This window comes from Sulfitobacter sp. 1A12779 (assembly GCF_043557315.1).
GTDB classification, from domain to species: Bacteria; Pseudomonadota; Alphaproteobacteria; order Rhodobacterales; family Rhodobacteraceae; genus Sulfitobacter; species Sulfitobacter faviae.
In genome coordinates, this window is record NZ_JBIFFU010000017.1 from 1 (window position 1) to 54,848 (window position 54,848).

Annotated in this window: 56 protein-coding genes and 1 tRNA gene (1 of these 57 running past the window's edge); 38 read left to right on the top strand and 19 right to left on the bottom strand. The window is 62.9% G+C overall.

All coding sequences use genetic code 11. The features are described from left to right. Window positions 1–201 precede the first annotated feature (201 nt). Window positions 202–1,599, bottom strand: a complete 1,398-nt coding sequence (locus tag ACGYLQ_RS16065) for a sensor histidine kinase (protein ID WP_394443838.1) — start codon at window positions 1,597–1,599, stop codon at window positions 202–204. A gap of 217 nt (window positions 1,600–1,816) precedes the next feature. On the opposite strand from ACGYLQ_RS16065, the gene queC reads away from it, so the two are divergent. The 5 genes from queC to ACGYLQ_RS16090 all read left to right on the top strand — a co-directional run bounded on the left by queC (window position 1,817) and on the right by ACGYLQ_RS16090 (window position 4,930). Beyond that, window positions 1,817–2,518: a 7-cyano-7-deazaguanine synthase QueC gene (gene queC, locus ACGYLQ_RS16070; protein ID WP_394443840.1), complete on the top strand. Its 702-nt coding sequence runs from the start codon at window positions 1,817–1,819 to the stop codon at window positions 2,516–2,518. Next, a complete protein-coding gene (queD, locus tag ACGYLQ_RS16075) occupies window positions 2,518–2,871 on the top strand; it encodes a 6-carboxytetrahydropterin synthase QueD (RefSeq protein WP_394443842.1) in 354 nt (117 codons plus the stop codon). Before queC ends, queD begins: the two co-directional genes overlap by 1 nt. After that, the gene (queE, locus tag ACGYLQ_RS16080; protein ID WP_394443844.1) at window positions 2,868–3,575 is read left to right on the top strand and encodes a 7-carboxy-7-deazaguanine synthase QueE; all 708 of its coding nucleotides are present in this window, start codon (window positions 2,868–2,870) and stop codon (window positions 3,573–3,575) included. The genes queD and queE overlap by 4 nt, the downstream gene beginning before the upstream one ends. A gap of 15 nt (window positions 3,576–3,590) precedes the next feature. Next, complete coding sequence (gene queF / locus ACGYLQ_RS16085; RefSeq protein WP_394443846.1) at window positions 3,591–4,055, top strand: preQ(1) synthase; 465 nt, start codon at window positions 3,591–3,593, stop codon at window positions 4,053–4,055. A gap of 209 nt (window positions 4,056–4,264) precedes the next feature. Beyond that, complete coding sequence (locus ACGYLQ_RS16090; RefSeq protein WP_394409554.1) at window positions 4,265–4,930, top strand: L,D-transpeptidase; 666 nt, start codon at window positions 4,265–4,267, stop codon at window positions 4,928–4,930. Window positions 4,931–4,975: 45 nt separating this feature from the next. Here the strand turns inward: ACGYLQ_RS16090 and ACGYLQ_RS16095 are convergent, their stop codons facing one another. Then, the gene (locus ACGYLQ_RS16095) at window positions 4,976–5,248 is read right to left on the bottom strand and encodes a hypothetical protein (protein ID WP_394443848.1); all 273 of its coding nucleotides are present in this window, start codon (window positions 5,246–5,248) and stop codon (window positions 4,976–4,978) included. Between the two features lie 358 nt (window positions 5,249–5,606). Here ACGYLQ_RS16095 and ACGYLQ_RS16100 point away from each other — a divergent pair, with 358 nt between their 5' ends. The 3 genes from ACGYLQ_RS16100 to ACGYLQ_RS16110 all read left to right on the top strand — a co-directional run bounded on the left by ACGYLQ_RS16100 (window position 5,607) and on the right by ACGYLQ_RS16110 (window position 8,902). Then, window positions 5,607–6,383, top strand: coding sequence for a helix-turn-helix domain-containing protein (locus tag ACGYLQ_RS16100; protein ID WP_394443850.1), 777 nt, complete (start codon window positions 5,607–5,609; stop codon window positions 6,381–6,383). A 259-nt stretch (window positions 6,384–6,642) separates the two neighbouring features. Then, on the top strand, window positions 6,643–7,134 hold the full coding sequence (locus tag ACGYLQ_RS16105; RefSeq protein ID WP_394443852.1) for a terminase small subunit: 492 nt from the start codon (window positions 6,643–6,645) through the stop codon (window positions 7,132–7,134). Further along, window positions 7,124–8,902 (top strand): phage terminase large subunit family protein, encoded by a 1,779-nt coding sequence (locus tag ACGYLQ_RS16110; RefSeq protein WP_394443854.1) that lies wholly within the window; start codon window positions 7,124–7,126, stop codon window positions 8,900–8,902. The genes ACGYLQ_RS16105 and ACGYLQ_RS16110 overlap by 11 nt, the downstream gene beginning before the upstream one ends. Here ACGYLQ_RS16110 and ACGYLQ_RS16115 read toward each other — a convergent pair. Beyond that, complete coding sequence (locus ACGYLQ_RS16115; protein WP_394443855.1) at window positions 8,899–9,060, bottom strand: hypothetical protein; 162 nt, start codon at window positions 9,058–9,060, stop codon at window positions 8,899–8,901. The genes ACGYLQ_RS16110 and ACGYLQ_RS16115 overlap by 4 nt on opposite strands. Further along, window positions 9,053–9,325 carry a transcriptional regulator gene (locus tag ACGYLQ_RS16120; RefSeq protein WP_394443857.1) on the bottom strand — a complete coding sequence of 91 codons (273 nt, stop codon included), beginning with the start codon at window positions 9,323–9,325 and terminating at the stop codon, window positions 9,053–9,055. Before ACGYLQ_RS16120 ends, ACGYLQ_RS16115 begins: the two co-directional genes overlap by 8 nt. A 69-nt stretch (window positions 9,326–9,394) precedes the next feature. Between ACGYLQ_RS16120 and ACGYLQ_RS16125 the strand changes: the two genes are divergently transcribed. Genes ACGYLQ_RS16125 through ACGYLQ_RS16160 form a run of 8 tightly spaced genes read left to right on the top strand, consistent with a single transcriptional unit; the run spans window position 9,395 to window position 15,527 of the window. Then, window positions 9,395–9,760: a hypothetical protein gene (locus ACGYLQ_RS16125; RefSeq protein WP_394443859.1), complete on the top strand. Its 366-nt coding sequence runs from the start codon at window positions 9,395–9,397 to the stop codon at window positions 9,758–9,760. Window positions 9,761–9,817: 57 nt separating this feature from the next. Beyond that, complete coding sequence (locus tag ACGYLQ_RS16130; protein WP_394443861.1) at window positions 9,818–10,516, top strand: MerR family transcriptional regulator; 699 nt, start codon at window positions 9,818–9,820, stop codon at window positions 10,514–10,516. Further along, the gene (locus ACGYLQ_RS16135; RefSeq protein ID WP_394443863.1) at window positions 10,516–11,955 is read left to right on the top strand and encodes a phage portal protein; all 1,440 of its coding nucleotides are present in this window, start codon (window positions 10,516–10,518) and stop codon (window positions 11,953–11,955) included. The genes ACGYLQ_RS16130 and ACGYLQ_RS16135 overlap by 1 nt, the downstream gene beginning before the upstream one ends. Beyond that, entirely contained in the window at window positions 11,945–13,693 is a 1,749-nt protein-coding gene (locus tag ACGYLQ_RS16140) for a prohead protease/major capsid protein fusion protein (RefSeq protein ID WP_394443865.1), read from the top strand. The genes ACGYLQ_RS16135 and ACGYLQ_RS16140 overlap by 11 nt, the downstream gene beginning before the upstream one ends. Continuing rightward, window positions 13,693–13,908, top strand: a complete 216-nt coding sequence (locus ACGYLQ_RS16145) for a phage head-tail joining protein (RefSeq protein ID WP_394443937.1) — start codon at window positions 13,693–13,695, stop codon at window positions 13,906–13,908. The genes ACGYLQ_RS16140 and ACGYLQ_RS16145 overlap by 1 nt, the downstream gene beginning before the upstream one ends. Then, on the top strand, window positions 13,908–14,234 hold the full coding sequence (locus ACGYLQ_RS16150) for a DUF2190 family protein (protein WP_394443867.1): 327 nt from the start codon (window positions 13,908–13,910) through the stop codon (window positions 14,232–14,234). Before ACGYLQ_RS16145 ends, ACGYLQ_RS16150 begins: the two co-directional genes overlap by 1 nt. Further along, the gene (locus ACGYLQ_RS16155; RefSeq protein ID WP_394443869.1) at window positions 14,234–14,437 is read left to right on the top strand and encodes a hypothetical protein; all 204 of its coding nucleotides are present in this window, start codon (window positions 14,234–14,236) and stop codon (window positions 14,435–14,437) included. The genes ACGYLQ_RS16150 and ACGYLQ_RS16155 overlap by 1 nt, the downstream gene beginning before the upstream one ends. After that, window positions 14,424–15,527, top strand: coding sequence for a tyrosine-type recombinase/integrase (locus ACGYLQ_RS16160; protein WP_394443871.1), 1,104 nt, complete (start codon window positions 14,424–14,426; stop codon window positions 15,525–15,527). The genes ACGYLQ_RS16155 and ACGYLQ_RS16160 overlap by 14 nt, the downstream gene beginning before the upstream one ends. A gap of 2 nt (window positions 15,528–15,529) precedes the next feature. Here ACGYLQ_RS16160 and ACGYLQ_RS16165 read toward each other — a convergent pair. Continuing rightward, window positions 15,530–15,606: transfer RNA gene (locus tag ACGYLQ_RS16165), tRNA-Arg, on the bottom strand. 147 nt (window positions 15,607–15,753) lie between these two features. Here ACGYLQ_RS16165 and ACGYLQ_RS16170 point away from each other — a divergent pair. Further along, entirely contained in the window at window positions 15,754–16,791 is a 1,038-nt protein-coding gene (locus tag ACGYLQ_RS16170; protein WP_394443873.1) for a LacI family DNA-binding transcriptional regulator, read from the top strand. Then, window positions 16,788–18,002 carry a winged helix-turn-helix domain-containing protein gene (locus ACGYLQ_RS16175; protein ID WP_394443875.1) on the top strand — a complete coding sequence of 405 codons (1,215 nt, stop codon included), beginning with the start codon at window positions 16,788–16,790 and terminating at the stop codon, window positions 18,000–18,002. Before ACGYLQ_RS16170 ends, ACGYLQ_RS16175 begins: the two co-directional genes overlap by 4 nt. Here the strand turns inward: ACGYLQ_RS16175 and ACGYLQ_RS16180 are convergent. Then, window positions 17,999–18,694 (bottom strand): aspartate/glutamate racemase family protein, encoded by a 696-nt coding sequence (locus ACGYLQ_RS16180; protein ID WP_394443877.1) that lies wholly within the window; start codon window positions 18,692–18,694, stop codon window positions 17,999–18,001. The genes ACGYLQ_RS16175 and ACGYLQ_RS16180 overlap by 4 nt on opposite strands. A 164-nt stretch (window positions 18,695–18,858) precedes the next feature. Here ACGYLQ_RS16180 and ACGYLQ_RS16185 point away from each other — a divergent pair, with 164 nt between their 5' ends. The 8 genes from ACGYLQ_RS16185 to ACGYLQ_RS16220 all read left to right on the top strand — a co-directional run bounded on the left by ACGYLQ_RS16185 (window position 18,859) and on the right by ACGYLQ_RS16220 (window position 26,505). Beyond that, window positions 18,859–20,100 carry an NAD(P)/FAD-dependent oxidoreductase gene (locus ACGYLQ_RS16185; RefSeq protein ID WP_394443879.1) on the top strand — a complete coding sequence of 414 codons (1,242 nt, stop codon included), beginning with the start codon at window positions 18,859–18,861 and terminating at the stop codon, window positions 20,098–20,100. Between the two features lie 38 nt (window positions 20,101–20,138). Then, the gene (locus tag ACGYLQ_RS16190; protein ID WP_271688759.1) at window positions 20,139–21,128 is read left to right on the top strand and encodes a TRAP transporter substrate-binding protein; all 990 of its coding nucleotides are present in this window, start codon (window positions 20,139–20,141) and stop codon (window positions 21,126–21,128) included. 76 nt (window positions 21,129–21,204) lie between these two features. Continuing rightward, window positions 21,205–21,729 carry a TRAP transporter small permease gene (locus ACGYLQ_RS16195; protein WP_276153815.1) on the top strand — a complete coding sequence of 175 codons (525 nt, stop codon included), beginning with the start codon at window positions 21,205–21,207 and terminating at the stop codon, window positions 21,727–21,729. Window positions 21,730–21,733: 4 nt separating this feature from the next. Beyond that, entirely contained in the window at window positions 21,734–23,044 is a 1,311-nt protein-coding gene (locus ACGYLQ_RS16200; RefSeq protein ID WP_271688758.1) for a TRAP transporter large permease, read from the top strand. Window positions 23,045–23,056: 12 nt separating this feature from the next. Beyond that, complete coding sequence (locus tag ACGYLQ_RS16205) at window positions 23,057–23,992, top strand: hypothetical protein (RefSeq protein WP_394443881.1); 936 nt, start codon at window positions 23,057–23,059, stop codon at window positions 23,990–23,992. After that, a complete protein-coding gene (locus ACGYLQ_RS16210; RefSeq protein WP_394443883.1) occupies window positions 23,985–24,713 on the top strand; it encodes an allophanate hydrolase subunit 1 in 729 nt (242 codons plus the stop codon). The genes ACGYLQ_RS16205 and ACGYLQ_RS16210 overlap by 8 nt, the downstream gene beginning before the upstream one ends. After that, window positions 24,710–25,741: a biotin-dependent carboxyltransferase family protein gene (locus ACGYLQ_RS16215; RefSeq protein WP_394443885.1), complete on the top strand. Its 1,032-nt coding sequence runs from the start codon at window positions 24,710–24,712 to the stop codon at window positions 25,739–25,741. Before ACGYLQ_RS16210 ends, ACGYLQ_RS16215 begins: the two co-directional genes overlap by 4 nt. Then, window positions 25,738–26,505, top strand: a complete 768-nt coding sequence (locus tag ACGYLQ_RS16220) for a LamB/YcsF family protein (RefSeq protein ID WP_394443887.1) — start codon at window positions 25,738–25,740, stop codon at window positions 26,503–26,505. Before ACGYLQ_RS16215 ends, ACGYLQ_RS16220 begins: the two co-directional genes overlap by 4 nt. On the opposite strand, the gene ACGYLQ_RS16225 is transcribed toward ACGYLQ_RS16220, so the two are convergent. Further along, window positions 26,502–27,371 (bottom strand): branched-chain amino acid aminotransferase, encoded by an 870-nt coding sequence (locus ACGYLQ_RS16225; RefSeq protein WP_271688753.1) that lies wholly within the window; start codon window positions 27,369–27,371, stop codon window positions 26,502–26,504. The two genes, ACGYLQ_RS16220 and ACGYLQ_RS16225, sit on opposite strands and share 4 nt — an antisense overlap. A gap of 171 nt (window positions 27,372–27,542) precedes the next feature. Between ACGYLQ_RS16225 and ACGYLQ_RS16230 the strand changes: the two genes are divergently transcribed. The 5 genes from ACGYLQ_RS16230 (at window position 27,543) to dxs (ending at window position 31,965) form a co-directional block, all read left to right on the top strand. Then, window positions 27,543–28,055, top strand: coding sequence for a MarR family winged helix-turn-helix transcriptional regulator (locus ACGYLQ_RS16230; RefSeq protein ID WP_067264985.1), 513 nt, complete (start codon window positions 27,543–27,545; stop codon window positions 28,053–28,055). Then, window positions 28,052–28,753, top strand: coding sequence for a response regulator (locus ACGYLQ_RS16235; protein ID WP_394409504.1), 702 nt, complete (start codon window positions 28,052–28,054; stop codon window positions 28,751–28,753). The genes ACGYLQ_RS16230 and ACGYLQ_RS16235 overlap by 4 nt, the downstream gene beginning before the upstream one ends. Before the next feature lie 109 nt (window positions 28,754–28,862). Beyond that, window positions 28,863–29,105, top strand: coding sequence for an exodeoxyribonuclease VII small subunit (locus tag ACGYLQ_RS16240; protein WP_067264990.1), 243 nt, complete (start codon window positions 28,863–28,865; stop codon window positions 29,103–29,105). 8 nt (window positions 29,106–29,113) lie between these two features. Further along, a complete protein-coding gene (locus tag ACGYLQ_RS16245) occupies window positions 29,114–29,995 on the top strand; it encodes a polyprenyl synthetase family protein (protein WP_394443889.1) in 882 nt (293 codons plus the stop codon). Window positions 29,996–30,036: 41 nt separating this feature from the next. Next, a complete protein-coding gene (gene dxs / locus ACGYLQ_RS16250) occupies window positions 30,037–31,965 on the top strand; it encodes a 1-deoxy-D-xylulose-5-phosphate synthase (RefSeq protein WP_394443891.1) in 1,929 nt (642 codons plus the stop codon). Here the strand turns inward: dxs and ACGYLQ_RS16255 are convergent. From ACGYLQ_RS16255 to ACGYLQ_RS16275, 5 genes are all read right to left on the bottom strand, one after another. Then, on the bottom strand, window positions 31,962–32,555 hold the full coding sequence (locus tag ACGYLQ_RS16255; protein ID WP_067264997.1) for an exopolysaccharide biosynthesis protein: 594 nt from the start codon (window positions 32,553–32,555) through the stop codon (window positions 31,962–31,964). The genes dxs and ACGYLQ_RS16255 overlap by 4 nt on opposite strands. Window positions 32,556–32,581: 26 nt before the next feature. After that, the gene (locus tag ACGYLQ_RS16260; protein ID WP_394443938.1) at window positions 32,582–33,436 is read right to left on the bottom strand and encodes an SDR family oxidoreductase; all 855 of its coding nucleotides are present in this window, start codon (window positions 33,434–33,436) and stop codon (window positions 32,582–32,584) included. 106 nt (window positions 33,437–33,542) lie between these two features. Further along, window positions 33,543–35,426, bottom strand: coding sequence for a polysaccharide biosynthesis protein (locus tag ACGYLQ_RS16265; RefSeq protein ID WP_394443893.1), 1,884 nt, complete (start codon window positions 35,424–35,426; stop codon window positions 33,543–33,545). A gap of 240 nt (window positions 35,427–35,666) precedes the next feature. Next, entirely contained in the window at window positions 35,667–36,278 is a 612-nt protein-coding gene (locus ACGYLQ_RS16270) for a sugar transferase (RefSeq protein ID WP_394443895.1), read from the bottom strand. 10 nt (window positions 36,279–36,288) lie between these two features. Beyond that, window positions 36,289–37,194: an NAD-dependent epimerase/dehydratase family protein gene (locus ACGYLQ_RS16275; protein ID WP_394443897.1), complete on the bottom strand. Its 906-nt coding sequence runs from the start codon at window positions 37,192–37,194 to the stop codon at window positions 36,289–36,291. A 129-nt stretch (window positions 37,195–37,323) separates the two neighbouring features. Here ACGYLQ_RS16275 and ACGYLQ_RS16280 point away from each other — a divergent pair, with 129 nt between their 5' ends. Then, a complete protein-coding gene (locus ACGYLQ_RS16280; protein ID WP_394443899.1) occupies window positions 37,324–38,442 on the top strand; it encodes a polysaccharide biosynthesis/export family protein in 1,119 nt (372 codons plus the stop codon). A 2-nt stretch (window positions 38,443–38,444) separates the two neighbouring features. Here ACGYLQ_RS16280 and ACGYLQ_RS16285 read toward each other — a convergent pair whose 3' ends face one another. Beyond that, window positions 38,445–39,689 (bottom strand): glycosyltransferase family 4 protein, encoded by a 1,245-nt coding sequence (locus ACGYLQ_RS16285; protein ID WP_394443901.1) that lies wholly within the window; start codon window positions 39,687–39,689, stop codon window positions 38,445–38,447. A 123-nt stretch (window positions 39,690–39,812) separates the two neighbouring features. On the opposite strand from ACGYLQ_RS16285, the gene ade reads away from it, so the two are divergent. From ade to msrA, 6 genes are all read left to right on the top strand, one after another. After that, entirely contained in the window at window positions 39,813–41,615 is a 1,803-nt protein-coding gene (gene ade, locus ACGYLQ_RS16290; protein WP_394443903.1) for an adenine deaminase, read from the top strand. Beyond that, complete coding sequence (locus ACGYLQ_RS16295) at window positions 41,612–43,075, top strand: AMP nucleosidase (RefSeq protein WP_394443905.1); 1,464 nt, start codon at window positions 41,612–41,614, stop codon at window positions 43,073–43,075. Before ade ends, ACGYLQ_RS16295 begins: the two co-directional genes overlap by 4 nt. A gap of 127 nt (window positions 43,076–43,202) precedes the next feature. Beyond that, window positions 43,203–43,490, top strand: a complete 288-nt coding sequence (locus tag ACGYLQ_RS16300) for an HU family DNA-binding protein (RefSeq protein WP_007118569.1) — start codon at window positions 43,203–43,205, stop codon at window positions 43,488–43,490. Window positions 43,491–43,670: 180 nt separating this feature from the next. Continuing rightward, a complete protein-coding gene (locus ACGYLQ_RS16305) occupies window positions 43,671–44,540 on the top strand; it encodes a DMT family transporter (RefSeq protein WP_394443907.1) in 870 nt (289 codons plus the stop codon). Between the two features lie 79 nt (window positions 44,541–44,619). Beyond that, entirely contained in the window at window positions 44,620–45,069 is a 450-nt protein-coding gene (msrB, locus tag ACGYLQ_RS16310) for a peptide-methionine (R)-S-oxide reductase MsrB (protein WP_067263849.1), read from the top strand. Further along, window positions 45,066–45,575, top strand: a complete 510-nt coding sequence (gene msrA / locus ACGYLQ_RS16315) for a peptide-methionine (S)-S-oxide reductase MsrA (RefSeq protein ID WP_168612444.1) — start codon at window positions 45,066–45,068, stop codon at window positions 45,573–45,575. The genes msrB and msrA overlap by 4 nt, the downstream gene beginning before the upstream one ends. Window positions 45,576–45,603: 28 nt before the next feature. On the opposite strand, the gene ACGYLQ_RS16320 is transcribed toward msrA, so the two are convergent. The 6 genes from ACGYLQ_RS16320 to gltB form a co-directional block, all read right to left on the bottom strand. Then, window positions 45,604–47,610, bottom strand: coding sequence for a hydantoinase/oxoprolinase N-terminal domain-containing protein (locus ACGYLQ_RS16320; RefSeq protein ID WP_394443909.1), 2,007 nt, complete (start codon window positions 47,608–47,610; stop codon window positions 45,604–45,606). 11 nt (window positions 47,611–47,621) lie between these two features. Next, window positions 47,622–48,689, bottom strand: coding sequence for a tRNA epoxyqueuosine(34) reductase QueG (gene queG / locus ACGYLQ_RS16325; RefSeq protein WP_394443911.1), 1,068 nt, complete (start codon window positions 48,687–48,689; stop codon window positions 47,622–47,624). Further along, complete coding sequence (locus ACGYLQ_RS16330) at window positions 48,689–49,357, bottom strand: glutathione S-transferase family protein (RefSeq protein ID WP_394430535.1); 669 nt, start codon at window positions 49,355–49,357, stop codon at window positions 48,689–48,691. Before ACGYLQ_RS16330 ends, queG begins: the two co-directional genes overlap by 1 nt. Before the next feature lie 58 nt (window positions 49,358–49,415). Beyond that, on the bottom strand, window positions 49,416–50,144 hold the full coding sequence (mtgA, locus tag ACGYLQ_RS16335) for a monofunctional biosynthetic peptidoglycan transglycosylase (RefSeq protein ID WP_394443913.1): 729 nt from the start codon (window positions 50,142–50,144) through the stop codon (window positions 49,416–49,418). A gap of 7 nt (window positions 50,145–50,151) precedes the next feature. After that, a complete protein-coding gene (locus tag ACGYLQ_RS16340; RefSeq protein WP_394443915.1) occupies window positions 50,152–50,856 on the bottom strand; it encodes an SGNH/GDSL hydrolase family protein in 705 nt (234 codons plus the stop codon). A gap of 120 nt (window positions 50,857–50,976) precedes the next feature. Next, a protein-coding gene (gene gltB, locus ACGYLQ_RS16345) for a glutamate synthase large subunit (protein WP_394443917.1) crosses the window boundary here: on the bottom strand, window positions 50,977–54,848 show its 3' portion. Its footprint extends 661 nt past the window's final position; only the last 3,872 of its 4,533 coding nucleotides appear in the window; its start codon lies off the right edge, out of view; its stop codon occupies window positions 50,977–50,979.

The following is a 54,848-nucleotide window of genomic DNA, read 5'->3' on the forward strand; positions in this document are numbered from 1 at the left end:
ATCTCTATTCCCAGGACGAATGCTGGAACTACTTCAAGGCTGCCGGATATGTTTCAGGTTAAAGGTCGGGCGCTTTAGCCTCCTTTTGCCTTTTCAAACGACATCTCAAAGGAGGAACAAGTTTCCAGCGCAGGAGAGTTCCGCAACGGGGTGATTTAGGTCAACCGGCAACCCGGCGTAGCACCACAGGCGCGCCGCTGCTCAGGCCAGTTTGCCCAGATGCGCGGCAGGGATCGTGACTGTCCAAGTCAGGGCGTTTTCGCTGGTCACCGTTTCCGCCGCGCCATTGACCATTGCGGGGGCCAATACGGACAGAACCTTGCTCCCGAAACCGGTGGCTTTCTTGGCAGAGGGGTCAAAGGTAATGCCGGTCTCGATCCACTGGAAACGCACCCCCCCCTTCTCGGTATGGGACCAGTGGCATTGGATATCGCCGCAGCCGTCGCTCATCACCCCGTATTTCGTGGAATTCGTCGCCAGTTCATGCAGCGCCATGCCAATCAGTTGCAACGCCTGCGGTCCCAAAGCGACAGAGGGGCCATCCACATCCACCGCCTTGGCCTGCAAATGCAAAAACGGGTCCAACTGCGCGCGCACCAATTCGGCCAGATCCACCGAAGACCAGCCGCCATCGACCAGCAAATCGGTGGAGCGGGCCAGCGCCTGAATACGGGCCCCGAAGGACTTGTTGAACTCCGCGAGAGAGGCCGCCGAACTCGCCGTTTGACGCTGCATCGCCGTGACCAGAGAAAGCATGTTCTTGGCCCGGTGGATGACCTCACGCGAGACGAGATCGCGCACCTCTTCGGCCTTGCGCGTGGCGGTCACATCATGGTGGATGTTCGAGATCGAGACGATATCCCCCGAAAGTGTCCGAATGGGCGTGCAGGCGATGGTGACATGGCGCTCGGTGCCGTCCTTGGCCACACGCACCGCATTGAATTGGCGCAGCTTGCCGGCCATGATCTGATCGCGATACTCAAGCACCCGCGTCGGCCAATCCGGCGGATACAAAAGCTCGACCGACTGGCCCAAAGCCTCCTCTTCCGTATAGCCGTAGAGCCGCTCAGCTGCCGGGTTCCAACTGATGATGCGGCCTTCCATGTCATAGGTCAGGATCGCTTCGGCCGTGGTGGCCACGAGGGCGGCAAAGGTTTCCGCCTGCACATGGGCACGTTCGATATCGGCATGGGCCATGCGGCGCGTCGTGACATTGCGGTGCTGCAACAGCAGGCAGGGCGCGCCTTGGATCGTCAGGCGGTTGGCGTTGAGTTGAAACCAGCGCCGCAGCCCCGGCCCATCGCAGGGGTATTCCCCCTCAAAGGGAGTCCCGGTTTTCAGCGCTTGGCGCAGCCCCTCCAGAACCGTTTCCGCCTGCACCACGGCACCCATGGCCGCCGCTTCGCAGATGTCAAAGTAATTGGCCCCGACGTAATGCGTTCCGGCGTCGCCGCCATTCTCTTCGCAAAACAGTTTCCACGCCATATTGACCGCGACAATCTTGCCGGTGGCGTCAAGAATGACCACCTCATCGGTCATCGCCTCGATCAATTCATAATGGCTGGCGTCGAGCGTGACGCTTTGGGTGCTTTTCAACATAGCCCCACCATAGCGCGAATTCGGCATTGTCTAAAGTTAACTTAGGTTTAATCGTTAAGGTTAAAGTCCTTATTTTATCGGCTTTTGGCGGAAACCCTCCTGCCTCTGCGGCGGCTGCCCGCCCGCCCGCGCGTGAGGCTTGCAATCCGCGCAAATTCTGAAATAAGCCCCGCCATCCGGTCGCAGCCTACCCGGACATCAAAACAAGGGCCCCAAAATGAAAACACTTGTCATCTGCTCAGGCGGACTCGATTCCGTGTCGCTTGCGCATATCACCGCCGAGGTGCACCACCTCACCCGGCTTGTCTCCTTCGACTATGGCCAGCGCCACCGCAAAGAGGTCGATTTCGCCCGGGCGGCGGCCGAACGGCTGGGCGTGCCGTTTCACCTGATCGACATGCGCGGGATCGGTGCGGCGCTATCGGGCTCCGCCCTGACCGACGATATCGACGTGCCCGATGGGCATTACGCCGAAGACACGATGAAGATCACCGTCGTGCCGAACCGCAATGCGATCATGCTGTCGATCGGCTTTGGCATTGCCGCCGCGCAGGGGGACGAGGCCGTGGCCACTGCCGTGCATGGCGGCGATCACTTCATCTATCCCGACTGCCGCCCCGGTTTCACCCGCGCCTTCGACGCAATGCAGCAGGCCGCACTCGAAGGCTATGCCAATGTGCGGCTGCACACGCCCTTTGTCGAGCACAGCAAGGCCGAGATCGTCCGCCAAGGCGCGCAGCACGGCACGCCCTTCGCTGAGACGTGGTCCTGCTACAAGGGCGGCGCGGTCCATTGCGGGCGCTGCGGCACCTGTGTCGAACGGCGCGAAGCCTTTCATCTGGCCGAGATTACCGACCCCACGGTCTACGCCGACTCCGATTATTGGACCACGGCCCTTGCCGCGCGGGAGGAAGGCTGATGTTCCGTATTCGCAAGGAATTCCACTTCTCCGCCAGCCACCAGTTGAGCCACCTGCCCGACGATCATCAATGCGCGCGGCTGCATGGGCACAACTACATCGTCGTGATCGAACTGGCCGCCGAGACACTCAATGCCGATGGTTTCGTGCGCGATTACCACGACTTGAAACCGCTCAAGACCTATATCGACGACCACTTCGACCATCGGCACCTGAACGATGTGCTGGACGGCCCCTCCACCGCCGAGAACATGGCGAAACATTTCCACGACTGGTGCGCCGCCCGCTGGCCCGAGACCTCTGCCGTGCTGGTCAGCGAGACCCCGAAAACATGGGCGGAATACCGGCCATGACCCTGCGCATTGCCGAGATTTTCGGCCCCACCATTCAGGGCGAAGGCGCGCTGATCGGGGAGCCGACGGTATTCGTCCGCGCGGGCGGCTGTGACTATCGGTGCAGCTGGTGCGACAGCCTGCATGCCGTCGACAGCCAGTACCGCCATAGCTGGGCCCCCATGTCGACCGATGATGTCTGGCGCCGGGTCCGGAAGCTTTCCAAGGACCAGCCGCTTACCGTCTCCCTCTCGGGCGGCAACCCGGCGATACAGGATTTCGGCCCGCTGATCCGCATGGGCAAAGCCGCGGGCTATCGTTTCGCCTGTGAGACCCAAGGCTCTATCGCGCGGCCATGGTTTGCCGATCTCGATACGCTCGTGCTCTCCCCCAAACCGCCATCAAGCGGTGAGCGCATCGATTGGGACGCATTCGACGCCTGCCGGACCCTCGGCGCGCAGGCGCGGCAGCAGGTGATGAAGATCGTGATCTTCGACGAGATCGACTACCATTGGGCGCGCGAAGTGCATGCCCATCACCTCGATATCCCGCTCTACCTTCAACCCGGCAACCCCGAGGTCGATCCCGCCACACCGGTGGACCCGCAGGCGCTGGCCGACCGTTTGGGCTGGCTGACCGAGCTTGCCATGACCGATCACTGGTTCGCCCCCCGTATCCTGCCGCAGCTTCATGTCCTGATCTGGGGCAACAAGCGCGGCGTCTGACCGATGGAGACCCCCATGTCCGACGACATCTATAGCAATCTTAAACAGCTCGGCGGGGAAACCCGTATTCCCGCCAGCCCCGAAGAGGCCGAGCTTGAGCGTGTGCCGAACCCGCAGGCCGATGTGGCCTATAACGTGCGCTTCACCGCGCCGGAGTTCACCTCGCTCTGCCCGATGACCGGCCAGCCCGACTTTGCCCATCTGGTGATCGACTATGTGCCCGGCCCGTGGCTGGTGGAATCGAAATCGCTCAAGCTGTTTCTGACCTCCTTCCGCAATCACGGCGCCTTTCATGAGGATTGCACCATCTCCATCGCCCGCCGCTTGGCCGAGTTCCTCGACCCGCAATGGCTGCGGATCGGCGGCTATTGGTATCCGCGCGGCGGCATTCCCATTGACGTGTTCTGGCAAACCGGCCCCCTGCCCGAGGGCGTCTGGATCCCCGCTCAAGGGGTGCCGCCCTACCGCGGGCGCGGCTGACCAAGCCCTTCCTACCTTCTACCCCGCAGCATTCGGGGCGCGCGCCCACCCGCCCGCGCCCCGTTTCTCCGTGAAAACCGTGTGTTTTTGATCACAATATCTTCAGCAACCGCCTTCTTCCTTGAACCTCCAGCGGAGAAAGGCCGTTAGTCTTTCATACACGCATACGACCCTGCCCCGCGCAAAGAGGTCAACCACGGAGCGACCACATGCTGACAAGACGTCATTTCATTCAAACCACCACGGCGCTATTTTCCAGCGCGATTGCCACCCCCCTGATGGCCCGCACGCGCCCAAGCGCGGCAGAGAAGGCCGCATGGGATGCGCAGGTCACCCCAGCGGGCTTTGACCCGGCGACGAGCAACCCTTGGGGCGTGCACCCGCGCTTCTTGCCGCAGCGGGTCGTGGCGAATGACAACCTGCGCGTCGGTGACATCCACGTCGATGCGGTGGCGCGCTATATCTATCATATCGAAGAGGGCGGAACTGCGATGCGCTACGGCGTAGCGATTGCCCGTGGCAATCTCTATGAGCCGGGCACCTATACGATCAAGCGCAAGGTGCAATGGCCGCATTGGACGCCCACCCAAAACATGATCAAGCGCGATCCCGAACTTTACGCGGGCCTTGAAGACGGCGTGCCGCCCGGCCCGGAAAACCCCCTCGGCTCGCGGGCGCTTTACCTCTTTGAAGGGAACCGCGACACCTATCTGCGCATCCACGGCACCCCGCAGCCACAAAGCATTGGGGGCCGGGCAAGCTCAGGCTGTGTGCGGATGATCATGGCGCATATCAACCAGCTCTACCCGAATGTGCAGACCGGCTCGACGGCCTATCTCTACTCGGCGGAAGAAAGCGTTGTTGCCAGCAGCTAAGCTGGAACGAAAAACGGGGGCCGCTTGGCGGCCCCCGTTTCTATGTCAGGCTTGGCGTTTGGTGCAGATCGGATTGCCGCCTACCGCCCGCAGCGGCACCAGCGTCGTCTCGACCGGGCCGTTGTGCTGATACCAATAGCAGCCATCCTCTGGCAGCAACCGCGCCGTGGCCAGATCTTGGTTTGGCGCGGCGAGGCTCACCACCGCCTCTGGCAGATTGCCCACACGGGCCGAGCCGCCCTGCGGCCCGCTCGCCGGCACCGTACATCCGGCAACGGCCAGCAAGGCCGCCCCGATCACAAAAGTTCCTGTTTTCATCAAAGCCTCTGCCATTCCTAATTATATCTGGGGCAATCTGACAGACCGCATGGGGATTTCAAGGCACAAGGGGGTGAGGTGGTCGGCAGCGCCCTACGCGCCGAATGGCGACCCCGGCAGGACGCTTACGCAGCGTTTCCAATCAATGACTTAGATAGTCCAACCCGCCGACCATGCCCCATTGAAAACATTGGGGAATTTTCGGACTTGTCCAACCTCGCAAGCCCGAAAGAAAGCCCAAAAGAAAACCCCGGAGCGCTGGCGGGCGCGTCCGAGGTCCATGTCTATGAAAAAGCACTCCAGCTTTGCATAGCTTATACCTCGAACAGCGCCCTATGCGCAAGTCTGGCGGTGTATCATGCATAACGCCACGCTGAACCGCCATGAATGGCTGAAAGGCGTCACACAGGACGCAGATTTGCCAGATCGTGTGACCAAGGTTGCCGTTGCATTGTGGAGCTTCGCAAACGACAAAACCGGCCAACTGAATCCTTCAGTTCCGGCCTTGGCCGACTTCATTCAACGTTCGACTGACACCGTAAAACGGGCAATTTCAGACCTTGTGAAGGCTGGGTGGCTGCATCGAACAGAAGGGCGAGGATGGGGCAACAAAACCATCTACACCCTCTGCTCGAAGGGCGAGGTCGTCGCATTTCCCGGAGCAAAAAAGGGGGCAGATTTGCACCCTTCAAAAGGGGGCAGTGCTGCACCTTTAGAAAAAAGAAAGGGGGCAGTGCTGCGTGAGAAAGGGGGCAGTGCTGCACCTTTCTATTATAAGGAAGAACAACCTAATGAACAAAAGAAGCGCACGAAGGCAGACGAAACCTTTACCCCTCACTCTTCGGCCTTGCACCGGTTCAAGGATCACCGGTTCCCCGGCTCTGCCTTTGACGGCTTGCGACACGTGCCTCTTTCCGATTGGGAAGCAACCAACAAGTGGGCGGAATGGTTGGAGCTAGAGGGCTTCCCCAAATTGTGCCGCCTGCCGATAGGTCGCAAAGCTGAGAATGGGAACGAAACCTATTTCAGCCTTCCAAGCAAAACGCCGCCAACCTGCCAGGCAGGGCGGGCAGAGGCCCGGAAGTTCTTCGAGGTGTTGCTCGATGCGGAGGGCAGTCGACATGCTGCGCAGTAACGCCGCCTCGAGTACTAAATCCGCTGACAGTCTGAAGCGTTTGGCAGGGCGCGTTCGCAGGCTCTGCCCTGACCACCGCAACCCTGAGCGCTTCCACGAAGAAAAGTCGGAGATCGCCCACGAGATCGCGACATTAGCCAGAGCTATGGCAGACGTTTCAGGCCGACCTCAATTGCGCGGGTCCCTCTCGTCGCTACCGCTTGCGGGTGCGAAACAGCCCGCCGTATCAGCCGCTGCAAAAATTGCTAAGGGGTGAAAAATGAAGATATTTTCGGAATTGCCACTTGGGAAAGAGCCGCTGCACACGGTAGGCGGGAAAGACCTTTGTGACCTTTTCGAAATCTCACCCGCAGCCCTGGCCGACTTGAAGAAACGCGGGATTGCGGTCCATCTGTCACACGACACTTACGACCTGACCGCCACCACCCGCGCCTATGTCCAGCACCTTCGCGGCATGGCCGCAGGCTGGGGCACCGGGGATCAGGCCGCGACCCTCACCACCGAACGGGCGCGACTTGCCAAAGAACAGGCGGACGCGCAGGCCATCAAGAACGCGAAGCTGCGCGGCGAACTGGTGGAGGCGTCCGAAGTGGAACGCACATGGGCAGACGCCCTTCGCCAGCTTCGCGCCCGCGTCATGGCCGTGCCGTCCCGCCTGCGGTCCGAATTGCCCGATATTGACCCGCAGACCATCGACGCGATGGACCGAGCCTTGCGGGCCACGCTGACGGAGGCTGGCAATGGAAATTGAACAGGTTCTTTCCAACGCCCTGCGCGCCCTTATCCCGCCGCCGCGCCTTCGGCTGTCGGAGTGGATCGAGTCCGAAGTGGTTCTGCCCGAAGGTGTCAGTGCGCAGCCGGGGCCGGTCCAGCTTTGGCCTTTCCAGCGTGAAATCGCGGACGCCATCGGTGATCCGGCCATTGAGCGGGTGACGCTGGTCAAGCCGGTGCGGGTGGGCTTTACCACCCTTCTGACTTCGGCGGTGGCGTCCTTCGTCGCCAACGAACCGGCGGCAATTCTCTGTGTCCTTCCCGCCGAAGCGGATTGCCGCCGCTACATGGTTTCGGACGTGGAGCCGATTTTCGCCGCTTCGCCCATGGTCGCAAAGGCGCTGACCTATGACCGGGACCGGGACGAACGGAACACCCTTCTGGCGCGGCGCTTTCCGGGCGGTTCGCTGACGCTGGTCGCGGCAAAAGCCCCCCGCAACCTGCGAAGCCACAACGTCCGGGTGCTGTTCATGGACGAAGTAGACGCGATGGACCCAACGTCCGAAGGTTCACCGATCCAGCTTGCCGAAAAGCGAACGCTGTCCTTCCCTGACCGCAAGATTGTCATGGGCAGCACCCCGGTTCACGAGGAAACCAGCAACGTCTTGCGCGCCTTTGCAGATTCGGACGCCCGGATTTACGAAGTGCCCTGCCCGGAATGCGGGGCTTTTGCCGAAATTCTGTGGGACGCCATTCGGTGGGATGAAGGCAAGCCGGAAACCGCCCGCTGGCAGTGCCCCCATTGCGCCGCCGAGATCGCGGAACGCCACAAGCCGAAGATGGTAGCGCAAGGACAATGGCGCGCGACCCGACCCGAAGTGCAGGGCCATGCAGGATTCCAGTTGAACGCTTTGGTGTCGCTCCACGCCAACGCCTCTTGGCCGCAGCTGGTGCGGGAGTTCCTATCTGCGAAGAAAGACCCGACCACATTGCAGACTTTCGTCAATACCATCCTTGGCCAAGGATGGAACGGCGCGGGCGATGAATTGGATGATAGCGAACTGGCAGGCCGCAACGAACCCTTTGGGCTGGACGACTTGCCCGAAGACGTTCTGACCATCGCCGCCGGGATCGACACCCAACATGACCGGCTTGAATGCACCTTGATAGGCTGCGCCAAGGACGAAACCGCCTTCATTCTTGGCCATAGGGTCATCTGGGGGCAATGGGACCATGACGAAACGTGGGCCGAACTGGACGACTTGCTTAAGACAAAATGGAAACACCCGCTTGGCGGCTCTCTGGGTGTTGAAGCGGCGGCAATCGACGCGGGGGACGGGGCGACGATGGAAGCCGTCAAAGCCTTCTGCGGCCCCCGTCAACGCCGCCGCATCATGGCTATCAAAGGGGTTTCGGGAACCCGGCCCTTCATTGAGCCGTCACGGGCGCGCAGAACGAAGGGCGCGCGCCTTTGGCTGGTAGGGGTGGACGGGATCAAAACCGCCATCATGGCGCGTTTATCGCGGGTCGGGTCCATCCGGTTTTCCGATGACTTGCCAACTGTGTGGTATGAGCAGCTTGCCAGCGAAAGGGCCGTAACGCGGTATGTGCGAGGCCAACCGCAGCGCCGATTTGAGCGGGTGCCAGGGCGGCGGGCCGAAGCGCTGGATTGTGTTGTCTATGCCATCGCGGCGCGGCAAGTGGTGCATGTGAACTTCGAAGAGCGGGCGGCGCAGTTGCGAGCCGGTGGTATTCAGGATCGGCCCAAGCCTAAGAACGTCTATCGGTCAAAATTCCTGACGGGTTAATCATCCTGCCGCAAAGGCTGCTGGAAGGCGTTCAAGGTAGAATCGCGCTTCTGGCGGCTGGTGCCGGTGCCAACCATCACTTCCACAATGCCCCACAGGAGGGCAAAGATGAAGAATGCACCGGCAGCGCAAATGGCCCCAAACACAATGTCAGTCATTGGCGCGCAACGGATTGGCGAGGCGGACACCCGATCCACCTCCGTTCTCCTCGATAAACACGACGCCTGCCAATTCGAGCGCAGCACGCATCGCGTTCTTGTTCGCTTGCGTTGCGCTAACTGGGCCAGTTTCGGCTTCGCAACGCCTGACGGTTGCCACGCCGACCCCTGCGTTGTCAGCCAGAGTTTTTGCAGACCACCGCACAAGCGCCCGGCCTGCTCTTAACTGCTCGGCGGTGATACTTTTTTTCTCAAGTGATAGCATGTTGATATATCTGTTTCATCCTGATAGGAAAAATACCACATGACCATAAATTTCACAATGGAGCTTACAATGAAAATCACCCGCCGCATGACTTTAGCCGCTTTCACGGCAAGCCCGTTCGCAATGGCCACTACAGCCGCACCCGCCTGCCAGCGCCAGACGCAAGTTTCAGACCTTTTCAGGGATTGGCGGAACGAACTTCGTGAAGGCAATCGTCTATCAAGTATGGATTGCGAGGAGGAATCCGGACATGCTTTCAATAGGGCTTTGGACATCCAAGATGCGATAGCTGCTGCACCCTGCCAAAATGACAGTGATGTCTGGATCAAACTGCATGTCGCTTTGGATAACTTTCCCGATGCACCAGACGACAACATCCTTTTAAGCCTCAAAGCCGATGCCATGCGATTTATCGACCATTCCGACACGGCTTGACATGAGGTCCATCGAACCTTACCAGTAAGAAAAGGTTCACTGGACCATGAGGATGACATGCCGGAGATGAAGGCCACCATTGATCTTGAAACAAGCCAGTTTCCGCAAAACCAAGTGGCGGAAATTCTGGATGTTTCGCCTGACACGTTGCGGACGTGGGTAAAGCGTGGTCGCCTTGTGTTGCAGTCACCGTCTACGGGGCGTGGTCGGGAACGCACCTACAATTTTCTGGAAGCAGTGCGCGCCGGCATACTGCATTACCTCTCGCAGATGAATGCGAACGCAACGTTCATGGAAGACTTCTGCGACTGGACAGTTTCATTGCTGGTTGCCCGTCAATCCTTCGGAAAGCTCTTTGATTGGAAAGAGCGTTTTGCGATCGAAGCGCACCGGATGGATGTCCGACTGGCAGAAGCAATTCATGATGAACAAACGGGCGTTTCCGGGTGGGACCAATGGGGACTTCTGTTCACCGATTACGCTGAATTGGAAACCCTCGAACAGCGTGAATATGCGCAGGTCGCGCGGGAAAAGTTAACGGGATGGAATGACGATGGTGTCGGCTTTTCGATTGATGAGGCAGACCTGTATCGCCCTTTGAGTGCGGATGAATACCGCATTGCGGCGATAAACGAGGCTGGCCCAATGACGATGTGGACGATTGTGCCAGTTGGGTATCTGGTGAACTACCTCGCTGTGAACCTGTTTCCTGACACATTCCATCCAAATGGTTCCGATGAAGAAGGAATCCGGTGATGCGCAGTCTAAAAGGTGTCTCCTTGTCGCGCATCATCGGCACCGCCGCCCGTGCCTTGCACGCCCCTGTGGTTTCCATAGCGCAGGGCGGCACGGGCGGCAATCATCGCCGTTCACTCGACGCCGCGACCGGCGGGCGGCGCGGCGGTGGCTTGGGCACTTTCGGTCAGATCAATTCAGAAGTAGCGGCTGGACAGTCCCTTGTCGGGAGCCGCGCAGCCTATCAGGCTGTCAATAACCCCTACATCGCCAACGCAGTTGCAAACCTTGTCACCGCCCTTGTGGGCACCGGGCAGCGCCCGAATGTGCGGGGAGTGGAGCGGGAACTGCGCCGCCAGCTACATTTTGCGTTCGACCGCTTTTGCGAGACCGCAGACCATGCGGGGCGAACCGACTTTGGCGGGCTTCTGGCGCAGATCGCCCGCGACATGGTGGTGTATGGCGAAGGTCTGGCCGTGATGCACGACACGGCGGACGGGCTGCAAATTCAAGTCATCCCGCCGGATCATCTGGACCCGGCAAAAACCGAAATCCTGCGCGATGGTCGCCAGATTGTGCAGGGGGTGGAATTCGACGCCAGCGGGCGGCGGGTGGCCTACTGGATATTCCCCGAACGGCCCCATTCTGTCTTCGCTGACCATTCCCCCGCCGTCCGGGTGAACGCGGCGCATGTTCTGCACGTCTTCCATCCGATCGCACCGGGACAGGTGCGCGGCCTGTCGTGGGTGGCACCGGCGGTGGTGACGGCGAATGAACTAAACCAGTGGAAAGATGCCACGCTCGTCGGCGCGAAAATGGCCGCAATGCAGGCAGGCTTCATCACCGATACATCCGACACCGGCGGCGAAGACGAACTGTTCGCAGAACCCACATGGGAACCGGGCGCGCTGACGCGGTTGCCCTTGGGAACTGACGTGAAATTCAGCGCCCCGGACCAGATCAAAGACGCACCCGCCTTGCTGCGCATGACGTTGCAGGAACTTGCCGCTGCCCTTGGGGTGCCGGAATTCCTACTTTCAGGTGACCTGACCAACGCCAACTATTCCAGTCTTCGGGCAGGATTGATTCCTTTCCGGGCGCGCATCGATCAGGTGCAACACAACACGCTTGTGCCGCAATTCCTGCGCCCGGTCTGGCGGCGCTGGCTGGCGCTGGAAATTCTGGCGGGCCGCATCGACGCCCCCGCCGATACCCCTTGCGACTGGATCATGCCGCGCCCGCAACAAGTGGACCCGGCGAAGGACTTGGAAGCGACCGAAAAGGCGCTGGCCCTTGGCCTGACCAGCCGCACGAACGCCATCAACGAACTAGGGTGGAATGCGGACGATATTGACGAAGAAATTCAGGCGGATCGCGCCCGCGAAGCCGAATTGGGCCTGACCTTTGCCACCCCGACAACGCAACCGATGAAACCAAAGGAGGGCACCGATGCCGCTTGACGCCACCATGGCTCCGGCCAGCTTCGACCCCGAAGCCCGCACCGTGGAGGCGGTTATCGCCACCACCGCACCCGTCACCCGGCGCGATGCGCGGGGCACTTTTGCCGAAGTGCTGGACTTCACAACGCTGGACCTGACCAACGCCGCGAACCTTCGCGTTCTGGATAGTCATCGCACCGCCAGCATCCGCGACACTATGGGCACCGTGGAAGCGGTGCGGGTGGAAGGCGACAAGCTGATTGCCAAGCTGAAATTGAGCGCCGCCGATGACGTGACCCCGGTTCTGCAAAGGATTGCGGACGGCACCATTCGCGGCGTGTCCATCGGATACCGCGTCACGCGCTGGACCGAAAACAAAAGCGGGGGAACCCGCACCCGACGCCCCGCAGAATGGGCACTGACGGAAGTCACCCTGACTTCGAACCCCGCCGATCCGGCGGCAACCCTGCGACACAAAAAGGAGGCCACCGTGCCGAATGACGTAATCGAAACCACTTCGGCGGATGACGCCGAACAGACCCGCCGCACTGAAATTCGGTCGCTTGTCCGGTCTGCTGGCCTTGAGCCGCAGATTGCCGATGACCTGATTGACGCCGGGGCGGACCTGACCCGCGCCAAAGCTGAAATCTTCGATGCGCAGCAAAACCGCCAGCGTAGCGCGCCGATCATCCGCAGCCACGCCCCGGCCAACGATGACCCGGCGGTCATCACGCGCCGCCAGACGGATGCTGTGGCATACCGCATGAACGGCGGCGAACTGCCCGACGATGCGCGGCAATATGTGAACATGAGCCTGCGCGACATGGCGGTTGAAAGCCTTGCCCGCGAAGGTGTTTCGACGCGCGGTATGTCCGCCGATGAAGTGTTCACGCGGGCGGCGCACACGTCCAGCGACTTCCCGCTGGTGGTGTCGAACGCCGCGAACAAGGTGGCGCTTGATACCTACAAGGCGGCGGAAAGCCCCCTGAAAACCCTCTGCCGCCAGCGGACGCTTCCGAACTTCAAGGAAAGCAACGCCATCCGCCTGGGTGACATGGGGCGGTTGGAACCGCTGTCCGAAGACGGGGAAATCAAGGCCACCAGCCGCGCCGAAAACGGCGAGTCCATGCGCCTGAAAACCTTCGCCCGTGGGATGACCATCACCCGCGAAGCTCTTATTAACGATGATACGAACCTGTTGGGCGACATGACCGCCGCCCTTGGCGAAGCCGCCGCGCAGACCGAGGCGGACGAACTGGTGAAGCTGCTGACCGGCAACCCGGAAATGTCGGACGGAACCCCCGTCTTCGACGCCAGCCGAGGCAATGTGGGCACCGCCGGTGCCCCTTCGGTGACCGCCCTGGCCGAGACCCGCAAAACGATGCGGACCCGCAAGGGGATGGACGGGAAAACCATCATCGCGGTGGCCCCGCGATACCTTCTGGTATCGGCGGCGCTGGAAACTGAAGCCGAAAAGGTTCTGGCGTCCATCCAGCCGAACAAGGCCGATGACGTGAACCCCTTCGGCGGCAAGCTGTCGCTTCTGGTGGAACCCCGCCTGCCGGATGACTTCTGGTATGTCTTCGCGGACCCGGCCCGACTGGCGGCGATGCAATATGCCTACCTGTCCGCCGCGCAGGGCGTCCAGATCCAGCGGACGGAGGCATGGGATACGCTTGGGATGAAATTCCGGGCCTTCCTCGACTTCGGGGCGGGGTGGCTGGACTGGCGTCCCGCCCAACAAATTCCGGCCGCATGATGACGCTGGAAGAACTCACCGCGTGCCGGGATAGACTCCGGCGCGCGCGCTTCAAGGGGATCATGACCGTTCGCATGGACGGCGAGGAGGTCACCTATAAGACGGACGCCCAAATGGCCGCAGCCTTGGCGTCCATCGAGGCGGAAATCTCGAAACTCACCCGCGGGCCGCGCCCGCGCACCATCTATCCGCAGACCACGAAAGGACTGACCTGATGCGCAATTTTGTCCAGACCGGTGACACGCTCACCTTCACCAGCCCCGACCCGGTTGCCTCCGGGCAGGGCGTCACCATGAATGCACTGTTCGGCGTGGCCGCAAGCGCGGCACCCGCTGGTGATCCCTTCGAAGCCGCCGTAGTGGGAGTATTCGAACTGCCAAAGGCGGCAGGTGCTATCGATGCCGGGGCAAAGGTTTACTGGAAGGCGGACACCTCCAACGTGACCACCGCTGCCACCGGGAACAAGCTGATCGGCGCTGCGACTGAGGCGGCCGTAGATACGGCGGCAGTGGTTCGCGTGAGGCTGAATGGGATTGCCTAATGGCCAACCGCCCCGCAAAAGTGACATTGACTGAAATCAGCCGTACCCTTCGGGGGGCGGCTGAAGCCGGTTTTGTGATTGGGGCATATACAGTTAACCATGAAACCGGCGAGGTAACTGTCTACCGCGAAGGTCAAACACCGGTTAAGTCATCTGGTCCGAATATTGACGACATGCTTAGAGGTAGGAATGGCCAGACGTGAAAAGAAGTTTCCCGGCGTTTCTAAGGCGATAGACCGGCACGGTAAGTCGCGCTGGCGGCTGCGTCGCACCATTAAGGGGCGGAAGATAGATTGCTACTTGGATGCGGTTTACGGCTCCGAAGAGTTTCGCGCCCAATACGAAGCCGCGATTGCCGAGCCTGATGAAAGGCAACATCGCGCAGACTGGCGCACTATTGGCTTTTTGATCGAAGACTATTTGGGAAGCAAGGCGTTCTCGAATTTGGCTGTAGAGACGCGCTACGCAAAACGATTGCGGCTGGACTGGATTCGCGAGACTATTGGCCACGCTCACTATGCGGACCTTTTGCCTCGTCACGTCGCGACACTTATGGACCGCAAAGGCGGGCTGGAGGCGGCAAATCGGCTGCATAAAGAGCTTGCCCAACTCTACAAGTGGGCCGCGGGGAAACATGGATATACAGGCGCCAATCCAACGACCGCGATTGAGCGTCATAAAGTAGAATCCGATGGTTTTCACACTTGGACTTACGAACAAGTGGGGCAGTTCCGAGACTTCTATGCCACTGGCACCAAAGAGCGCCTAGCGTTCGAGCTGGTGCTAGGAACGGGGGCTGCTAGACAGGACGCTGCCCGCATGGGGCCCCTGAACATCCGTGGTGGTGTTATCCGCTACGTTAGGGGCAAGACTGGGGGCAAAGTTGAATTGCCTTTGGCTAAACTTCCCGACCTCGCCCGCGAATTGAGCGCTATTACCGATAGCCGGGATGTGTTCGTTTCCAGATTGGATGGCAAGCCCTACACCCGTGAAGGCTTCGGAAATTGGTTTGCTCAGATGGTCCAAGAAGCAGGTCTTCCCACAGAATGCCGCGTACACGCGTTGCGCAAGCATGGCGCTATGCGATTAGCGGAAGCTGGCGCAACAGAAGCCCAGATCGCGGCTTTCCTCGGCCACAGGTCACACCATGAGGCGCGGCGATATATTGCTGCCGCAAATCGTCAGACCTTGGCGTCATCGGGGCTAGATTTGCTCAAAAATCTGCCCAACCTTGACCATGGGTTGGGCAAAACCACCCTGCAAGTAGCTGAAAAGAAAGGAACAAAATCATGACTTGGCGACCCCGGCAGGATTCGAACCTGCAACCTGCCCCTTAGGAGGGGGCTGCTCTATCCAGTTGAGCCACGGGGCCGACAAGCTTCGGTTTAGCGCAAGCGTCTGGCGATGTCATCGGCAGATTGGCAACCGAATGACTGCGCCTCGCAATGCGGCTGCGGCAATGCTTGATCGCGCCTCCCGCTTCGCGCTACCTATGGGTGAGGCAAACAGGAAAACCAAATTGACCACACCCCCCAAACGCCCGTTGACCCTGCGTGATGTGTCCGATGCTTGCGGCGTTTCCGAGATGACGGTCAGCCGCGTCCTGCGCAAACGCGGCGACGTGTCGGAGGCCACCCGCAACCGCGTTCTCGCCGCTGCCAAGGCGCTTGGCTATGTGCCCAACCAGATCGCCGGATCGCTGGCCAGCCAGCGCGTGAACCTTGTGGCGGTCGTGATCCCTTCACTGGGCAATATGGTGTTCCCCGAAGTTCTGAACGGCATCAACCAAGTGTTCGAAGACACGCCCCTGCAACCGGTCGTGGGGGTGACGGACTACCTGCCCGAGAAGGAAGAGCGGGTGCTTTATGAAATGCTCTCATGGCGACCTTCTGGCGTCATCATCGCGGGGTTGGAGCATTCCGACGCCACCCGCGCCATGCTGCGCAATGCGGGCATTCCGGTGGTCGAGATCATGGACACCGATGGCAAACCCGTCGATGCGATGGTGGGGATCTCCCACCGCCGTGCGGGGCGCGAGATGGCGCAGGCGATCCTTCGCGAGGGCTATGAGCGGATCGGTTTCATGGGCACGAAAATGCCCCTCGACCACCGCGCGCGCAAACGGTTTGAAGGTTTTACCGAAGGGCTCGCCAAGGCGGGGGTCGAGATCGAAGACCGGGCCTTTTACTCCGGCGGCTCCGCGCTGGCCAAGGGGCGCGAGATGACACAAGAGATGCTTGAACGCTCGCCCGACCTTGATTTCCTATATTATTCCAATGACATGATCGGCGCGGGCGGGCTGCTGCATCTGATCGACCAAGGCATCGACATTCCCGGCCAGATCGGTCTTGCCGGGTTCAACAACGTCGAACTGCTGCAAGGTCTGCCGCGTCAATTGGCAACGATGGACGCTTGCCGGAACGAGATCGGTCAGGCCGCGGCGCGGATCATCCTCAACCAGACCCAGCCCGAGCCGGACCTGGAAATGCAAACCCAGATCACCCTGACGCCAACGCTGTCGCTGGGCGATACCCTGCGCCGCCGCCGTCAGGGGTGAGCCGCCCAAGGCTCGGCAATGCCGCCGCGCGGCGGTTGTTTCTGGCGCGTCACCTGCTGTCCGATCCGCCGCAGGGCCCGGCCAAGGGCGCGGCACTGCTCAAGCTGATCCATGACTTGGGGTTTGTGCAACTCGACAGCATCAACACGGTGGCGCGGGCGCATGATCTTATCCTGTTCGCCCGCCGTCCGCGCTATCGCCCCGCTGCGCTCAAGCGGCTTTATGAAAAAGATCGGGCGCTGTTTGAGCATTGGACCCATGACGCCGCCGTCATCCCGATGGAATTCTACCCGCAATGGCATCTGCGCCGAACCCGCGATGCGGCCAAGCTGCTGGGCCGCTGGAAGGATTGGCAGCGGCACGACTTCGAAACACAGATGCAAAACGTGCTCGCGCAGGTCCGGGCCGAGGGCAGCGTCACCTCATCTGACGTGGGCCGGGACGAGCCGCGCAGCAGCGGCGGCTGGTGGCAATGGCATCCGTCGAAAACCGCGCTGGAGTATCTGTGGCGCAGCGGCGCGTTGGCCGTGACCGGGCGCGAGGGGTTTCGCAAGCGCTATGACCTGACCGAGCTGGTGGTCCCCGCCGCGCTGCGCGACCGGGCGCATGCCCCCGACATAGAGCAGACGATCGACTGGTGCTGCGATCAGGCGCTGGCGCGCTTGGGTTTTGCCACGGCAGGGGAATTGGCCGCCTTCTGGGCCCATATCTCCCCCGCCGAGGCGCGGGGATGGTGCACGGCAGAGCTGGCGGCGGGGCGGCTGGAGGAGATAGATATCGAGGCCGCCGATGGCAGCCTGCGCCCCGCTTTCATCCGCCCCGGCTGGGCCGATGACCCCGCCCTCACCCGCGAACCGCCCAAACGGCTCCGGGTGCTCAGCCCCTTCGACCCCGCGCTGCGCGACCGCAAACGCGCCGCCCGGCTTTTCGGTTTCGACTACCGGATCGAGGTCTTCGTACCCGAGGCGCAGCGGGAATACGGCTATTATGTCTTTCCGCTGCTACAGGGCGACAGGCTGGTGGGACGGGTCGATATGAAGGCGCATCGCGATCTGGACGTCTTGCACGTCACCGCGCTTTGGCCCGAACGCGGGGTTCGCTGGGGCAAGGGGCGGCAAGCGGCCTTCGAGGCAGAGCTGCACCGCCTCCTCCCGCTGGCCGGGGTGCGCCGGGTCAGCTTCTCCGACGGTTGGCTCCGCGCCCCGCATTAGTCGAAACGGGGCGGCAGGAGCCCTGCGTGAAACCAGTTGAGATAGCTGTGGATCGAATGCACGGGCCGCCCGGTCGCCGCCGCGATGTCGGGGGCATATGGCACCATATTCGTGCATTCCAAAAGGATCGCCCCGACATCCGCGTGGGCCTCCACCAACCGCTGCGCTGCCTGCACCATCTCGGCCCGCGCCTGCGCCACGTCGAGGTAGGGCAGATTGCCGAGGATCGTCCGGGCGAAGCTGCTGCCCTCCATCCCCGCCACCGGGCTGCCCTCGGGCACCCCCGCCGCGTGCAGATGGGCGGGCGAAAGCGTGGCGGCGGAGATCGTCAAGATGCCCACCCTTTGCCCCGGCGGCAGGCAGGCGGCGATCTGCCCCGCCTGCTCCAACGCCGAGGCTGCGACAGGCACGCCCAGCGCTTCGGCGAGGCGAGGCCGGATCAGCGCCAAGAACCCGCAGGTGGTGGCAATGCCGGTGCAGCCTTCGGCGATCAAGTCGCGCCCCGCGGCGATGAAAGCCTGCACGAAGGGCTCGATATCGTCACACACGATCGCTTCAGGCGTGGCCCCCGGCACCACGGCGTAGCGCACCGGGAAATCCCAACTGCCCCCATGGCCGACATTCCCCAGAATGCGGGGAAACCGCGTGTCCAGCATGAGGATTCCCAGCCGCGCGCCCGTCTCGTTTGTCATATGCCCTCCGTTTGGGCGCAGGGTGCCTTTGCGGGCAGGGCGAGACAAGCGAAACCCTAACGATGACATTTTATCAGCATTTTGTTGACGTGATGATTTTTTGTGTAAAAGATGCCCCAAAGGAAACAAGCCATGACCCAACGCGAAATCGAAAGCCGTCATCCATGAGCCAACATGTCGTCGTTATCGGCGCCGGGATTGTCGGCGTCTCTGCCGCGATCTGGCTGCGCCGCGCCGGGGCGGCGGTTACGCTCGTCGACCGGGCCGAGCCGGGGCGCGGCACCTCGCATGGCAACGGTGGCGTGCTGGCGGCGGCGGGCGTCGCGCCGGTGACCGGGCCGGGCCTGCTGCGCAAATCACCGGGGATGCTACGCGACCCTGAGTTTCCGCTGTTCCTGCGCTGGCCCTATCTGCCCCGCCTGCTGCCATGGCTGCGCCGCTACATGGCCCACGCCAATGACCGCGACACCCGCCGCATCTCTGCCGGGTTGGTGCCCATCGTGAGTGACAGCGTGGCGCAGCACAAAGCCCTCTGCGCCGATCTGGGGCTGGAGGATTGGGTCCGCGACAGCGACTATTGCTTCGCCTATACCAACCGCGCGGCATTCGAGGCCGAAGCCTATACTTGGGCGCTGCGCCGCGAGGCGGGTTTCGAGCCGGACATCATCGAAGGCGGCGCGGTCAGGGAATTCGACCCGGCCTATGGGCCGCAGATCACCTGCATCGCACGGCTGGCCGACCACGGTTTCATCGCCGACCCCGGCGGCTATGTCCGGGCGCTGGCCAAAGCCTTCGAGAAGATGGGCGGCACCATCCGACAGGCCGAGGTGCAGGACGTGGCGATCACCGACGAGGAAGTCACTTCGGTCCTCACCGACCAAGGCCCCCTGCCCTGCGATGACGTGCTGCTGGCGACTGGTGTCTGGTCGAAACCGCTCATGCGCAAACTGGGGATCAACGTGCCGCTGGAATCCGAACGCGGCTACCACATCGTCTTCAAGGATGCCGAGGGCGGCCCGTCGCGCCCCACCATGATGGCGGCGGGCAAATTTGTCGCCACGCCCATGGCCGAAGGGCTGCGCTGTGCCGGGATCGTCGAGTTCGGCGGGCTGGAAGCGGGCGCGTCCAAAGCGCCGCTCGCCCTACTGCGCCGTCAGGCCAAGGCCGCCTTTCCCCATCTCACCGCCACGGAAGAGATCGAATGGCTGGGGCACCGACCCGCCCCCAGCGACTCGCTGCCCCTCATCGGGCAGATTGGGACGAGCCGGGTCTACACTGCCTTCGGGCACCATCACATCGGGTTGACGGGCGGGCCGAAAACGGGCCGACTGATCGCCGGATTGATCACGGGGCAGACGCCAAACACGGATCTGACCCCGTATCACCCCCAACGTTTCGACGGATGACGCCAAGCGTTGGACTGCAACAACAAGGGAGAAACCACATGACACTGACAGCAAGACTGATGGCCGGCGCGGCGATGACCGCCCTGACGCTGGGCACCGCCATGCCCGCCTTCGCGGCCGAGAAATGGGACATGCCGATGGCCTATTCGGCCTCGAACTTCCACTCCGAGAACGGTGTGCAATTCGCCGAATGCGTGGGCGAGAAGACCGGCGGCGAGATCGAGATCACCGTGCACCCGGGCGGCGCCCTCTTTGCTGGCGCGGACATCAAGCGCGCGATCCAGACCGGGCAGGTCCAACTGGGCGAGCGTCTGCTCTCTGGTCACCAGAACGAGAACGCGGTCTTCGGCTTTGACTCCATCCCCTTCCTCGCGCCCTCTTTCGAGGCGAGCGCCCAGCTTTGGGAAGCCGCCAAGCCCAAGGTTGAATCCGTGTTGGAAGAGCAGAACCTCGTCTTGCTTTATAACGTGCCATGGCCGCCCCAAGGGCTCTACTTCAAGAAGGAAGTCGACTCGGTCGAGGACATGAAGGGCGTGAAGTTCCGCTCTTACAACAACACCACCGCGCGTCTGGCCGAACTGACCGGCATGTCGCCCGTCACCATCGAAGCTGCCGAAGTCAGCCAAGCCTTCGCCACCGGTGTCGCGGAATCGATGATTTCTTCGGGTGCCACCGGCTACGACCAGAAGGTCTGGGAGAGCCTGACGCATTTCTACGAAGTCGACGCATGGCTGCCGCGCAACTACGTGATGATCAACGCCGATGTCTGGGCCGAAGTCTCGGACGCGAACAAAGAGGCGATCACCACCTGCGCGACCGAGGCCGAAGAGCGTGGCCTGCAAGCCTCCAAGGATTACACCCAGTTCACCTATGACGGGCTGCGCGAAGGCGGCATGAACGTGGAACCGGCCAGCGAAGAGCTGATGTCGGGCCTGCGCGAAGTGGGTGAGACCATGACGCAAGAGTGGCTCGAAGCCGCGGGCGAAGACGGTCAGGCGATCGTCGACGACTACAAGGCGATGCAATAATCACGAAACCTGCGGCGGCCCGTCACCCGGGCCGCCGTTCTCATGCCCGGGCATGACTTGACGGAGGGAGAGCCGCATGAAGGCGCTGCGCAGACTATTGGACGGGCTATATACCGGGGCGGGGGCGCTTGCCGCGCTCTGTCTGGTGGCCATCCTTACCTTGATCGTGGCCCAGATGGTCGCCCGTTGGACTGGCAATGTCTTTCCGGGCGCTGCCAGCTATGCGGGCTATGCCATGGCCGGTGCCAGTTTCCTTGCCTTCGCCAATGCGCTCAACCGCGGCTCGCATATCCGCGTGTCGATCCTGCTTAACGCGCTGAGCGCGGGCGGGAAACGGCTGCTGGACATCTGGTGTTTCGCCGTGGCGGCGGCGGTCGCGTGGTATTTCACCTATTACGCCTATTGGTTCGTCTACTGGTCGTGGAAGTTCAACGAGGTCAGCCAAGACCAAGACGCCACCGCGCTGTGGATCCCGCAATCCGTCATGGTGATCGGCGGCGGCATCCTTGCCATCGCGCTGACGGACAATCTTTTGCACCTCATCTTCAAGGGCGACCACCGCGTCACCCGTGACCTAGTCGACCAAAGCTTCGGGGAATGACGCCATGACCGAGATCTATGCCATTACCCTGTTTCTGATCGTTCTCTTCTTCCTGCTCGGCACCGGTGTCTGGGTCGGGCTCGCCCTGATGGGCGTGGCTTGGGTCGGGATGGAGCTTTTCACCACCCGCCCCGTGGGCGACGCCATGATCACCACGATCTGGGCCAGTTCCTCAAGCTGGACGCTGACCGCGCTGCCGCTCTTTGTCTGGATGGGCGAAATCCTTTACCGCACGCGGCTATCGCAAGACATGTTCCGCGGGCTGTCGCCTTGGCTGGCGAAACTGCCGGGCGGGCTGGTGCATACCAATATCGTCGGCTGCACGGTCTTTGCCGCCGTCTCGGGCTCTTCCGCCGCGACGCTGACCACCGTAGGCAAGATGTCGATCCCCGAACTGCGCGCGCGCAACTATCCTGAAAAGATGATCATCGGCACGCTGGCGGGGGCCGCCACGCTGGGGCTGATGATCCCGCCGTCGCTGGCGCTGATCGTCTACGGCGTGACAGTGAACGAAAGCATCACCAAACTCTTCTTCGCGGGCGTCCTGCCCGGGCTACTGCTGGCGCTGATGTTCATGGGCTATGTCGCCGTCACCAGCATGCTGTCGAAGGACTGGAACCCCGATGCAGAGACCGGGATGAGCTTTGGCGAAAAGCTGCGGAACTCGCGATTCCTGCTGCCGGTCTTTGCGCTGATCACGGTCGTGATCGGGTCCATGTACCTCGGCTTTGCCACGGCGACCGAGGCTGCGGCCATCGGCGTCATCGGCTCGCTGACACTGGCGCTGTTTCAAGGCTCGCTGAACTGGCACAGCTTCCGCGAGAGCTTGATGGGGGCGATGCGCACATCGGCCATGATCGCACTGATCCTTGCGGGCGCGGCCTTCCTGAAACTGTCGATGGGCTTCACCGGCCTGCCCCGCGCCCTGGCCGATGGGATCGCGGCGATGGAGCTGTCGCGCTTCGAGCTTCTGATGGCGCTCTTGGTCTTTTATATCGTGCTGGGCATGTTCCTCGACGGTATCTCCTCGGTTGTGCTGACCATGGCCGTGGTGGAGCCGATGGTCCGCAGCGCGGGCATCGATCTGATCTGGTTCGGCATCTTCGTGGTCGTGGTCGTCGAGATGGCGCAGATCACCCCCCCGATTGGCTTTAACCTCTTTGTGCTGCAAGGCATGACCAATCACGAGATGGGCTATATCACCAAGGCCGCGCTGCCGATGTTCGCGATTATGGTCTTCATGGTCTTCGTGCTGATCTGGTTCCCCGAAGTGGCCACATGGCTGCCCGAAAACCTGCGCAGCGCACCGGTTTAGCGGTGAAGGGCCATGCGCTATATGCTGAGACTGGCCTCGCGCCATGCGCGGGCCTGCCTGATCGTCGGGCTGCTGGCGGGGCTGGCCCTGCCCGGCCTTGCGGCGGCGCTGGCCGGGTGGTTGCCGCAGATGGTAGCGGCGCTGCTGACGATCACCGCGCTCAGGATCGGGCACCGCGCGGCCCTTGGTGCAGTGCGCGATCTCATCTGGGGGCTGGCCTCGGTGCTGGCCTTGCAGACGCTGGTGCCCCTGCTGCTGCTGGGCGGCTTCGTGCTGGCCGGGCTGGGGCAGACCCCTGCGGCACTGGCCGTGACCCTCGCCGCTGCAGCCCCGGCGCTGACGGGCAGCGTGAACCTCGCCCTGTTGATGCGGCTCGACGCGGGGCGGATGATGCAGCTCATGGTGCTGGGCACCGCCGCCTTTCCGCTGACCGTCCTGCCGGTGCTGGCGGCCCTGCCGCAACTCGGCCCGGCCTCGGAAATCGCCCTCGCCGCCCTGCGGCTCTTGGCCGTGATCCTTGGCGCAACTGGGCTGGGCTTTGCCCTGCGCCATGTCTTCCTGCCCCATCCCACCCCGCGCCAGACCGAGGCGCTGGACGGCGCATCGGTGCTCGCCTTCTCGGTCATCGTGGTGGGGTTGATGGCGGCGCTGAACCCGGCGCTGCGCAGCGATCCATGGGCCGTGGCGGGCTGGTCGGGGCTGGCCTTCGCCCTAAGCTATCTGTTGCAGGCGGGCACATTGCTGCTGACCCGGCGCGGCCCGCTGCGCGCCGTGGCCGGACCACTGGCGATCGGCGCGGGCAACCGCAATATCGCGCTGTTTCTCGTGGCGCTGCCTGCGGATGTCATCGCGCCGCTGATGATCTTTATCGGCTGCTGGCAACTGCCGATGTATCTGACCCCGGTGCTGCTGCCGCGCCTTTACGAAAGGATGCTCCGCAATGACTGACTGGCCCCGCATCCGCAGCGTCGGCCTCTCCGGCCTATTGGTCACCTTTGCCGAGAAGATGTCCGAACCCGCCAACCGCGCCGCCCTCGCCTTTCGCGCGGCGGTAGAGGAACAGGACTGGCCCGAGGTGAGTGAGACGAGCACCTCGCTGGTGTCGACCTTCGTGCAATTCGAGGTCTCCCAAGAGGCCATCACCACGATGACCGACCGTCTGCGCGACCTGCTCGAAACCCGCGACTGGTTCGCCGAAGCCCTCCCCGCCGGGCGCAGCCTGTGGCATGTGCCCACGGTCTATGGCACCGATCTGGCCCCCCAGTTGGAGGAGGCCGCCGAGGCCGCGGGCCTCGACCCCGACGCGGCCATTGCGGAACTGTCGCAGGCGCGGGTGCGGGTGCTGACCATCGGCTTCGCCCCCGGCCAGCCCTACATGGGCGAACTGCCCCCGCATTGGGACATTCCGCGCCAGCAGGGGCTGACGAAATCGGTGCCACCGGGGTCGCTCGTCGTGGCCATTCGGCAGCTGATCATCTTCACCAATGCCTCCCCCACCGGCTGGCGGCACATCGGCCAGACGGCTTTTCGCACCTTCCGCCCGGGCAGCGACATGCCCTTTCCGCTGTCGCCGGGCGATGAGCTGATCTTCCCATCCATCCCCCGGCAAGAGTTCGACCGCATCGCCGACGACCCCACCGGCGGTGCCGAGCGGGAGGCGCTGACATGAGCGGCACGCTGACCATCCTCCAAGCTGGCCCGGCCATGACGGTTCAAGACCTTGGCCGCCCCGGCTACCGCGCCCTTGGCCTGACCCATGGCGGCGCGGCGGACCCGACCGCCCTGCACGAAGGGGCCGCCCTGCTGGGGCAAGATCCGAACAGCGCGGCTCTGGAGATGGCCGGCAGCGGCGGCAGTTTCGAGGTCGATCAGGACACCCGCATCGCCCTGACCGGGGCGCAGATGCAGGTGAGCATCGACGGCGAGCCGGTCGCCTGGAACGCCAGCCACCTCCTGCCCGCCGGGGCGAAGCTGACCATCGGCGGCGCGCGGGACGGGGCCTATGGCTACCTCCATGTCGGTGGCGGGTTTGAAGTAGCGCCAGTGATGAACGCGCGCGCCAGCCATCTGGCCGCTGGCATTGGCGCGCTGCTGCAAAGTGGTGAGGCTCTGCCGCTGGGGGTCGATAAGGGCGGTGAGGCGAACCTCACCCTGCCCCGCGACAGCCGCTTTGGCGCCGAGCGTGTGCGCATCGTCGCCTCCATGCAGACCGATGCCTTCGACGAGGCAACCCGCCAGCGGTTCACCGAAACCACCTTTCGCCGTGATCCGCGCGCCAACCGGATGGGCGCACGGATGGATCATAACGGCGAAGGTTTCGCCACCGGCGGGCAGCTGACCATCGTGTCGGAGGTCATCACCCCCGGCGACATCCAGATCACCGGCGACGGCGCGCCCTTCGTGCTGATGTGCGAATGCCAGACCACCGGCGGCTACCCCCGCATCGGCACGGTGATCCCCTGCGACCTGCCGATCGTCGCGCAGGCGCAGCCGGGTGCTGCGCTGCAATTCGAGTTCGTCCACCTCGACGAAGCGCTGGCCGCCGAGACGCGCCACCGCGCCGACCTTGCTGCCTTGCCCAAGCGCCGCCAGCCGCTTTTGCGCGATCCGGCGCGCATCCGTGACCTTTTGGGCTATCAACTGATCTCCGGCGTGGTTTCGGCCACTGCCGACCCATTCGAGAAGGAGCAGACATGACCACCGTCGATCTCAACGCCGACATGGGCGAAAGCTTTGGCCCTTGGAAAATGGGCGACGACGCGGCGCTTCTGCGCGTCGTGACCTCGGCCAATATCGCCTGTGGCGGGCATGCGGGCGACGCCGACGTCATGGCCGCGACGATGCGCATGGCGCATGAAAACGGCGTCGGCATCGGCGCGCATCCGGGTTTCATGGACCTCGCCGGTTTTGGCCGCAACCGCCTCTCGGTGCCGCGCGGCACCTTGCAGAACCAGATCCGCTATCAGGTCGCCGCGAGCGTCGGCATGGCCCGGAGCGTCGGCGCTGAGGTACGCCACCTGAAGCTGCACGGGGCGCTGGCGAATATGGCATCTGAGGACGAGGCGCTCGCCCGCGACCTCTATGAGGCGGCGCTGAGCGTGGCGCCCGACCTCATCGTCATGGTGCTGGCCGCCACGGCGCAGGAGGCGGCGGTGCGCTCCTTGGGCTGCAAATGGGCCGGGGAGATTTTCGCCGACCGCGCTTATAACGACGATGCGACGCTGGTCGACCGCAGCAAGCCCGGCGCGGTGATCCATGATGCGGAAGCGGCAGCGGCGCGGATGGTGGAGATGGTCAAGGCAGGCGCGATCATCACCGAGAGCGGCAAGCACATCCCCACCCGGATTGACACGATCTGCCTGCATGGCGACACCGCAGAGGCCGTTCAAATCGCAACCGCCGTCCGCAAGGGTTTGCAGGACGGCGGCGTGACTTTGGCAAAGTTCAGCGGCAGCGTTTAGCTGCGCACCAGCTTTTCATAGTCCAAGGCGATCTCACGCGTCAGCGCGCCGACCTCAAAGTTCCAGTCGCCGATCTGCCCCACCGGGGTCACTTCGGCGGCGGTGCCAGTGAGCCAGCACTGCTCGAAACCTTCCAGTTCCTCGGGCATGATGTGGCGCTCGTGGACCTTGATGTTCTTCTCGCGCAGCATGTCGATCACGGTCTGCCGGGTGATGCCGTTGAGGAAGCAATCGGGCGTCGGCGTGTGCACTTCGCCATCCTTGACGAAGAAGATATTCGCACCTGTCGCCTCGGCCACATAGCCGCGGTAGTCATACATCATCGCGTCCGAGCAGCCCTTCGCCTCGGCCGCATGTTTGGACATGGTGCAGATCATATAGAGGCCCGCCGCTTTGGCATGGCTCGGGATCGTCTCGGGCGAGGGGCGCTTCCATTTGGAGATGTCGAGCTTGGCGCCCTTCATCTTGGCGTCACCGTAATAGGCACCCCATTCCCAAGCCGCGATGGCCATGCGGACCGGGTTGCGGGCCGAGGCGACACCCATGTCTTCGCCCACACCACGCCAAGCGACCGCACGCACATAGGCGTCTTGCAGACCAGAGGCGGCGAGGACTTCGGCCTTGGCAGCTTCGATCTCATCAATGGTGTAGGGGATTTCGAAGTCGATCATCTCAGCCGAGCGCTTGAGCCGTTCGGAATGCTCGCGGCTTTTGAAGATTTTGCCGTTATAGGCGCGCTCGCCCTCAAACACCGAAGACGCATAGTGCATCGCATGGGTCAGGATGTGGACATTGGCCTCGCGCCAATCCACCATTTCGCCATCCATCCAGATGTGCCCATCCCGGTTGTCATATCCGCCTGCCATGGTGTTTCCCCTCCAAATGACGCGCTATCTTTTCAAAAATTGCGCAACAATCGGCAGATGCAGACATTTAATTGCGCAAAACACGAGATTCGATAGCCTTTCACTATTGGAATGTCAACAACGCTGACGTAAACTGATCCCCAACAGGCCCGAGAGAGAATGAGACACACTATGGCTGACGGGCGCATGATGGCCCCTAGCAGCGGCGACAGCCTGCTGTTTTTGACGGACGAACAACTGCGGCAGGGGATCGAGGCGATGTTCTTTGCCTATCGCGGTTTCACCGCCGATCCTGACCGAATTCTGGCGGATATGGCCTATGGCCGCGCGCATCACCGCGCCATCCACTTTATCAACCGTGCCCCCGGTACGACGGTGAACAACCTGCTCAATATCCTCGGGGTCACGAAACAATCGCTCAACCGTGTCTTGCGCACGCTGATCGCCGATGGTCTGGTGCAGAGCAAGGTTGGCCGCAATGACAAGCGCGAGCGGCATCTGTTCCTGACCGACGAGGGTCGCAAACTGGAACAGGAGCTATCGGACGCGCAGCGCGCGCGAATGCGTCTGGCCTTTCGCACTGCCGGACCCGAAGCCGTGGCCGGTTTCAGAACGGTATTGGAGGCCATGATGGACCCCGAAATGCGCCAGAGCTTTGACCGGCTGCGCGAAAGCGCCCCATGAACGATCTCGACCCGCACCTGCTGGTCGTCGATGACGATGAGCGGATCCGCAGCCTGTTGAAGAAATTCCTGATGCGGAACGGCTTTCTGGTCAGCACGGCCCGCGATGCGGCCCATGCGCGGCGGGTGCTGGCGGGGCTGGAATTCGACCTCATCGTGCTTGACGTGATGATGCCCGGCGAAGACGGCATGGCCCTGACCCGCGCTTTGCGCGAAACCCTGCAAACGCCGATCCTGTTGCTGACCGCCAAGGGCGAGACCGACAACCGCATCGAAGGGCTGGAGGCCGGGGCGGATGACTACCTGCCCAAACCCTTTGAGCCGAAAGAACTGCTGCTGCGCATCAACGCCATCCTGCGCCGAATGCCCGACACCTCCGCCGCCGATGCCGCGCCGAAAGTGCTGTCGCTCGGCGTGATCCGCTATGACATGGAGCGGGGCGAGATGTGGCAGGGCGACGATCTGGTGCGCCTCACCGCGACCGAGGTGCAGCTGATGAAGATCTTCGCCGCCCAGCCCGGTGTCGCGCTCAGCCGTGCCAAATTGGTCGAGGAACTGGGCCGCGACCGGGGGCAAGCGCAGGAACGCGCGGTCGATGTTCAAATCACCCGCCTGCGCCGCAAGATCGAGAGCGATCCGAAACAGCCGCAATACCTGCAAACCGTGCGCGGCGCGGGCTATATGCTGGCCCCGGACTGACCCCGCCCCGCCTGCCGAAACGGGCCGGTGAAATTCATCACGCAAGCCCGCTGGCAATGCGCGGCGCGAAGTTCTATTGTCGCGCGAAATTCCGAAAACGAGGCGCGCAATGTCCGACACACCCGTAGAAGAGATGAACTTTGAGACCGCCATGGCTGAGCTTGAGAAAGTCTTGGGCCAGCTTGAAAACGGCAATGTCGCATTGGACGAAAGCATCGCGCTTTACGAACGCGGGGCCAAGCTGAAGGCGCGCTGCGAGACCAAGCTGAAAGAAGCCGAAGAGAAGGTCGCCGCGATCACGCTCGATGGCGATGGCAACCCGAATGGGCTGAAACCCGTCGAAGGGCTTTGACCGCCCACATGCAAGAGACCACCCCCCGCCCTTTGGCAGAGGCGCTCGCCCATGCCCGCGATCTGTCGCAAGCGCAGATCGACGCCGCGCTCGGCGCCTATGACGGCCCCGTGGCCGAGGCGATGCGCTATGCCTGTAGCGGCGGCAAGGGGCTGCGCGGCTTTCTGGTGATCGAATCCGCCCGGCTGCATGGCATCGCCCCCGGCATGGCCGCCCCTGCGGCGGCAGCCATCGAAGCGCTGCACGCCTATTCGCTGGTGCATGACGATCTGCCCTGCATGGATGACGACGATCTGCGCCGGGGCCAGCCCACGGTGCACCGCAAATGGGATGAGGCCACCGCCGTTCTGGCCGGTGACGCGTTGCAAACGCTGGCCTTTGAACTGCTCGGCCAAGCACCCTGCCCGGCGGAGGCGCGTCTGACCCTGATGACCAGCCTCGCCCAAGCGGCAGGCGTCGGCGGCATGGTCGGGGGGCAAGCGCTGGATATCGCCGCCGAAACCGCCCCCGCACCGCTGTCGCTGGCCGAGATCACGGCGCTTCAGGCGGGCAAGACCGGCGCCTTGATCGAATGGTCCGCCATGGCCGGGCCACGGATGGCCGGTGCCGATGCCACCGCCCTCGGCGCTTACGCCAAACACCTCGGCCTCGCCTTTCAGATCGCCGATGACATCCTCGATGTCGAAGGCGACGCCGAAACGGTGGGCAAGGCGGTCGGCAAGGACGACGCAGCAGGCAAGGCCACTTTCGTGTCCCACCTTGGGCTGGCCGGAGCCAAGACCCGCGCCGCCGAATTGGTGGACATGGCCTGCGACGCCCTATCTGAATATGGACCAGAGGCGCAGAGCTTGCGAGCCGCTGCCGCCTTCGTTATTGCCCGCGACAGCTAGCCGGGCGGCACATGCGCCAATGCGGCACCAGAGAGGCCCCGATGAGTGACAAACCCGCCACACCCCTGCTTGATCAGGTCACCCGCCCTGCGGACCTGAAACACCTGTCCGATGCCGAACTGACCCAAGTCGCGCGCGAATTGCGGGCCGAGACGATCTCGGCCGTGTCGGAAACCGGCGGGCATCTTGGCGCGGGGCTTGGCGTGGTGGAACTAACCGTAGCGCTGCACGCGGTTTTCGACACGCCGCGCGACAAGATCATCTGGGACGTCAGTCACCAATGCTACCCGCATAAGATCCTGACCGAACGCCGCGACCGCATCCGCAGCCTGCGCATGAAGGACGGGCTCTCGGGTTTCACCAAACGCAGCGAGTCCCCCTACGATCCCTTTGGCGCGGCACATAGCTCGACCTCGATCTCGGCAGCGCTCGGCTTCGCCGTGGGCCGCGATCTGGGCGGTGTGATCCCCGAAGGACTGGGCGACGCGATCGCCGTGATCGGCGATGGCGCGATGAGCGCGGGCATGGCCTATGAGGCGCTCAACAACGCGGGCGACCTAAAGAAACGCCTGATCGTCATCCTCAACGACAACGAGATGTCCATCGCCCCGCCCGTCGGCGCGATGTCGAGCTACCTGAGCCGCCTCTACGCCGAAGCGCCGTTTCAGAACTTCAAAGCCGCCGCCAAAGGCGCGGTGAGCCTGCTGCCCGAGCCCTTCCGCGAGGGCGCCAAACGGGCCAAGGATATGCTCAAAGGCATGGCCGTGGGCGGCACGCTGTTTGAGAACCTCGGGTTTTCCTACCTCGGGCCGATCAACGGGCATGACATGGACCAGTTGCTGCCAGTGCTGCGCACCGTCCATCAACGCGCGACCGGGCCGATCCTGATCCACATCCAGACGCAAAAGGGCAAGGGCTATGGCCCCGCCGAAGCCGCGCGGGATCGCGGCCATGCCACGGCCAAGTTCAACGTGGTGACGGGCGAGCAAAAGAAAGCCCCCTCCAACGCACCGAGCTACACCCGCGTTTTCGCCGACAGCCTGCTGGCCGAGGCCGCCGAGGACGACAAGATCTGCGCCGTGACCGCCGCCATGCCCGATGGCACCGGCCTCGACCTTTTCGCCGAACGCTATCCCAGCCGCTGTTTCGATGTGGGCATTGCCGAGCAACACGGCGTGACCTTCTGCGCGGGCCTCGCCGCGGCGGGGATGAAACCCTTCTGCGCGATGTATTCCACCTTTTTGCAACGCGGCTACGACCAAGTCGTGCATGATGTCGCAATCCAGCGCCTGCCGGTGCGTTTCGCCGTCGACCGCGCGGGGCTCGTGGGCGCCGACGGGCCGACCCATGCGGGCGCCTTCGACGTGGCCTTCCTTGCCAATCTGCCCGGTTTCGTGGTCATGGCCGCCGCCGATGAGGCCGAGTTGCGCCATATGGTCGCCACAGCCGCCGCCCATGACGACGGCCCCATCGCCTTCCGCTATCCGCGCGGCGAAGGGCGCGGGGTCGAGATGCCAGAGCGCGGCACCCCGCTGGAAATCGGCAAGGGCCGGATGATCCAAGAGGGCAGCAAGGTCGCGCTTTTGTCCTTCGGCACGCGTTTGGAAGAGGTCGAGAAGGCCGCCGAACAGCTTCGGGCCAAGGGCATCACCCCCACCATCGCCGATGCCCGTTTCGCCAAGCCGCTGGACCGTGAGATGATCCTCCAGCTCGCCCATGACCACGAGGCGCTGATCACCATCGAAGAGGGCGCCGTGGGTGGTTTTGGCAGCCATGTTGCACAGCTGCTGGCGGATGAGGCGGTATTCGACAAGGGGCTCAAGTTCCGCTCCATGGTGCTGCCCGATACCTTCATCGATCAGGCCAGCCCGGCGGATATGTATGCCGTGGCGGGGATGACCGCCGAACAGATCGCTGCCAAGGTGCTCGAAGTGCTGGGGATCGGCGACTTGGACGCGCAGCGCGCCTAACTGGCGGCGGTCAGCACCAGCAGGCCGCCCGCGACCAAGGTGATCACCACACAGACATAGCCCAAAAGCACGAAAAGCCCGTCGCGCGTGAACAGCCCAAACACCAAGAGGGCAACGGTGCCCGCCCCCAGCGATGACATCATCGGCAGCACCTCCATAAAGGGCCAGCCGAGCGGAATAATCGTGACCACCACCAGTGTGATGAACCGCATCGGCCCGGTGGTGAGAAACTGAAGGCGCGGCTTGCAACGCCCGTCGACGAAGGCGCAAGGGCGGCGCAGAAAGCGCACGCAGCCGCTCAACCGATGGCCTGCCACCTCGCGCCGCAACAAAAATTGCGGCATCCATAGCCTGCGCCGCCCGGTCACCGCCTGCACGGCCAGCAGGATGATCGTCACCGCCGCAAGGGTCGAAACGCCGGGAATGCCCGACAGGGGTGAGACCAGGAGCAAGGCGACGATCAGGATCAGAGGGGTGATCGAACGGTCCCCGATCTCATGCAGCACGTCGTTGATCGACACCGCCTCCTTCTCTGCCGCGCGCTCCATGCTATCTAGCAAATGGGCCAACGTGTGTTCGTCTTGACGCATTCAGTGCCTCTGGCGGTGCCTCGGATTCAGTCTTCTGCCTCCAGCAGCGCGGCCAGACCAGAGCGGTAATCGGGATAGATCGGTTGCCAGCCCAACGCCGCCTTGGCGTGATCGTTCCGGACCTTCTTGCTCTCCGCGTAAAAGCTGCGGGCCATGGGGGTCATCTCGGCCTTGTCGAAGTCCACGGCCGGGGGCAAGGGCAGGCCCAAAAGCGCGGCAGCATGGCCGATCACATCCTGCGGCGGGGCGGGATCATCATCGCAGAGGTTATAGATCGCCCCCGGCTGCGGCTTGGCCAGCGACAGGTCCAAGGCTTGGGCGATATCCTCCACATGAATACGCGAAAAGACCTGCCCGGGCTTGATGATGCGCCGCGCCGTGCCTTTGCGCACCTTGGCGAATGGCCCCCGCCCGGGGCCGTAGATGCCCGCGAGCCGGAAGATATGCAGCGGCAGGCCGGGGATCGCGCCCCATGCCGCCTCGGCCTGCACCCGCGCCGCGCCGCGCCGGGTGGAGGGGGTGAGCGGTGTCGTTTCATCCACCCAATCGCCCCCATGGTCGCCGTAAACACCGGTGGTCGACAGATAGCCGACCCACCGCAAATGGGGGGCCGCTGCGGTGATTTCATCCTGCAGATCCAGCAGAACCGGATCCCCCTCCGGCCCCGGCCCGGCAGAGACCAACAGGTTGGGCACCTCTTGCAAAAGCGAAGACAGATCGCTGCCGGGCCAAAGCATCGGCTCCACCCCCGTGGCGGCAATCTCATCCAATTTTTCGCGGCTACGGGTCGTGCCAATGATGCGCCAGCCCTGCGGGAGCAACCGAGCAGCCAAGGCCCGCGCGCTATAGCCATGGCCGAGGGAAAGAAGCGTTTTATCCATACCGCCAAAGTGGCCCGCTTGGGCCGCAATCACAAGCGGCAAGCGGTGGATTTACTCTTTCAGAAGGTCGATCCGCTGCGATCATTAGAGCCTACCATGCACTTCGCTATGAGGACCTTCGCAACGCCTCAGGCGGGGCGAACCCTTCGACCCAGCGGTAGACCACCTGACGCGCCAGCGCCTCGTCATTGGCGACAAGCGCTTCGCGCAGGTCTCGCAGGGCAGAGGCGATTTCGAGTTCGTGCAGCCCGTTTTCCCGCGCGGAATAGATTTTGGGATGGGCCGTATTGATCAGCAGACCGCTCAACGTGAGCTCTTCGGTCATCTTTTCGCCGGGGCGCAGACCGGTGATCTCAATCTCGATATCGCCATCCGGGTTGTCTTCGTCCCGCACGGTGTAGCCGGCGGTCTCGATCACCTGCCGGGCCAGTTTGAGGATCGGCACGGGTTTGCCCATATCCAGAACAAAGACCTCACCCCCTTGGGCCAGCGATCCGGCCTGTAGGACCAAGCGCACCGCCTCTTCGACCGTCATGAAGTAGCGCGCCACCCCGCGGTCCGTCACCGTCAACGGGCCTCCGCGGCTGACCTGCTCTTGGAACAGTGGCACGACCGACCCGGAGGACCCCAGGACATTGCCGAAGCGGACCATGGAGAAGATGACACCGCCCGGACCGCCATATTTGCGCGCCATATCCTGAATGACGAGTTCGGCAAGACGCTTGGACCCGCCCATGATATTGGTCGGGCGCACGGCCTTGTCGGTGGATACGAGGATGAAACGCTCCACCCCCGCCCGGGCAGCTTGTTCGGCCAAAGCATGGGTGCCGAGGACATTGTTCACCAGCCCCGACAGCGGGTTCGCCTCGACCAAGGGCACATGTTTATAGGCCGCGGCATGAAGGACCACATTGACCCCGTGTTGCGACAGCACTTTGCGCAGCTGCCGGGTATCCGTCACCGTTCCCAAGACCGAGACGATTTCGATATCGCTGCCCTCGGCCAACTGGCGGATCTCCATGTCGGCGTTATAGAGGGCCAGTTCGCTCAACTCGAAAAGCACCAGTTTGGTGGGCCGACAAAGCAACACTTGGCGGCACAGTTCCGACCCGATGGAGCCCCCTGCACCCGAGACGAAAACCACTTTACCCGCATAGCTCTCGCCCCCTTCGTTGATCAAAGGGGTCACCTCATCCCGGTTCAAAAAGCGGCTCGGAGAGACGGGGGAGAGCTTGTCGACCAAAGCCTCTTCGCCGATCAGCTGCGCGAAGGAGGGGAGGGTCTGCACCTCAAGACCTAGCTTCTCCAACCGCCGGGCGATCTGGGCCTGTTTGGGAGTGCTGAGCGAAGGCACGGCAAGCAACACGCGGTCGATCTGCTTTTCGACGGTAAGTTCAGCGATGCCCCCTGGGGAATAGACCGGCAGCTTCGAGACGTTGAGCCCCTGAAGTGCGATATTGTCATCAACAAAAGCAATCGGTTCGATCGTTTCATGGCCGCGCAGGGCCGAAACCAGTTGCGTCCCCGTGGTGCCTGCGCCGTAGATCAAAACGCGGCACCGCGCGTCGCCCGTCCGGTAGATTTGCAACACGATATGCAACAAGATGACCCGCGACAGCACCACCAGAGAGAAAAAGATCGCCCCGAACATCACATGTACGCCGATTGGGAAATCCAGTCCCAGAAGGGTCGCGCCCAGCAGAGATACGGCCGCAAGGATAGTCCCGAGTATTGCGGTGCTTCCGACCGCTGCGGTCTCATAGGCGTTGAGTTGTGTTGTGCAAACCCCCAAGCGGATCGACACGATGATACCGACAATCAGGGTAATGGGTAGCGTGAGGGCATAATTCAACAAGGCATCGACGAAGGGTTCAGGTAGCCCGCGCACCGCCAGAGCGATGATGGCAGCTAACAGGATCAGGCAGGAGTCAAGCGTCAGCATGATTACGCGCTTTTGCCGCTTGGTCAGCGACTTGATAATGCTCAGCATGCGCCGTCTCCTGCTTACGAGTATATTAGCCGCAGCGCGGCCGAAACCTATTAGTAGCTCTCTTTTGTCCATGGAGCTTTTCGAGAGCGCCAAGAAGCGCAAAAACAGTAAATAGCGCTAAATGTATCACCATTCGAATCTGCATTCGCTTAAATTTTCAGCGAATAATGCCATGATTTTGTGAAGAACACCAATTCTTAACTAATTTGCCCATCAACACTCTGCTGACAACCACCAACATTAACTGCTGCGAAAGAGGTTGCTAATGGTTTGAAACACCAGATCAAAGTCGTAGCATATGCTTTGATGGCGCTGATAGATCAGATCAAGCTGCGCCTTGCGCGGGACGCAGGTGCGACAATAGACACGATCGGTCTCTGCTGCGGTTTCGCAGCGTGACAGCAGCCGTTCTTCATGTTTGTGAAACCGGATCGTGGCCAGACCGGTCACGCCGGGCCGGGATTTGAGGACTTCGGCATAGACCTCGGGAAAACGCTCCACATATTCACGCAGCGGCGGGCGGGGGCCGACAAAGCTCAGATCACCGCGCAGGATGTTCCACAGCTGGGGAAACTCATCCAAGCGCCGCGCCCTGAGCCATGCGCCCGTGGGGGTGATCCGCGCGGCCTTGTTGCCGCCCGACACGCCCTGATCCTCTTCGGCCACGGTCATCGTGCGCAGTTTCCAGAGCTTGAAACTCTCTTCCGGCGTTTTCATCCGCTCGGCCACATGGAAAAGTGGCCGCCCCTCTTTGACCAGCAACCAGACCAGCAAGCCCAGCAGGATCGGCCCCAAGATGACGACGAGAAGGCTGGCGAAGAACAGATCGAAAATGCGCTTGCGCCAAGTCATTGATGGGTCTTCATCGTTTGTTCACATCCTGCTGCCATTCATGCACCAAACCGGCTGGCGTTTGAGTTTCTGGCGTGAAAGTGACGTGGCGTTCAAGTGCATTCGTATCCAGCCGCACCTCGGGAATGGCAGCGGCAGGGGCGGGTTTGGGCTGCCACGATAGCCCCGCCGCATCCAGCAACGCGCCCATTTCCACCGCGCCGGGGGCCGCGATGTTCAGAATGGGCGGCAGTTTGTCTGCTCGGCAAAGCGCGTGAAGCACCCGCGCCAAGGTCACCGGCCCGATGTAACTGCGGCTTGGCGTGCGGCCATCGGGGAAGCGATCAATCTGCATGCCCGGTCGCCAGCCGCCGAGGATCGCATCTGCCCCCGCTACGTTGCCGATCCGCAGCGCGGTGACTGCGGTCCCGCCGCTCGCCTCTTGCACCGCCTGTTCCATCGCAAGCTTCTGCCTGCCGTAATCCGACAGCGGGGCACAGGACAGCTCTTCTCGTAGCGGGCCATCCTCTGCACCGTAAACCGCCGCCGATGAGGCGACCAGAAGCCGCGGCCCCCCCGCCGCCTCTGCCAGTTTCAACGCCGCTAAGGCGAGGGTCGCGTTATCTTCCAAGGCAGCACCCCCAGCCCCAGCGCGGGCTGGCTTCACACCCGCCAAAGAGATGATCGCCCTTGCCCCCCGTGCGGCTGCGAGGGCCGCGTCGCTTGGGCGCTCTTCCGCATTCGGTAGCTTGAAATCATAAAAGCCAAGCCGCGGTTCTCGCGACTGGCTGCGCAGCGCCTCCGGCTCTGGCCAATGACGGCGCAGCATGCCGCCCAGCCGCCCCGTCGCACCTAGCAAAAGCACATCGCCAGATGCCACCCCCCTGCCCGAAGCCGCATTGCCCATTGAAATCATTGACGCCATAAGTTCAGTCATTATCCTGTCGAATTAGAATTGTAATCATAGGCCGCGCAGGCAGCATTCTGCGAGACCCGTTATTTTACATTAGACATTGATCAAATACCCCGGTTTGCCGGTAAAACATTCGGAAGCGATGCGCATCTTATGAAGCACCTCAGCAAGCTGTTCCTCTCGATCCTGCTGGCATCCTCTCTTGCCGCCTGCGCGAGCCTTCCGCGCGGTGCCGCCATTCAGAAAGAGGTGATACGGGCGGCGGAGACTCCGGATGCGGATATCGCTGTCTATCCGGTGACCCATGCCTTTCTGCCCCATGTTGCCCATTGGCCCCGAACCGATAGTAAGCGCCATAGTTGGATCGGCGCCAGCCGGGGGTCAAATGCCCAAGTCATCCGCCCCGGCGATCGGCTGGACCTCTTGGTCTGGGACAGCGGCGATAACTCGTTGCTGACTTCCCCGGCTCAGCAAGTCGCCACCCTGCCCGGCATTCGCGTCTCGGAAAGCGGGACCATCTTCATGCCCTATATCGGCAAGATCAAAGTCTCTGGCCGCACGCCAGATTCGGCCCGTCAATTGCTTCAACGGCAGCTTGAGGGGATCGTGCCCTCCGCACAGGTACAACTGGCAATGACCGAAGGGCGCGGCAATTCGGTGGACCTCGTGGGCGGGGTCAACAAGCCCGGCAACATCCTGATGCCGGACAACAACTTCACCGTTCTCGCTGCAATCTCAGCTGGCGGCGGCGTGCTCTCCAGTATCGAAAACCCGCAGGTCAAACTGCTGCGCGGCGCCAATATCTATACCACCTCGATCGACCGGCTTTATGAGAACCCAAGCCTCGACACCCGGCTGATCGGGGGCGACAAGCTGATCATCGAAGATGACCGCCGCTACTTCCTGTCGCTGGGTGCCGCCGGGCGCGAGGCACAGTTTCCCTTCAACCGCGACGAAGTCTCGGCGCTGGATGCATTGGCGATCATCGGCGGGGTGAACGAATCCCGCGCCGATCCCGAAGGCATCCTGATCCTGCGCGAATACCCTGCCAGCGCGGTGAGTGCGGGCGTGCGCGGCCCGCGCCGCACGCGGGTGGTGTTCACGCTGGATCTGACCACATCCGACGGGCTGTTCTCGGCGCGGAATTTCCACATTCAATCCGGCGATCTGGTGCTCGCGACGGAAAGCCCGCTGTCGGACACCCGCACCATTCTGGGCCTTGTCGGTTCGGTCTTCGGGCTGGTGAATACCGCCGGAAACCTCAGCAACTGACCCTAGCCGATCCGCTTGCCCTCGGGCACCAATGCGTTGATCTGCGCAAGGTGTTCGGGCAGGCAGCGGGTCAGGAAATCGTAATTCTCAACCACATGAGCCCGCGCCGCCGGGCCGAGATGGGCGTGATCATGCGGATGGGCGAGCACCTCTACCACCTGCGCTGCCAGCGCATCGGGATCGAAGAAATCCACCAGCAGGCCGGTTTCACCATGGGTCACGGCCTCGCGCACCGGGGCCACGTCAGAGGCGACGATCGTGGCCTGCATCGACATGGCTTCGAGCAGGGACCAAGATAGCACGAAGGGCATCGTCAGATAGATGTGACAGCGGCTGATCTGCACGAGCTTCTTGAAGTCGGGATAGGGCACTTTGCCCACGAAATGCACGCGGTCCCAATCGACCCTATCCTGCAACTCCGCCGCCATCTCTCCGCGCAGACCGCCGGGGTGATCGCTCTGCTTGCCGTAGGAGACCTCATTGCCGCCGACGATCACCACCCGCGCGTTGGGTCGCTCGGCCAAGATACGCGGCAGCGCGCGCATCATCGTGTGAAAGCCGCGGGTCTTTTCCAGATTGCGCGCGACATAGGTGATGATCTCATCCTCGCGCGTCACGGGCCGCGCCAAACGCCCTAGACGCAGGCTCACATCCGGGTCGGGCAAAAGCTGATCGGTGCGGATGCCGTCGTGACAGACATAGAGCTTGCGGTGAAAGCTCTCGGGAAAACGATCGCGCTGCCAATAGGTCGGGCAATGGCCCAGATCGACGGTTTCGATATTGGCCAGCGGCACGATGTTGCGGGCATGGTTGAGGTAGGGCGCATGGGCCGAGATTTTCTCGGCAGGGTCAAAGCCCACCATGCCGCCGGTCATGTTATAGTAATACTCGAAATAACCGATGATCGGCACATCCGGCCAAAGCTGTTTGAAGAAACTTAACTCCCCCCAGCCGACGTGACCGATGATGATGTCGGGGCGAAACCCCTCTCGCGTTTCGATCTGCTGGGCGGCGTTGACGGCGCCGAACCCATTGCCTGAGGCTTCTTCCCAAATGCGCGAGAGACCATAGGCCTTCTCTTCGGGGCGGTGATGGGGGCGGTAGACACGGGTTTCGACCCCCGGCAGCTGCGGCGCATTTTGACGTTGGGTCAGAAAATAAATGCGATGCCCGCCCGCCTGCGCCAGCCATTGTATCAATTCCCGGTATTGGCCGGGCATGTTCTGGTGCACAAAGAGAAAATTCATATAATCGTTCCGTAAATGTCTTGCGCGCCAGTTAGCCGCAAGCGGCGCGCTCTGGCAACATCGCGCGCCCTTTCCGATGGCGTGATCGCTTGAACCTCCCCCGGCCCTATGTCACCTTTGGACATGACAGATAAAACGTTCCCCTCTTGGCCCGATGTGGCCGCGCAATTGGTCGAGGTCGCCGCCGGACGGCGCGCGGCCGACACGATCATCACCGGCGGCATTTGGGTCAATGTGCACACCCGCGAATGCCTGCCCGACCATGACATCGCGATCGCCGCCGGGCGCATCGCCTTCGTCGGGCCTGATGCCAGCCATTGCCGCGGCGATGATACCCATATCATCGAGGCCAAGGGCCGCTACATGGCGCCCGGCCTTTGCGACGGGCATATGCATATCGAAAGCACCATGCTCACCCCCGCCGAGTTCGCCCGCGCCGTGATCCCGCATGGCACCACCTCGGCCTTCACCGACCCGCATGAGATCGCCAATGTGCTGGGTCTCGACGGCGTGCGCATGATGCATGACGAGGCGCTGATGCAGCCCATTAACATCTTCACGCAGATGCCCTCCTGCGCGCCCTCCGCCCCGGGGCTTGAGACCACGGGCTTTGAGATCACCGCCGAGGACGTGGCCGAGGCGATGACATGGCCCGGCATCGTGGGTCTGGGCGAGATGATGAACTTTCCGGGCGTCAGCAACGCCGATCCGCAGATGCTGGCCGAGATCGCCGCCACGCAACGCGCGAACAAGACCGTGGGCGGGCATTACGCCTCCCCCGACCTCGGCCCCGCCTTCGCCGCCTATGTGGCCGGTGGTCCGGCGGACGATCACGAGGGCACCTGCGAGGCTGACGCCGTGGCGCGGATGCGGCAGGGCATGCGCTCGATGATCCGGCTCGGCTCCGCGTGGTACGACGTGAAGACGCAGATTACCGCGATCACCGAAAAGGGGCTCGATCCGCGCAACATGATCCTGTGCACGGACGACAGCCATTCGGGTACGATCACCAATGACGGCCACATGAACCGCGTGCTGCGCCATGCCATCGACTGCGGCTGCGACCCGCTGGTGGCGCTGCAGATGGCAACGCTCAACACCGCCACGCATTTCGGATTGGAACGCGAGATCGGCTCGCTCACCCCGGGACGCCGCGCCGACGTGATCCTAACCTCGGACCTTGTCTCTTTCCCGGTCGAGATGGTGATCGCCCGCGGCGAGGTCGTAGCCGAAAGCGGCGACTGCCTTGTCGACTGCCCGCATTTCGACTGGCCCGGCAGCGCGCGCAATACCGTGAACATGGCGCGCGACCTCGCGGCGGCGGACTTTGACATCCCCGCCCCCGAGGGCGCCAATGCCGTCACCGCCAATGTCATCGGCGTGGTCGAGAACCAAGCCCCGACACGGGCGCTGAAGTTCGAACTGCCGGTGACCGAAGGCCGCGTGCAGGGCACCGGCGAGGTCTGCCAGATCGCGCTGGTCGAGCGCCACCGCGCCACCGGCACGGTGACCAATGCCTTCGTCTCGGGCTTCGGCTACGAGGGGCGCATGGCCATGGCCTCGACCGTGGCGCATGACAGCCACCACATGATCGTCGTGGGCACCGATGCCGAGCAGATGGCGCTGGCCGCCAACCGGCTGCGCGAAGTGGGTGGTGGCATCACCATCTTCCGCGAAGGCGAGGAGCTGGCGCTGGTGGCCCTGCCGATCGCCGGGCTGATGTCCGACCGCCCCGCCGCTGAGGTCGCCGCCGATGCGGAAGCCCTCGTTCAGGCGATGATCGACTGTGGCTGCAAGCTGAACAACGCCTATATGCAGCATTCGCTCTTGGCCCTTGTGGTGATCCCCGAACTGCGGATCTCGGACCTTGGGCTGGTCGATGTGCAGAAATTTGAAATCATACCCTTGTTAGAGCCGCAAACATGACAACGATCCTGACCCCGGACACCCCGAACCCGGAAAGCTTCCGCGATGCGACCGCTGCCGTGGACCGTCTGACCGAACTCTATCAGCAGGCCACCACCTTTTTGCGGGAGTCTTTTGCCAAGGCGATGGAAAGCTCGGCCCCCGATGCCCGCGTCCGCGCCTTTTACCCTGAGCTGCGGTTTCGCACCTCCTCATATGCGCATGTGGATACGCGGCTGTCTTTCGGGCATGTCTCCTCTCCCGGCACCTTTGCCGCGACGATCACCCGGCCCGATCTGTTTCGGAACTACCTGATCCAGCAAATCGGCCTGTTGATCGAAAACCACGACCAGCCGGTGATTGTCGGCCCTTCGACCACGCCGATCCCGGTGCATTTCGCCATGTCCGGCGACAACGCGCTGAACGTGCCGCAGGAGGGGGCCGCCGATTTCACCCTGCGCGATGTCTTTGACGTACCGGATCTGTCGACGACCAATGACGATATCGTCAACGGCACCTATGTGCCCGAGGATGACGTCCGCCCGCTGGCGCCCTTCACCGCGCAGCGGGTCGATTACTCCCTCGCACGGCTGGCGCATTACACGGCCACGGATCCTGAGCATTTCCAGACCCATGTGCTGTTCACCAACTACCAGTTCTACGTGACGGAGTTCGAGCAATACGCCCGCGAGATGCTGCGCGACCCGGAAAGCGGCTATACCGCCTTCGTCTCGACCGGCAATGCCGAGATCACTGACCCTGACGCGCCGCTGCGCGAGTCCCTGAAGACGCCGCAGATGCCGACCTATCACCTGAAACGGGCGGATGGGTCTGGCATCACGCTGGTCAACATCGGCGTCGGGCCGTCCAACGCCAAGACGGCGACGGACCATATCGCCGTGCTGCGGCCCCATGCATGGCTGATGGTTGGCCACTGTGCCGGTCTGCGCAATACGCAGGCTTTGGGTGATTTCGTGCTGGCGCATGGTTACCTGCGCGAGGATCACGTTCTCGACGACGACCTGCCGGTCTGGGTGCCGATCCCGGCGCTGGCCGAGATCCAGATCGCGCTGGAGCAATCGGTGGCGCAGGTCACCCAGCTTGAGGGCTATGAGCTGAAACGCATCATGCGCACCGGCACCGTCGCCACCATCGACAACCGCAACTGGGAGCTGCGCGACCAGTCCGGCCCGGTGCAACGGCTGAGCCAGTCCCGCGCCGTGGCGCTGGATATGGAAAGCGCGACCATCGCCGCAAATGGCTATCGCTTCCGGGTGCCCTATGGCACGCTGCTATGCGTGTCGGACAAACCGCTGCATGGGGAGTTGAAACTGCCCGGCATGGCGTCGGACTTCTACAAAACCCAAGTCGCCCGCCATCTGATGATCGGCATCCGCGCCATGGAGTTGCTGCGCCGCATGCCGCTGGAGCGGATCCACAGCCGGAAACTTCGGTCCTTCGACGAAACGGCGTTCCTATAGGGCTGGAAACAGCGGAAAATCGCATGTTTTCGCGTTTATAGCGCCACAATTCGTTGTGTTATCCCACAACATACCGTTACATTCCGGCCATGAGGCCCTAAAAAGCGGGCAGTCTAAGGAGAATAAAATGGCAAAACCGATGACCAAGACCCAGCTCGTTGCTGCTCTGGCAGAAGAGATGGATACCGACAAGAAATCCGCAGGCGCAGCGCTCGACGCCGTTTGCAACCTGATCACCCGTGAAGTGTCCGCCGGCGGTGCCGTGACCCTGCCGGGCGTTGGCAAAATCTATTGCCGTGAGCGCCCCGAGCGGATGGTCCGCAACCCCGCCACTGGCGAACAGTTCAAGAAAGACGCCGACAAAGTGGTTAAGATGACCATCGCGAAAGCGCTGAAGGACAGCGTGAACGAGTAAGCCTTGGGCTGAGCGTTTACGAAAGGGTCGTCTTCGGGCGGCCCTTTTTTGTTGGGGGATTGATGGAGGGCCATCGCCTCCGGCTTGTTTCCGGGCCGGGTGGCATATCCCACCAAACCCACCTTGCCCTCCCCCTACAAACCCGCCATTCCTTAGCAAGTTCAGCACAGGGGGCATTTCATGGACATCCGCGCAATTCTCATGGGGCTGGCCTTTGCCGTGATGTGGTCCTCGGCCTTCACCTCAGCCCGCATCATCGTGATGGACGCCTCTCCCCTGCTGGCCCTTTCCCTGCGCTACCTGATCTCGGGCCTGATCGGCGTCGGCATTGCGCTGGCCTTGGGGCAAAGCTGGCGGCTCACCCCCGCGCAATGGCGGGCGACGATCATCTTCGGCGTGCTGCAAAACGCGGTCTACCTCGGCCTCAACTTCATCGCCATGCAGACCATCGAGGCATCCCTTGCCGCGATCATCGCCTCGACCATGCCGCTGCTCGTCGGCTTCGCCGCTTGGGCCTTCTTGGGTGAAAAACTGCGCCCTCTAGGCATCGCGGGACTGTTTGCCGGTGTCATCGGTGTGGCCATCATCATGGGCGCGCGCCTTGGCGGGCAAGTGGACCTCTATGGCCTCATCCTCTGCGCCATCGGGGTGGTGGCTCTCACCGCCGCCACCCTGCTGGTGCGCGGCGCGACATCGGGTGGCAACTTCCTCATGGTCGTCGGCTTGCAAATGCTTGTCGGCTGCGTGGCCCTCTCCATCGCCACCCTGATGTTTGAGACACCCCGCATCGACCCCAGCCTGCGCCTGACGCTTGCCTTCGCCTATACCTGCCTCGTGCCCGGCTTGGCCGCCACTGTGGTCTGGTTCTGGCTGGTCAACCGCATCGGCGCCACAAGGGCGGCGACCTTTCACTTCCTCAACCCCTTCTTCGGCGTGGCCATCGCAGCCCTGCTGCTGGGCGAAACGCTGGGGCCGCGCGACATCCTTGGCGTCGCGATCATCGCGGGCGGCATCCTCGCCGTCCAAGTCTCGCGCCAGCGCAGGGCGTAACGCCAGTGTGAGGCGCACCCCCTTTGAATTTCACCGCCACACCCCATCTAATAGGCCAAGCCCTTGAACGGAGGACGCCATGCCCCAATACGAAAAAACCAATGCCGCGATTGACGCGCTGAGCCCCGAAGAATTCCACGTCACCCAACGCAGCGGCACCGAACGCCCCGGCACCGGCAAATACCTCGACAACAAGGAACCGGGCATCTACGTCGACATCGTTTCGGGCGAGCCGCTCTTTGCCTCCTCGGACAAATACGAAAGCGGCTGTGGCTGGCCGAGCTTCACCAAACCGATCGAGCCTGCCTACGTTGAAGAGTTGGAAGACGCCTCGCTCGGCATGGTCCGCACGGAAGTGCGCAGCAAACACGGCGACAGCCACCTTGGCCATGTCTTCCCCGATGGCCCGCCCGACCGGGGCGGGCTGCGCTATTGCATCAATTCCGCCTCCCTGCGCTTCATCCACCGTGACGACATGGAAGCCGAAGGCTATGGCGAATATCTCAACCAAGTGGAGAATGTGACATGACAACCGAACGCGCAGTATTGGCCGGGGGCTGTTTCTGGGGCATGCAGGACCTGATCCGCCGCCGCCCCGGCGTGGTCTCGACCCGCGTCGGCTATACCGGCGGCGACGTGCCCAACGCGACCTACCGCAACCACGGCACCCACGCCGAAGGGATCGAGATCATCTTCGACCCCGCAAAGACCTCTTACCGCGAGTTGCTGGAGTTCTTCTTTCAGATCCACGACCCGACCACGGTGAACCGTCAGGGTAACGACATCGGGATGAGCTACCGTTCGGCGATCTACTATGTGAACGACGAACAGAAAGCCGTGGCCGAAGACACCATCGCCGATGTCGAAGCCTCCGGCCTCTGGCCCGGCAAAGTGGTGACCGAGGTTGAGCCCGTGGGTGATTTCTGGGAGGCCGAGCCCGAGCATCAGGATTATCTTGAGCGGCTGCCCAACGGCTACACCTGTCACTTCCCGCGCGCAGATTGGGTACTGCCCAAACGCGACGCCGCAGAATAAATCGCAGCCCCCGGCCCCGCGCCGGGGGTTAGCCCACCGCCACCCGCGGGCGGCCCGAAGCTTCGACGGTCAGCGCGGCCTCCACGAAAACCTCCCGCCCCTCGACATTCGCCAGCCGGATATCCCGCTTGACGTGGCATTCAATCTCCGCCGCCCCGGCTGCTCGCGCGCGGGCGCGGGCGGCTTCGGTCAAAGCGCGCTCCGCTTCGGACAAGGCGCGTTCAGCGGTTGGGAAATCCTGTGGGCCATCGGAGAGGTGGAGGCGAAACACACCCTCTTGCGGAACGGTGATGGTCGCAGTTTCGCGCATGATGACCCGGCCCACCACTGCGCCGATGGCATTGGCCACATGGGCGTATTTGGGCAAGATCATCTCACTGCCCAACCTTTTGCCCACCGCCGGGTAGTAGGTCGCCGCCGAGGCGCCCACTCCCACAACTGGCAAATTCAGCCCCGCATCGATCCGCAGCACGCCGCGATGCCCCGACAGGCCACGCTGCATCAACACATGGCGCGCCAGAACCTCTGGCGGCAGGTCGAAACCGGCGGTTTCCTCGGCGAATGCAGTTTCTAACAAAGCCAAAGTCGTCTGTTCGGTCAAACGGTCGAGGATGATCTGGGCGAGGTCATCAGGATCGGGGCAGAACCGCAGCCCCGAACCACCGCGCTTGCGCCCGAACAGGGTCAGCGCCTTGCGCGCGGCATCGGCATCCCATGCAGAAAGATGCCCTGCCACATGGCTCGCATCCGTAGGCGTCACCCCCGCCAGTTGCACCAACCCGCGTGCGACCAACCGCGCCAAAGCGCTTTGATCGACCCGGTTGCGCAGCACATCCCCCAAGGGCCAGACATCGCTGCCGATCCGCTCCAACAGCGCCATGTCGCGCGGGGCCAGACCTTCGGCCCCCTGCCCCTCTACGGCACGTACAAAGCGGCCGTCATGCTCTCCCACCACGCTGCGGCGCAGCTGCGCGTCCAAGGCGTTATGCACCACCTCCGGCGCGTCGACCGCGATGAGAGAGATCGGCAGCAAGCGCTTCGGCCCAAGAGTCACGCCCGCGGTTAGACCCTGAGACGTGAAATGCACCTCGCTGTCACCGCCCAGCCCGTGGGTGCGCATCGCAACCGCCTCGACCATGGTTCGATAGGGACCGACCTGCGCGCCTGCCGGGTCAATCGCCGGGCGACCGTCGCGCAATAGGGCCACATCGGTCGTCGTGCCGCCGATATCAGACACCAGCGCCGTCTCTGCCCCGGTCAACCAGCGCGCGCCCACCAGCGATGCCGCAGGGCCGCTGAGGATGGTGTCGATGGGCCGTTGGCGGGCCTGTGCGCTCGACATCAGGGCGCCATCACCGCGTACCACCATCAACGGCGCGTGGATGCCCAGATGGCGCAATTGATCCTCTGCGCGGCCAATCAGCCGGTCGATCATGCCGATCAGACGCGCATTTAACAACGCCGTAAGCGCCCGTTTCGGCCCGTTCAGCTTGGCCGAGAGACTGTGAGAGGCCGAGACGGGGCGCCCCGTGACCTCGGCCACTAGTTCCGCGACCCGCTGCTCATGCGCGGGGTTGCGGGTGGCGAATTGGCTGGCCACGGCAAAGCCGCTGACCTCGGCCTTATGCGTCTCTAAAAAGGCGATCAGGGCCGGTTCGTCCAGCGGCGCCGCCTCTGCCCCCGCGTGATCATGCCCGCCGGAGAGCAGCAGACAAGGGTCCCCCCGCAACGCTTCCGACAGCCCATGCGCTTCAAGATCCGCCGCGCGAAACCCGACATAGATCAAGGCGACGCGCCCGCCCTGCCCCTCGACCAGCGCATTGGTCGCCAGCGTGGTCGAGAGGGAGGCCATGGCGATCTCTTCCGCCGCCACGCCGGATTGCGCCAAAACCGCGCTGACCGCCTTGCCGACACCGACGGCCAGATCGGCGCGGGTGGTCAGCGCCTTGGCGGTGGCGATCACCTCGGTCTCATCGCGGATCAGCACCGCGTCCGTGTAGGTGCCGCCCGTGTCGACGCCCAATAACACCGCCATGGGCGTGCCTCCTATGCCAAACGCGCCGCCGCCCAACGCGCGGCCTCGGCCACGGTGGGATCAGCGTCTTCGGTCAGAGATTGCGCCACGGGGCGCAGCCGCGCCAGCCCGGAATTGCCGATGGCATAGAGCACGTTGCGCACGAAACGATCCCGCCCGATCCGTTTGATCGGAGAGCCAGAATAGCGCGCGCGGAAAGCGGTATCGTCAAGGCCTGCAAGCTCGGCCAGATCGGCGGGCTGCACCGCCGGACCGTGATAGCGCATATCGCTGGCCGCCACGGCGAACTTGTTCCACGGGCAAGCGGCAAGGCAATCGTCACAGCCATAGATCCGGTTGCCTATCTTCTCGCGCAGGTCCAGATCGACCGGCCCTTTGTGTTCGATCGTCAGATAGGAAATGCAGCGCCGCGCGTCGAGTTGATAGGGCGCAGGGAAAGCATCCGTGGGGCAAGCCTCAAGACAGGCCCGGCAAGAGCCGCAGTGGTCCACCTCTCGCACATCTGGGGGCAGATCGAGCGTCGTAAAAACAGAGCCTAAAAAGGCCCAATTGCCGAACTTTCGGCTAAGCAGGTTGGTGTGTTTGCCCTGCCAACCGAGCCCCGCGGCCTGCGCGAGCGCTTTTTCCGGCACCGGGGCGGTATCGACGAAAACCTTCACCTCTGGGTCGAGCGCGCGGGCGTCTTCCATAAGCCACCGCGCCAGCCGCTTCAGCCGTTTCTTGACGATATCGTGGTAATCGCGCCCCTGTGCGTAGACCGAAATGCCGCCCTTGTCGGGATGCTCTAACACCGCGCGGGGGTCATGTTCGGGGGTGTAGCTTTCGGCCAGCATGATGACGGACCGCGCCTCGGGCCAGAGGGCGGCGGGATTGCCGCGCCAATGCATCCGCTCTTCCATCCAGCCCATCTGCCCGTGAAACCCGGCCTCGACAAAGCGGGCGAGCCGTTCGGGCACCTCGGGCACGTCTTGGGGGCGGCAGATGCGGCAGGCGATAAAGCCTTCCTCAAGCGCCCGGGCCACCACCCGCGCCTTCAGAGCCTCCGGCCCAATCTCGGCGCGGGGGGGGGCGGCAGGCATCAGAAGTCGAGGTTGTTGTAATGCAGCGGCGGCGGGAAGCCCGGCAGTTGATCGGCGAGGATCGAGCGGAAGGCCGGGCGCGACTTGATCTTGGCGTACCAATCCTTGACCACCTCAGAGCGGTTCCAATCCACGTCCGAGATATAGTCGAGCGAGGACAGATGCGCGGCGGCAGCGAAATCGGCCAGCGTCATCACGTCACCGGCCAGCCAGCGGCGGTGATCCAGCAGCCACGCCATGTAATCAAGGTGATACTTGATCGCCTTGGCCCCGGCCTTGACGTTCTTGCTGTCCGGGTAGCCCTGTTTGGTGACCTTTTTATTAACCCGCTCATACAGCAGTTTCGAGGTCACCTCGTCGTGGAACTTGTCGTCGAACCAACTGACCAAACGCCGCACTTCCAAGCGCTGCACCGGGTCACTGGGCAGCAAGGATGCCTCGGGGCGGGTCTCTTCGATATATTCACAGATCGCGGCGCTTTCCGCCATCATGATCCCGTCGAGCCGCAGCACAGGCACCTTCCCCGCCGGGTTGCGGCGCAGGAAATCGGGGTCTTGTTCCCAATAGCGCTCCTCGACCAGTTCCACCTCGATCTTCTTCTCCCCAAGGCTAAGCCGCACCTTGCGGCAGAAGGGGGACAAGGGAACGTGAAACAAGCGAGCCGTCATATAAAGTCCGTGTGGTTAAAGGGATTGCACTCTTCCATGCCTGCTGGCGCGGGGATTTTCAACTCTCGAAACAGGCGGCGCGACCGTCCGCGCGGATGGTCGCCGCCCCGTCCATGATCTGCGCCGTACGCTTGCGGGTAAAGTCACCGGGGCGCGAGGCGGACCGCTCTTTCGGGTCGGGCAGGATCGCGGCAAGGCGGGCGGCTTGGGTGGCGCTAAGGTCTGCCGCCGCGACGCCAAAGTAATGCGGCGCCGCCGCCCCAACGCCAAAGACACCTTCGTCGAACTCGGCCACATTCAGATAGACCTCGATGATCCGCCGCTTGGGCCAGAGGGTTTCGACCAGCGGGGTCATCCCGGCCTCAAGCGCTTTGCGCAGCCACGACCGGCCATGCCAGAGGTAGACGTTCTTGACCGTCTGCTGGCTGATCGTCGACGCCCCGCGGGCCGACCCGTTTTCGATCGCGGTCCGAATGGCCTGCATGTCAAAGCCCCAATGATTGCAGAAATTCGCATCCTCCGCCGCCACGGCGGCGCGGGCCATCACGGGGGCGATCTGTTCCAGCGGCACCCAGTCCCGCTGCACCCCGCCCAAACGGCGCGATTCCGAGAACATGTAGAAACCCGTAGGTGGATTGACGAAGCGGAACAGAAGCACCAGCAGCACCGCCAAGAGAAAGGCCAGCGCCAAGCCGCGCAAGGCCCAACGGCGCGCGCGTTTCTTGAGCGAGGGGCTGCTCTTGCTCGATTTCTTACCCTTGGGGGCGGTCTTTTTCCGTGTCGCCATAGATCAGCTATAGGCCGTCTGCGGGATTTTGTGAACGGCTCTCACGCGCGGTGATCTCTTGCGCGAGGTAGGCCCCGATCCGGGCAGAGCCACGGGCCGAGGGGTGCACGTTGTCGCGAGCGAAGAGCCCGCGATCCCCCCGGTCGATCACATCTTCGGAATCGACGAAATGGACCCCGGGGCGGTTCGCGGCGAAGCGCGCGATGCGGGATTCGATTTCGACCAGATCATCGCGGCAGCCCGCGAAGGCGCCCGAACCGGAGCCCGCGTAATAGCCCATCCACATGACTTGCGCGCCGGTCTGGGCGCGAAGACGTTGCAGGAAGGCAGGGATGCTGCCGCTTTGACCATCCGGCGCGATCAGCGCATCGACAACGGCTCCGCAGGCGCCACAGCCGCAATCGGCGTTCAGGTCATTCGCGCCGCCATTGACCACCACCCAGTTCCAGCGCCCGCCGGGGAACTGTTGCTGGATGTCAAAGCCGACGGCGGAGGCCACGGTCGAGGCATTGTCGAACTGAGCGCCCGGCACAGCGCGGCTGGTAACGCTACGGCCTGTTTGGTTTGCAATGACATCGGGAATGGCGCGGCCCCCGTTCCACGCCATGATGGAATCGCCCAAGATGAGGATGTCGCCCCCGCCGCGCGGGGCGGTATCGGTGCAGGCGGCAAGGCCGGTGGCAAAGGCGATGGCGATCAGAATTTTATGCATGGTGTCCTCCGATGCGGAGGAAGTAGCGCATCCCGTTCCGTCTACCACCCCGGCCCGGAAGCAAGCCGAAGGCGCCGGGCCATTGCCTCCCCGCGCGACCGGAGCCGCGCGGGGCAAAGATTACTCCGCCGGAACCGCCGCCTCTTCCACGCTGAGCGGCGCGGGCAGATGCACCAACATCTCCTTCGGGCAGACCTGCAAGAAGTTGTGCTTCTCGGTCTCCCAATGCTGAAGGATATCGGCGGCCTTGCGGCTCTTGGTCTCGGCAACATGGCGCTCCAGCAGACCCTGCAACTGATCGAGCCAATGATCCACGGTGACCGGGCATGTCACGATCGTCTCGGCGTTCATCAACTTATGGGCCGAGCCTTCGGGATCATAGAGATAGGCCATCCCCCCGGTCATCCCGGCAGCAAAGTTCGCGCCGATCTCACCAAGGATCACCGCCACACCGCCGGTCATATATTCGCAACCGTTGCTGCCGCAGCCTTCGATCACCACATGCGCGCCCGAGTTGCGGACGGCGAAACGCTCGCCCGCCCGGCCCGCGGCAAAGAGGTATCCCGCCGTCGCGCCATAGAGCACCGTGTTGCCGATGATCGTGTTCTCCGACGCCACCACGGGGCTCGCCATCGAAGGCCGCACCACGATCGTGCCGCCCGACAGACCCTTGCCGACGTAGTCGTTGGCATCGCCCGAGACTTCGAGCTTCAGCCCCGGCGCCGCGAAAGCCCCCAGCGACTGCCCAGCCGAGCCGGTCAGCTTCACCGTCAAGTGGTCTGGTTGCAGCGAATTGCGCATCCCGAAGCGTTTGACGATATGGCTCGACACCCGTGTGCCGACGGTCCGGTGCGTGTTCTGCACGGCATAGGACAGTTGCATCTTCTCACCGTCCTCAAGGAAGCGCGCGGCATCGCGAACGATCTGCGCGTCCAGCGTGTCGAGCACGACCTGACGCGGCTTGTCGCGGTCATAGACGTTCTCATTCGCGCCATCGACGGTGATCAACAGCGGGTTCAGGTCCAGATCATCAAGGTGCGCCGAGCCTCGGCTGACCTGCGTCAGCAGGTCCGCGCGGCCGATGACCTCATCAAGGCTGCGCGCCCCGATGGAGGCGAGGATCTCCCGCACCTCCTGTGCGTAGAAGGTGATGAGGTTCACGACCTTATCCGCATTGCCGGTGAACTTGTCGCGCAGCGCTTCGTCCTGCGTGCAGACGCCGACGGGGCAGGTGTTGGACTGGCACTGGCGCACCATGATGCAGCCCATGGCGATGAGTGCGGCGGTGCCGATGCCGTATTCCTCGGCCCCCATCATCGCCGCCATGACGATGTCGCGCCCGGTGCGCAGCCCGCCGTCGGTGCGCAGGGTCACCCGGTCGCGCAGGTTGTTCATCGACAGAACCTGATGGGCCTCGGTCAGGCCCATCTCCCACGGCAGACCCGCATATTTGATCGAGGTCGCAGGCGATGCCCCGGTGCCGCCGTTATGGCCCGAAATCAGGATGATGTCGGCCTTGGCCTTGGCCACGCCGGCAGCAATTGTGCCGACGCCACTCGAAGCGACGAGCTTCACCGTCACCTTGCAGCGCGGGTTGATCTGTTTAAGGTCGTAGATCAGCTGCGCGAGGTCTTCGATTGAGTAGATGTCATGGTGCGGCGGAGGCGAGATCAGGGTCACGCCCTTGGTCGAATGCCGCAGCCGCGCGATCAGGTCGGTGACCTTCATACCCGGAAGCTGGCCGCCCTCACCGGGTTTGGCGCCCTGTGCGACCTTGATTTCCAGCTCTTCGCACTGGTTGAGGTACTCTGCCGTCACACCAAAGCGACCCGAGGCGACCTGTTTGATCTTGGCCGAGGGGTTGTCGCCATTGGCCTCCGGCACGAAATGCGCCGGATCTTCGCCGCCCTCGCCGCTGTCAGACTTGGCGCCAATACGGTTCATCGCCACGTTCAGTGTCTTGTGCGCCTCGGGCGACAGCGCCCCCAGCGACATGCCCGGGGTCACGAAACGCTTGCGGATCGAAGTAATGCTTTCCACCTCCTCCAACGGCACCGGGTTGCCGCGCGGCTTGATGTCCAAAAGGTCGCGCAGATGGATCGGCGGATTGCTCTGCATCTTTTTCGAATACTGCTGCCACATCTGGTAGGACGCTTTGTTGCAAGCCATTTGCAGCATATGCATGCTGCTCGCCTCCCAAGCGTGTTTTTCGCCCGAGCGGCGCAGCTTGTAGAAGCCACCGATGGGCATCACAACACCGTCGCCCTGCCAGCCCTTGGCGTGGACTTCCTCGGCCTTGCGCTGGATGCCGACGACACCGATACCCGAGATGCGGCTGGTCATGCCGGGGAAGTATTCGGCACACATCGCACGGGACAGGCCCACCGCCTCGAAGTTCAGACCGCCGCGATAGGACGAGATCACGGAAATCCCCATCTTCGCCATGATCTTGAGCAGACCTTGGTCAATCGCCTCACGGTATTTCTGCACCGCCTGCGTCAGTGTCATGTCCAACAGCCCGCGCTCAATCCGGTCGGCGAGGGAATCCTCGGCCAGATAGGCGTTCACCACGGTCGCACCGCAGCCCACCAGCACGGCGAAGTAATGCGGATCGACGCATTCTGCCGAACGCACGTTGAGCGAGGTAAAGGTCCGCAGCCCCTTGCGCACGAGGTGGCTGTGCACCGCGCTGGTGGCAAGGATCATCGGCATCGCCACGCGGTCAGCGCCGCTGTGCTGATCGGTCAGCACCAGATGCCCCGCGCCCGAGCGCACGGCGTCTTCCGCCTCGGCCCGGATGCGGGCAAGACCGGCGCTCAGATTGCCGTTGCCGGGCTCGAAGGTGCAGTCGATGGTGACTGTATGCACTTTGAACTGGGCCATCAGCTCATCGAACTGCGCGTTGCCCACAAAGGGGCTGTCGAGCACGATGATCTCGGTCTGGGAGCTGTCTTCGTCGAGCACGTTCTTGAGGTTGCCGAACCGTGTCTTGAGGCTCATCACCCGGAATTCGCGCAAGCTGTCGATCGGCGGGTTGGTAACTTGGCTGAAGTTCTGGCGGAAGAAATGGCTCAGTGGGCGGTACTGGCCACTAAGGACCGCCGAGGGCGTGTCGTCGCCCATCGAGGCCAGCGTTTCCTTGCCGTCCTCGGCCATCGGCGCGAGGATCTGTTCCAATTCTTCGATGGTATAGCCCGCGGCCACCTGACGGCGGCGCAACTCGGCCCCTTCGAACAGCGGCATTTCGGTGACACCGGCAAGGACACCATCCATCTCGGTGATCTTGCCGACCCATTCGCCGAAGGGCTGGTTGGCGGCCAGTTTGTCTTTGATTTCAGTATCATGGAAGAGTTTGCCCTCTGCCATATCCACCGCGATGATCTGCCCGGGGCCAAGCGCGCCCTTGGCCACGACGCGCGCCTCGTCGAGCGGCACCATCCCGGCTTCGGAACCGGCGATCAACATGCCGTCCGAGGTTTCGACATAGCGCATCGGGCGCAGCCCGTTGCGGTCAAGCCCGGCGCAGACCCAGCGGCCATCGGTCATCGCCAAGGCGGCGGGGCCGTCCCAAGGCTCCATGACGGAGTTGCAATAGGAGTACATGTCGCGCCATGCCTGCGGCAGTTCCACGGCCTGTTTGGACCAGGATTCCGGCACCAACATCGTCTTGGCCATCGGCGCGGAGCGGCCCGCGCGGACCAGCACTTCGAACACGGAATCAAGCGCCGCCGAATCGCTCGAGCCGGAGGCCACGATCGGCTTGATGTCCTCGGCCATCTCGCCAAAGGTCGCGCTCGCCATGCGGATCTCATGGCTCTTCATCCAGTTCATATTGCCCTTGAGGGTGTTGATCTCACCGTTATGGGCCAACATGCGGAAGGGCTGCGCCAACCACCACTGCGGGAAAGTGTTGGTGGAATAGCGCTGGTGATAGATCGCGAAGGCGCTGATGAATTTGTCGTCCTTCAGGTCGGGATAGAACTCCGCCACCT

Excerpts from the sequence above, each read along its gene's own strand:
- ACGYLQ_RS16065 (WP_394443838.1), bottom strand. The coding sequence starts at position 1,599 with ATGTTGAAAAGCACCCAAAGCGTCACGCTCGACGCCAGCCATTATGAA.
- queC (WP_394443840.1), top strand. The coding sequence starts at position 1,817 with ATGAAAACACTTGTCATCTGCTCAGGCGGACTCGATTCCGTGTCGCTT.
- queD (WP_394443842.1), top strand. The coding sequence starts at position 2,518 with ATGTTCCGTATTCGCAAGGAATTCCACTTCTCCGCCAGCCACCAGTTG.
- queE (WP_394443844.1), top strand. The coding sequence starts at position 2,868 with ATGACCCTGCGCATTGCCGAGATTTTCGGCCCCACCATTCAGGGCGAA.
- queF (WP_394443846.1), top strand. The coding sequence starts at position 3,591 with ATGTCCGACGACATCTATAGCAATCTTAAACAGCTCGGCGGGGAAACC.
- ACGYLQ_RS16090 (WP_394409554.1), top strand. The coding sequence starts at position 4,265 with ATGCTGACAAGACGTCATTTCATTCAAACCACCACGGCGCTATTTTCC.
- ACGYLQ_RS16095 (WP_394443848.1), bottom strand. The coding sequence starts at position 5,248 with ATGAAAACAGGAACTTTTGTGATCGGGGCGGCCTTGCTGGCCGTTGCC.
- ACGYLQ_RS16100 (WP_394443850.1), top strand. The coding sequence starts at position 5,607 with ATGCATAACGCCACGCTGAACCGCCATGAATGGCTGAAAGGCGTCACA.
- ACGYLQ_RS16105 (WP_394443852.1), top strand. The coding sequence starts at position 6,643 with ATGAAGATATTTTCGGAATTGCCACTTGGGAAAGAGCCGCTGCACACG.
- ACGYLQ_RS16110 (WP_394443854.1), top strand. The coding sequence starts at position 7,124 with ATGGAAATTGAACAGGTTCTTTCCAACGCCCTGCGCGCCCTTATCCCG.
- ACGYLQ_RS16115 (WP_394443855.1), bottom strand. The coding sequence starts at position 9,060 with ATGACTGACATTGTGTTTGGGGCCATTTGCGCTGCCGGTGCATTCTTC.
- ACGYLQ_RS16120 (WP_394443857.1), bottom strand. The coding sequence starts at position 9,325 with ATGCTATCACTTGAGAAAAAAAGTATCACCGCCGAGCAGTTAAGAGCA.
- ACGYLQ_RS16125 (WP_394443859.1), top strand. The coding sequence starts at position 9,395 with ATGAAAATCACCCGCCGCATGACTTTAGCCGCTTTCACGGCAAGCCCG.
- ACGYLQ_RS16130 (WP_394443861.1), top strand. The coding sequence starts at position 9,818 with ATGCCGGAGATGAAGGCCACCATTGATCTTGAAACAAGCCAGTTTCCG.
- ACGYLQ_RS16135 (WP_394443863.1), top strand. The coding sequence starts at position 10,516 with ATGCGCAGTCTAAAAGGTGTCTCCTTGTCGCGCATCATCGGCACCGCC.
- ACGYLQ_RS16140 (WP_394443865.1), top strand. The coding sequence starts at position 11,945 with ATGCCGCTTGACGCCACCATGGCTCCGGCCAGCTTCGACCCCGAAGCC.
- ACGYLQ_RS16145 (WP_394443937.1), top strand. The coding sequence starts at position 13,693 with ATGACGCTGGAAGAACTCACCGCGTGCCGGGATAGACTCCGGCGCGCG.
- ACGYLQ_RS16150 (WP_394443867.1), top strand. The coding sequence starts at position 13,908 with ATGCGCAATTTTGTCCAGACCGGTGACACGCTCACCTTCACCAGCCCC.
- ACGYLQ_RS16155 (WP_394443869.1), top strand. The coding sequence starts at position 14,234 with ATGGCCAACCGCCCCGCAAAAGTGACATTGACTGAAATCAGCCGTACC.
- ACGYLQ_RS16160 (WP_394443871.1), top strand. The coding sequence starts at position 14,424 with ATGGCCAGACGTGAAAAGAAGTTTCCCGGCGTTTCTAAGGCGATAGAC.
- ACGYLQ_RS16180 (WP_394443877.1), bottom strand. The coding sequence starts at position 18,694 with ATGACAAACGAGACGGGCGCGCGGCTGGGAATCCTCATGCTGGACACG.
- ACGYLQ_RS16185 (WP_394443879.1), top strand. The coding sequence starts at position 18,859 with ATGAGCCAACATGTCGTCGTTATCGGCGCCGGGATTGTCGGCGTCTCT.
- ACGYLQ_RS16190 (WP_271688759.1), top strand. The coding sequence starts at position 20,139 with ATGACACTGACAGCAAGACTGATGGCCGGCGCGGCGATGACCGCCCTG.
- ACGYLQ_RS16195 (WP_276153815.1), top strand. The coding sequence starts at position 21,205 with ATGAAGGCGCTGCGCAGACTATTGGACGGGCTATATACCGGGGCGGGG.
- ACGYLQ_RS16200 (WP_271688758.1), top strand. The coding sequence starts at position 21,734 with ATGACCGAGATCTATGCCATTACCCTGTTTCTGATCGTTCTCTTCTTC.
- ACGYLQ_RS16205 (WP_394443881.1), top strand. The coding sequence starts at position 23,057 with ATGCGCTATATGCTGAGACTGGCCTCGCGCCATGCGCGGGCCTGCCTG.
- ACGYLQ_RS16210 (WP_394443883.1), top strand. The coding sequence starts at position 23,985 with ATGACTGACTGGCCCCGCATCCGCAGCGTCGGCCTCTCCGGCCTATTG.
- ACGYLQ_RS16215 (WP_394443885.1), top strand. The coding sequence starts at position 24,710 with ATGAGCGGCACGCTGACCATCCTCCAAGCTGGCCCGGCCATGACGGTT.
- ACGYLQ_RS16220 (WP_394443887.1), top strand. The coding sequence starts at position 25,738 with ATGACCACCGTCGATCTCAACGCCGACATGGGCGAAAGCTTTGGCCCT.
- ACGYLQ_RS16225 (WP_271688753.1), bottom strand. The coding sequence starts at position 27,371 with ATGGCAGGCGGATATGACAACCGGGATGGGCACATCTGGATGGATGGC.
- ACGYLQ_RS16230 (WP_067264985.1), top strand. The coding sequence starts at position 27,543 with ATGGCTGACGGGCGCATGATGGCCCCTAGCAGCGGCGACAGCCTGCTG.
- ACGYLQ_RS16235 (WP_394409504.1), top strand. The coding sequence starts at position 28,052 with ATGAACGATCTCGACCCGCACCTGCTGGTCGTCGATGACGATGAGCGG.
- ACGYLQ_RS16240 (WP_067264990.1), top strand. The coding sequence starts at position 28,863 with ATGTCCGACACACCCGTAGAAGAGATGAACTTTGAGACCGCCATGGCT.
- ACGYLQ_RS16245 (WP_394443889.1), top strand. The coding sequence starts at position 29,114 with ATGCAAGAGACCACCCCCCGCCCTTTGGCAGAGGCGCTCGCCCATGCC.
- dxs (WP_394443891.1), top strand. The coding sequence starts at position 30,037 with ATGAGTGACAAACCCGCCACACCCCTGCTTGATCAGGTCACCCGCCCT.
- ACGYLQ_RS16255 (WP_067264997.1), bottom strand. The coding sequence starts at position 32,555 with ATGCGTCAAGACGAACACACGTTGGCCCATTTGCTAGATAGCATGGAG.
- ACGYLQ_RS16260 (WP_394443938.1), bottom strand. The coding sequence starts at position 33,436 with ATGGATAAAACGCTTCTTTCCCTCGGCCATGGCTATAGCGCGCGGGCC.
- ACGYLQ_RS16265 (WP_394443893.1), bottom strand. The coding sequence starts at position 35,426 with ATGCTGAGCATTATCAAGTCGCTGACCAAGCGGCAAAAGCGCGTAATC.
- ACGYLQ_RS16270 (WP_394443895.1), bottom strand. The coding sequence starts at position 36,278 with ATGACTTGGCGCAAGCGCATTTTCGATCTGTTCTTCGCCAGCCTTCTC.
- ACGYLQ_RS16275 (WP_394443897.1), bottom strand. The coding sequence starts at position 37,194 with ATGACTGAACTTATGGCGTCAATGATTTCAATGGGCAATGCGGCTTCG.
- ACGYLQ_RS16280 (WP_394443899.1), top strand. The coding sequence starts at position 37,324 with ATGAAGCACCTCAGCAAGCTGTTCCTCTCGATCCTGCTGGCATCCTCT.
- ACGYLQ_RS16285 (WP_394443901.1), bottom strand. The coding sequence starts at position 39,689 with ATGAATTTTCTCTTTGTGCACCAGAACATGCCCGGCCAATACCGGGAA.
- ade (WP_394443903.1), top strand. The coding sequence starts at position 39,813 with ATGACAGATAAAACGTTCCCCTCTTGGCCCGATGTGGCCGCGCAATTG.
- ACGYLQ_RS16295 (WP_394443905.1), top strand. The coding sequence starts at position 41,612 with ATGACAACGATCCTGACCCCGGACACCCCGAACCCGGAAAGCTTCCGC.
- ACGYLQ_RS16300 (WP_007118569.1), top strand. The coding sequence starts at position 43,203 with ATGGCAAAACCGATGACCAAGACCCAGCTCGTTGCTGCTCTGGCAGAA.
- ACGYLQ_RS16305 (WP_394443907.1), top strand. The coding sequence starts at position 43,671 with ATGGACATCCGCGCAATTCTCATGGGGCTGGCCTTTGCCGTGATGTGG.
- msrB (WP_067263849.1), top strand. The coding sequence starts at position 44,620 with ATGCCCCAATACGAAAAAACCAATGCCGCGATTGACGCGCTGAGCCCC.
- msrA (WP_168612444.1), top strand. The coding sequence starts at position 45,066 with ATGACAACCGAACGCGCAGTATTGGCCGGGGGCTGTTTCTGGGGCATG.
- ACGYLQ_RS16320 (WP_394443909.1), bottom strand. The coding sequence starts at position 47,610 with ATGGCGGTGTTATTGGGCGTCGACACGGGCGGCACCTACACGGACGCG.
- queG (WP_394443911.1), bottom strand. The coding sequence starts at position 48,689 with ATGCCTGCCGCCCCCCCCCGCGCCGAGATTGGGCCGGAGGCTCTGAAG.
- ACGYLQ_RS16330 (WP_394430535.1), bottom strand. The coding sequence starts at position 49,357 with ATGACGGCTCGCTTGTTTCACGTTCCCTTGTCCCCCTTCTGCCGCAAG.
- mtgA (WP_394443913.1), bottom strand. The coding sequence starts at position 50,144 with ATGGCGACACGGAAAAAGACCGCCCCCAAGGGTAAGAAATCGAGCAAG.
- ACGYLQ_RS16340 (WP_394443915.1), bottom strand. The coding sequence starts at position 50,856 with ATGCATAAAATTCTGATCGCCATCGCCTTTGCCACCGGCCTTGCCGCC.